We start from the raw sequence: 56,768 nt of genomic DNA on the forward strand, positions 1-56,768 counted from the left end.
CCCGCTTCACCACGAAAGACGATGTGGCGTGGGCGCAACACCTGCTGGACGACCCGCGCAGCAACGAACAACTCGCCTTCGACACCCTCCTGGCCGTGCTCCACGACGGCGCCGCCTGCGATACCAGCACCACCTTCCGCACCGAGCGGCCCGCGGTGCGCGTCATCACCGTCATCAACACAACCGACACCGACACAACCGACACCGACCGCGGTGACGACCCGGAGCGCGGTGAGAGTGAACCTGGCACGGGCATCCCGTCAGGTCAACTCGAGGGCTCCGCGTTCGCCGTCCCGCACACCGTGGTCGAGGCGACCGTCTGCACCGACGGGGTCGTGCCGATCACCGTCGACCGGTCAGGACGCGCCCTCAACCTCGGCCGAACCCGCAGACTCTTCAGCCCCGCCCAACGCGTCATCCTCCGCGCCCGGGACGGCGGATGCCTCTGGCCCGGCTGCGACCGACCACCCTGGCAAACCGAAGCCCACCACATCAACAACTACGCCGAACACCACGGCAGAACGGACATCGCCGACGGCGTCAGCCTCTGCAAGTTTCATCATCTCAACCTGCACAACAACCACTGGAGAATCCGCAGACGAGGCACCCAGTACGAGCTGATACCGCCGCCCGGGATGAACCTGGCACCGATACCCCTCCACCCCAAGAGCACCACCTGGGAACAGGTACGTCGATGCACCGGATGAGCACGCCCGCCCGACCCAACCCCGGGCACGAGCACCTCGAAGCATCCCGAGCCGCAGGCGCTGCCCGCAGGCACGAGCACCTCGAAGCATCCGGCCGTCGGCGCAGGCCACGCACACCATCCGGGCCGTCGGCGCAGGACACGCAAACCATCCCGAACCGCGGGCGCAGACACAGACCATGAGCCATCCCGGTTGCGTGAGAACGGACCCGCGCGGCCGGCTCTCGCGCAACCGTGACGCTGCGCCGGGCGGGAACCACACGACGACGGCGGTCGAGGTGCTCCTGAACGCTCAGATCAACTACGCGGCCTGGTCCTTCAGACGGAGCCATGCCACACGACGCTCGGCCTGCCTCGACGGGTCCGCCACCGGCGACGCCATCAGGAGACGCCTACTGTACGGATGCTGCGGATCACGCGTGACCGCCTCACCGTCACCGCTCTCCACGATCTCACCGTGATACATCACGACCACGCGGTGACAGATGCGTCGCACCACACCGAGATCGTGCGAGACGAACAGGTACGACACACCGGTGTCCCGCTGCAACGAGATGAACAGATCGAGAATCGCCGCCTGCGTCGTCAGGTCCAGCGCACTCACCGGTTCGTCGCAGACGATCAACCGGGGCTTGCGTACCAGCGCACGTGCGATCGCGATCCGCTGCCGCTGCCCACCGGAGAACTCACTCGGATACCGGTCCACCACCGAACCCGGCAGCCCGACCCGCTCGAGCATCTCCCCCACTGCCGAACGCGCGGCACCTCGACGAGTCCCGGCCGCCGTCAACGGCTCCGCCAGGATCTCGCCGATCGTCAGCTGCGGATCCAGCGACCCATACGGATCCTGGAAAACCACCTGGATGCTCGACGCCAGCGCACGACGCTCCGCGCCCTTCGCGTGCGTGATGTCCTTGCCGTCGAACGTGATCGTTCCGCTGGCGACGGGTGCGAGCCCCAGGATCGCCTTGCCCAGCGTGGACTTTCCCGAACCGCTCTCCCCCACCAGCCCCAGGCACTCGCCCGCGCCGATCTCGAGGGACACGCCCTTCAACGCCCGGAACGCCTGCTTGCGGCGTCCACTCGTGTAGTCGACGCAGACATCCGAAACGGTGAGCAGGTCCGGTCGTTCCTCTGTTGCCACACTCACGCAAGAACCTCCTTCTCGGCGCCGACCGCCGCGTCGACCCGGGCTGTGGGCACCGCGGCACGGGCACTGCTGTCAACCCGCGACGCGTACTCCGCATCCAGCTCCGCTCGCGGCGCAGCGTCATCCAGCGAAGCGCTGATCAGCTCGCGCGTGTACGCCTCGGCGGGCGAACCGAAGACGTCGTGCACCGTGCCCGACTCCACGATCGATCCCTTCTGCATCACGACCACACGATCGCAGATGTCGGCGACCACACCGAAGTTATGCGTGACGATGACCAGCGCCGTGCGGTACTCGGCCTGCAGTTCACGCAGGAGTTCGAGCACCTCCGCCTGCACTGTGACATCCAGAGCCGTCGTCGGCTCGTCCGCCACGAGAACCGAAGGGTTGCCGGCCAAAGCGCCAGCGATGAGCACGCGCTGCGCCATGCCGCCGGAGAGCTGGTGCGGATACGACGCCATCACCCGTACCGGGTCCACGATGCCCACCCGCTCCAGGAGTGCCAGGGAACGCGCCTTCGCCTCCCGTTTCGACAGTCCGTGCACGTGTCGGAGCGGCTCCGTGAGCTGGTACCCGATCGTGTAGCTCGGGTCGAGGTTCGACATCGGTTCCTGCGGGATGTATCCGATCACGCTGCCGAGCAGCTTCGCCCGCTGCTTGCGGCTCAGCTTCGACACCTCGCGTCCCTCGATCCACATCGCGTCGGCGCACGAGTGCCCGGTGCTCGGCAGCAGGTCGAGGATCGAGAACACGGTCTGCGACTTGCCCGATCCGGACTCGCCCACGATCCCCAGCACCTCCGCCGGCGCGACGTCGAGATTGATGCCGTGCACCACCTCGACCTCGCCCTGGGCGGTGTCGTACGACACGTGCAGGTTCTCGATCTGCACCGCCGAATCGGTCGGCGCGTGCACCAGGACACCGGTCGTGGTCGAACCGAACTCGGATGCATTCGCACGAGAAGCGCGAGACCGCTTACGCGGCTTCGGGGTGCGCACCGCGACGAGCTCGGCGAACGTCGACCCAGCGATGGCGAGCGCCGCAATCGCGATGCCGAGCGCGAGCGACGGCCACAACAAGAGGAGCGGATCCAGCAGGATGTTCTGGAATCCGTCGTTCATCATCGCGCCCCAGCTCGGCGTTTTCGCGCTGCCGATGCCGAGGAACTGCAGACCCGCCTGGATGCCCATGGCCATGCCGGCGGTCAGCGCGGTCTGGATGATCACCGGTGCATACACCGACTTGACGATGTGCTTCGCCATGATCCGCAGGTGTCCCAGACCTGCTACGCGCGCGGCATCCACATACACCTCGTTGCGAACGCTCATCGTGGTCGAGCGGGCCAGCCGGTAGTACCCGGGCGCCATCAGCACACCGATGGTCGACATCAGCAGCTCGAAGTTGTTCCGGCTACCCGCGGCGACGATGAGCAGGATGATCATGCCCGGCACGGACTGCAGAGCGTCGCTGATCCAGGTGGCCACCTGGTCGAACTTGCCCCCGAAGTATCCGGCGGCGACACCGGAGGGAACGCCGATCACCAGCGCGACGACCACGGTGATGAAGGCGCCCCACAGCGTGAGCTGGGTTCCGTAGATGAGCCGGCTCAGGACATCCCGCCCGCTGCTGTCACCACCGAGCGGATGCCCAGGCCCGGGCGGTGCCTTCGTCAGCGTGTAGGTCACGAGGTTGGGGTCGTGCGGTGCCAGCATCGGCGCGAGCACGGCGACGAGCACCAGGATCAGCAGCACGGCGAGCGAGACGGCACCGGCCGGCCGCTTCAGGAACTGAACGAACAGCGACGAGCGGGATGCCGCGCGCGGATCGATGGATTCGGCGATGGGAGCACTCATTGCACACGTGCCTTCGGGTTGAGCCAGCCGAGCACCAGGTCGAGCAGGAAGTTGACGACGACCACGAAGGCGACCGTCACGACCGTGATGCCGAGCAGGATGGGGATGTCACCGTTCTGCGACGAACCGTTGGTGAGCGCGCCGATGCCGGGAAGAGCGAACACCTGCTCGACCACGATCGCGCCGGAGAGCAGGCCGACGAACATGAGCGCGAGAACCGTCACCGACGACGGCGCCGCGTTGCGCAGCAGGTGCAGTGTCACGCGAGTGGTGGACAGTCCTCGGCTGCGCAGCGTTCGGGCGTAGTCCTGGCGGTTCGCCGTGATCATCGCGTTGCGGAGCTGCTCGGCGATCATCACGATCGCGCCGAGAGCGAGCGCGACGGCCGGCAGTGTGATGGAGCGCAGCCATCCTCCGATCGACTCCGTCGGCGCGGTGTAGCCGACGGCGGGAAACCAGCGCAGATCCACGGCGAACCAGATGACCAGCACGATGCTCACCCAGAACCCGGGCAGGGCGAACAGAACGACGGATGCCGTCTTCACCACCCGGTCGACGATGCTTCCGGGCCGGAGACCGGCCAGCACGCCGAACAGTCCGCCAAATACGGCGGAGAGGATCATCGCGAACGTGACAACGGAGAGCGTCACCGGCAGTTTGAGGGCGATCTGCGACCACACCGTCTGCGAGTTGCGCCATGACGTGCCGAGATCGCCGACCACGAGGTGGCTGATCCAGTCCCAGAACTGCACGAGGAGCGGACGATCGGTGCCCAGCTGCTGCGCGAGCACCTGCTGGGCGTGCGGGGTCGCGGCGCTGCCCAGCAGCCCGACCGTGGGATCGGGGATGGCTGCATGCGCGAGGAAGAACGTGCCGGTCGCGACCACGACGAGCAGCACGAGGCCGGAGACCAGCCTCCTGAGGGTGAATCTGAGCATCGGGCGGGCATCCTGACGATGGCGGAAATGGGGAGAGAAGGGGGGACGGGTCGGGTCCTCGCGTTCAGGCGACGACCCGACCCGCCACGCTCACGACTTCGGCTGGATCTGCCGCAGTGTGGGGAACATCATGCCGACGACGGGCGTCACCTGGATGTTCGAGGTGGAGATGTAGCTGTTGTTCGCCTGGTACCAGACCGAGAACCATCCCATCGACGTGATGAGCTCGTTGAGCTTCTTCACTTGGGTCGCCTGATCCTTCGGATCCGCGTTCAACACGGCATCCACCTGCTGCTGCACCTTCGGGAACTTGTCGACCTGCGGTGTCGGGTTGTACCACTGCGGCAGGTTGATCTGACGCTGAACCGTGGCCACCGGGTTGGAGTCCATCGCGATGACCGCCACGAACATCGGGTAGGTCGGCGCGTTGGCCTGGTAGTCCATGTACTGCATGTTGTCCCAGGCGACCTTGATGTTCAGCTGCTTGAACACCTGGTCGACGACCGGCTGCCAGGCCTGGAACGGCTGCGCCATCGGCATGTGCAGCGAGAAGCCGTCCGCGTATCCCGCCTCGGCCATCAAACTCTTCGCCTTGGCGATGCTCGTCTTATACATCGAATTCAGCGACGGGTCGTTGCCGGCGCCGCCCGCGGGGAACACCTGGTTCGTGAACTTGCCGTCGCCATTGCCGATCGACTTCAGCGTCGCCTCGCCGTCGAACGCGTAGTTCAGCGCCTGACGCACGCGTTCGTCGCCAAGCGGCTTGAACTTCTCGCCGGAGCGGTCGGTGAACTGCAGTCCGACCCACATCGATGGCTTGGACGCCACGTTCCAGCCGTTCGTCTGCGCCTGCTTCAGAGCCGTCGGGTCGCCGTAGTTCACGTTGATCTGCCCGGAGACCATGGCGTTGTCGCGAGCCGTCGCATCCTGGATCGGCTGGATCGTGAGCGGGTCGAACGGGAAGTCCTTGGCGTCCCAGTAGCCCTTCACCTTCTCGAACTTGTACGAGGAGCCCGGAACGCTGGACTTGTCGAGCGTGTACGGGCCGGAGCCGACCGGCGTTTTCGACAGGGTTCCGGCGTCGATCGCCTTGGGCGCCATCATGTAGCTGCGGCCGATCGCCATCAGGTAGAGCATCGTGTCGTCGCGCTTCGACAGGTCGATCTCGACCGTCTTGTCGTCGACGGCGACGATCTTGGACACGTTGCCGTATGCCTCGCTGGAGCGGGCTCCGGCCTTGAGGTACTCCAGGCTCTTCACCGCGGCGGCCGCGTTGAAGGCCTCGCCGTCGCTGAACTTCACGCCGGTGCGCAGGTGGAACGTGTACTTGAGTCCGTCGGATGACACGTCCCAGCTCTTCGCGAGCGCGGGAACCGGCTTGCCGTCGCCGTCGGAGGCGACCAGCGGGTCGTACACCGCGGACAGGTAGGGACCGTCGAACCCGATGTCGGCCTTGGAGGGATCCCAGTTGGTCACGTCGGCGAAGTTGCCGATGTTGAGCGGGCCCGCGGCTGCGGCCTTTCCGCTGCTCGTCGTCGATGACGATGACGAGCCGCCGGCCGAGCATCCGCTGAGCGCCAGGACGAGCGCAGCGGACACCGCGAGTGCAGCTGTTGCTTTCTTCATTCGTTGTTCTCTCGGTTGGCGTTTCAAGGGATGGAACCTCGTTGTGATCGCCGGCAAGTCGGCTTCGCCGGCGTGCCCGTCGCGGGCGCCTACCTGTGAGAGGTCGACGTCACTTCGATGTGCCGTGGCCGTCATTCTACAGTTGTTGACACAAAACTCAACGCGGGTGCATGCCTGCACCGCGGGCATCCGGAACGCGCCGGCAGACCCTGCACAGAGTGGCCATCCGCGTGCACTCCTGGTCAACTGGAGCACCTCGCCGGGCAGTCGAGGCCAAGATCGTATACAATCTGGATGGTCGTGTTACGACCTCAGATGTGCGAGGTGAAGATGCCGGTGACGATGCCCGTATCCCCCACGACGCTGCCCGCTGCGACGAGGCCGCAGACCGTCGCGACGAATGTCGCACGGAACATCAACGACTTCCGCGTGGCCGTGAGCGACGCGTTCGTTCCGCTGCAGGTGACCGCCTCGCACGCGGACGGCTTCCGCAGCGTGATCCGCGGCGCCGCCGTCGACGAGGTGCACGTCACCGACCTGCGTGCCGCGCCGCACGTCGTCGAGCGGACGCCCGAGCTCGTGTCCCGGGGCGGACGCAACTACTTCAAGGTGAGCCTCATGCTCGCCGGTCGCGGCCTGCTCATCCAGGACGGCCGCGAGGCGGTGCTCGAACCGGGCAGCCTCGCCGTGTACGACACGTCCCGCCCGTACTCGCTCGTCTTCGACGAGGAGTTCCGCACCATGGTGGTGATGTTCCCGCACCACCTGATCACGCTGCCGGCCGATCTGGTCGGCGAGTTGACGGCGGTGAGCATCTCGGGCAGCGACGGTGTCGGAGCCGTCGTCGCGCCGTACCTCAGCCAGCTCGCCGTCAACCTCGATCAGCTGGCGGGGAACGTCGGTGCGCGGCTGGCGCACAGCGCGCTCGATCTCGTGACGACCGTCTTCACCCGCGAACTCGGACTGGACGACGCAGGAGGCGATCCGCACCGGGCGCTGATGCAGCGCATCCGTGCACACATCGACCGGAACCTGGCGTCGACGGACCTGTCACCCGCGTCGATCGCGGCGGCGCACTTCATCTCCACCCGGCACCTGCACGCGCTGTTCCAGGAGCAGAAGACGACGGTGTCCACGTGGATCCGGCTGCGCCGACTCGAGCAGTGCCGGCGCGACCTCGTCGACCCGGTGTACGCCGACCGGTCGGTGGCGGCCATCGCGGCACGGTGGGGATTCGTGGATGCCGCGCACTTCAGCCGCGCGTTCAAGTCGCTGTTCAACGTCTCCCCCAGCGAGTTCCGCGCGACGCACTGACGCGGGTTTGCCCTGACCGGGGCTTGCTGACCCGACCTTGCCGCCAAGGGCACGTCGGTTGACTGTCGGCGCGCGATCCGCTGTGCGGTCTTGAGCGGGCATCGGACCCGCAAGACGCTGGCCACGAGGGCTCGCATCGGCGCGGCCCGGTGAGGAGTCAGCATGGCCGACAGCACAGCCGACACCAGTACCGAAGACGCAGCAGACGACGAGTGGCGCACGTACGACGAGTTCGCGGCGGGGATCGACACGTATCGCCTGCCGAACACGTCTCTCGACGGCACGAACGTGACCGTTACGCTCGATGATGGCACGAGCATCCGTCTCGCATTCGGATCCGAGACGGTGACCTGGTCGGCGTCCGGATCCATGGAGGCGGCCGAGGGCACGAACGACCCGTATGACGCGGTGCAGGTGCGCGATGACGTGCTGTTCGTGCACCTTCCCCTGAGCAGCAGGGCGAACGAGGCGCTCACGATCGTCTACTCCACGACGACGAACCGCGCACTAGCCGTGCAGTCACACATCGACGATGTGGCGGTCGGGGGCGTTCCTCGGGTGTCGCAACGGTTCTGGGCCGGCACCACCGACGCGGGCGACGTATCCGGCGAGGTGCCGGCGCCCAGCCGCGACCTGATCGGCAAGCGCAACGTGTACCGGTACAGCCCGCACCACCTCTACGAGCACGTGTATCTCTCCAGCAAGCGCTACTCGTGGCAGTGCCTTGAGGGCGTGCAGCGCGGTCACGGCGACACGGACCTGTCGACGGTGTGGAAGTTCGCGGACGGGCTGTACCTGTTCTGCTTCCGCGAGTTCCGCATCGCGGTCGCCAGCGTTTGGCTGCACGACCTCGGCTACCAGCTGCGCACCACTGGCGTGTTCCTGGGGCTCGACGGTGAGGGCGAGCCGGAGCACTCGCGCGCGGGAGGACACATCTACCCGCTCGGGTCCGTGAGCTATCCCGACGTGCAGCCGGTGTAACGAAAGGGACGATCCATGACCGCATACGACGTCGTGAAGGCGCACTACGACGCGAACGACCGAGGCGACCTCGAGGGGATGCTCGCGCCGCTCGCTGCCGACGTGCACTGGACCGAGATGGCCGGCTTCCCGTGTGCCGGAACGTACATCGGACCTGACGCGGTGCGCGCGGGTGTGTTCGAGCGTCTCGGCCGCGAATGGGACGGCTACACGGCATCCATCACTGAGCTGCTCGATGCCGGCGACACCGTTGTCGGGCTCGGCACGTACAGCGGCACGTACAAGGCGACCGGCGAACACATGAACGTGCGGGTCGTCCACGTGTGGCGGGTGCGCGACGAGAAGGTCGTCGCCTTCGAGCAGTTCACCGACACCCTGCTCGTCGCCCGCGCGACGCACGAGTTCTGAAGCAACGCAACACGGTTCCACCCGAGATCCCTCGAGGAAGAGGCAAGCGATGAAGAAGAAGCTGATGGCGGTCACCGCGGTGGCCGCCGCCGCAATGCTCGCACTGAGCGGCTGCAGTCAAGGAGGCCAGGCATCCGGAGGCTCCGGCAGCGGCGACAAGAGCCCGATCGTGGTCGGTTCGGTCAACACCGACAGCGGTCCCGCCACGTTCCCGGAGGCGTCGCAGGCGGCGAAGGCCGTGTTCGACCAGTTCAACGCACAGGGCGGCCTCGACGGTCAGAAGATCAAGTACGTGGCACAGGACGACAAGGGCGACCCCGCGACCGCAACCGCTCTGGCCAGGCAGATCGTCGGCCAGGACGAGGCCGTCGCGATGGTGGGCAGCGCCAGCCTCATCGAGTGCGAGCTGAACGCGAAGTACTACCAGCAGCAGGGCATCCTCTCCATTCCTGGTATCGGAGTGGATCGTGGATGTTTCGACAGTCCGAACATCTCGCCGGCGAACGTCGGTCCGTTCAACGACACGACGCTGACGCTGCTGTACGGCACCCAGGTTCTGCACGCCGACCACATCTGCGCGCTGCTGGAGATCGCCGGCAACACGAAGCCCGCGTACCAGGCGGCGATCGCCAAGTGGGAGAAGGTGACGGGGCAGAAGCTGTTCTACGCGGACTACACGGTGCCGTACGGAGCATCCGACTACACCGCGTACCTCGTGAAGGCGAAGCAGGCCGGCTGCAAGACGATCATGAACAACCCCGTGGAGCCGGACTCCATCGCGATGCTGAAGAACGCGCAGGCGATGGGCTGGAACGACGTGACGTGGCTGCTGCTCACCAGCGTGTACAGCACCAACTACGCGAACTCGGTGACCGACACCGGCAAGGGCGTGTACGTTCCCGCGGAGTTCTACCCGTTCACCGAGGTCAACTCGCAGACCAAGGCGTGGCGTGACCTGATGGACAAGAACAACATCAAGCTCACCGCTTTCAGCCAGGGCGGCTACCTCGCGGCGACGCACTTCATCAGCGTGCTGAAGCAGATGAAGAAGGACGGCAAGGCGATCACTCGCGAGAACGTGACGGATGCGCTGCACAACTTGAAGCCGATCGAGGACCCGATGATCGGCACGCCCTACACGTTCGGCACCGCGAAGGTGCACGACACGAACATCTGCGGCTGGCCGATCCAGCTCATGACCGGCACGAACAAGTGGGCGCTCGCGGCCAAGGGCGGCGACAAGTGGCTGTGCATCCCGAAGGACTGACCGGATGCTGCAAGGTGCGATAGCGGGTCTCGCCTCCGGGGGCCTGTACGCGGTTCTCGCGGTCTGCCTCACGCTGATGGCGCGCCTGGTGCGAGTGGTCAACTTCGCCCAGGCCGCCACCGGCATGTTCGGCGGGTTCTGCGCGGTCTGGCTGGTGAGCATGGTGGGCTGGCCCATCCCGGTGGCGTCGGTGGTGGGCATCCTCGTCGGCGGCGCGCTGAGCGCGGTGATCGGCTGGATCGTCGCCACCTGGCTCTCCGAGGCCAACACGAGCACCCGCTCGGCCGTCACGGTCGGGCCGCTGCTGCTGCTCATCTCGCTGTCGTTCATCCTGTTCGGAAACAAGCCGCAGCCGTTCGAGCCGATCATCGCCGGCCCCGCGTTCCAGCTCGCCGGGGTGACGGTCAGCTGGCTGACGGTGACGACGGTGCTGCTTTCGGTGGTGGTCGCGGTGGCGTCGTATTTCGTGCTGAGCCGAACGGGCGTCGGCACCAGGTTGCGGGCGCTGTCGGAACGTCCGATCACGGCCGAGCTGATCGGCATCCCCTCCCGGCCGCTCAGCGTCGCGGTGTGGGCGGTCACAGGCATCCTCAGCTCGCTCGTCATCATCATCGTGGCGCCGTCGCAGGCCAACGACGCCACGAGCCTGTCGATGCTCATCGTCCCGGCCGCCGCCGCAGCGCTGGTCGGCGGCTTCCGCCGGCTGGACCTCGCCGTGATCGGGGGCCTCGGGCTCGGTGCGCTGAGCGGCGTGGTCGCCCAGATCGACGTGCTCTCGGCGGTGCGCGACTTCGTGCCGTTCCTCGTCATCGTCGGATTCCTGCTGTGGATGCAGCGCAAGGAGGTGTGGGATGCCGCGCGCTGACCGCAGCACGCTCGTCAGGTACGCCCTGCCGTTCGCCGTCGCGATCGGCGGCGTCGGCATCGGCTACGTGCTGAGCCTGTCCCTGAGCGGATACTTCGTCTACCTCGGCATCAGCGTCGTGGTGGCAACGATCGCGATCCTGGGCCTCGGCGTCGTCACCGGAAGCGCCGGAATGATCTCGCTCTGCCAGCTCACGTTCGCCGCCGTCGGCGCCTGGGTCGTCTCCGGACTCAACGTGACCAACGCGCCGGGCGGTTTCATCGTCTGGCTCATCCTGGGCGGTGCGGCAGCCGGTGCGGTCGGCGTGATCATCGGCCTGCCCGCTCTGCGGCTTCGCGGTGTCAACCTGGCCGTCGTGACGCTCGGCTTCGCGGCGGCCGCCGATGTGACGCTCGTGCAGATCCAGTTCCCTGGGGCCGCGGCCGGCGACTCGGTGCTCCGGCCGGATGCCTTCAGCACCGACCCGCAGTTCTTCTTCTTCAGCGTGCTGGTTCTGGCCGTGTGCGCGCTGGTCATCTACTTCGTGCAGAACGGACGCTGGGGAGCCGGATGGAAGGCCGTTGCGTTCTCGGAGCGCGGCACGGCATCCGTCGGTGCCAGCGTGAGCGTGTCGAAGCTGACGGCGTTCGCGGTGAGCGCGACGCTCGGCGGCATCAGCGGCGGCCTGATCGCCGGTCAGGTGGGGCTCGCGTTTGCGTCGAGCTTCGAGCCGATCCAGTCGCTCGCGCTGTACGTGCTCTCGATCATGACCGGCGCACACCTGATCGACATGGCGATCCTTGGCGGCATCCTGTGGATCGCTGTGCCGGAGATCCTGAAGCGGCTCGGCATCGATCAGGACTGGGGCTTCGTCATCTTCGGCGCGCTGGGCGTGCAGGCGCTCGCCAGCGGCTCGACGCTCGGCGGTTCGATCCGGAACGCCTGGTGGAAACGCCAGGCGAAGGTGCAGGCCGCCGGCGAGCATCCCGCGCTGGTCGACGACGACATTGAGGCGCCGCCGAGAACCGCGGCCGTCGGCGACCCGCTGCTGGTCGTGCAGAACCTCGGCGTCGCGTTCGGTTCGGTGAAGGCGCTGGACGGCGTCAGCGTGACCGTGCGCGAGAACTCGATCACGGGCCTGATCGGCCCGAACGGTGCTGGCAAGTCGACGTTCGTGGATGCCATCAGCGGCTTCCTTCCCCAGCACACCGGAACGGTCACGCTCGCAGGCCGCGACCTGCGCGGCCTCTCCCCAACGAAACGCGCCCGCGCCGGGCTGCGTCGCACGTTCCAGCAGGACCGGGTTCCGCCGAGCCTGACCGTCGAGGCGTACGTGCGGTTCGTCGCACGGCGACGCCTGTCGCTGCAGCAGATCGAGGAGACGCTGGAGTTCTTCGGATGCCCGCGGGCACGCACCCGGCTGCTGAACGTCGATGTCGGCACCCGGCGGCTCGTGGAGGTGGCGGCCGCGGTGCTCGCGTCCCCGCGCGTCGTGCTGCTGGACGAGCCGGCCGCCGGTCTGTCGCTGGAGGAGCACATCGCGCTCGGCGAGCGGCTGCGGCAGGTGCCCGCCCGGTTCGGCATCGCCGTCGTGCTGATCGAGCACGACCTCGAGCTGGTGCGTTCGGTGTGCCAGGAGATCACCGTGCTCGACTTCGGGCAGGTGATCGCGAGCGGACCGCAGGAGACGGTGCTGGCGGACCCCGCCGTGCTCAAGGCCTACATGGGTGAGACGGAGCTGTTGTGATGGTGGATGGTTCGCTCGTGCTCGACGACGTCACGGTGAGCCGTGGCGCAGGACCGGTGATCTCGAACGTGAGCATCACGCTGCGACCGGGTGATGTGACCGCGCTCGTCGGGCCGAACGGTGCGGGGAAGACCAGCCTGATCGAGTCCGTCTCGGGTATCACGGCGTTCTCGGGAGGAAGCATCCTGCTCGACGACCAGCCGATCGGCAAGCTCTCCCGGGTGGCACGAGCCAAGCGAGGCATCGTGCACATCGAGCAGGGCAGGGCGGTCTTCCCGTCGCTGACCGTGCGCGAGAACCTCGTGCTCACGGCCGGGACGGATGCCCGTGCCCGAGCAGCGCTCGACCATTTTCCGGAGCTGGAGAAGCGGTGGGATGCCCCGACCGCGCTCCTCTCCGGCGGCGAGCAGCAGATGGTGGTGCTCGCGCGAGCATTCGCGGCGCAGCCCAGGTTCCTGCTGATCGACGAGATGTCGCTGGGACTGGCGCCCGTGGTGTTCACCCGGCTGCTGCCGATGGTGACGACGATCGCGCAGGCCGGAGTCGGCGTTCTGCTGGTGGAGCAGTTCACGAGCATGGCGCTCGGACTGGCCGGCGAAGCGCTCGTCGTCTCAGGCGGACGCGTCACGTACCAGGGAGACGCGCGGCAGCTGCGCGACCGGCCGCAGCTGCTGCACGAGGCCTACCTCGGCACGACGACTGCCTGAGTGCCGGCCCGAGCTACATCCCGGCGTGGTCGAACGCCAGCGTCGGCACGTCCACGATGTGGGCCCCGCCGTCGGCCACCAGCACCGCGCCGGTCATGTACGAGGACTCGGCCGAGCCCAGGAAGCGCACGATCGCGGCGATCTCAGCGGGCTGCGCCGGGCGCCCGAGCGGGACATCCGCAGTGACGGCCGCGTAGCCGTCTTCGCGTGAGGTGAGGTCGGGCGCGTGCTCGGCGAACTCGTCCATCTCCGCGTCGGCCATCGGCGTCTGCACCCAGCCGGGGCAGACCGCGTTGACGCGCACGCCGGAGCGTCCGTAGTCGCGCGCCAGCGTGCGAGTGAGTCCGATGAGCGCGTGCTTGCCGACGGTGTAGCCGGCGACGGAGGGTCCGGCGAACAGGCCGGCCAGCGACGAGACGACGACGATCTGCCCCTTCGCCTCGACGAGCGCCGGAAGGCACTCGCGCGCCATGGTGAAGGCGGTCGTGAGGTTGGCGCGCAGCGCCTGCTCCCAGCTGGAGTCATCCGTCTGCCCGACGGGTGCGAAGCCGTGGCCGCCGGCGTTGGCGACGAGCACGTCGAGTCGTCCGAATCGGGCGAGCACGTCACGCACCACACCGGACGCCGCCTCTGAGTCGGCGGCATCCGCGACCAGCGGAACGGCCCCGGTCGCCGCGGCGACCTCCTCGAGCGGTGCGAGCCTGCGCCCGACGATCACCACGTTGGCGCCCTCTGCGCTGAACCGCTCGGCGATCGCGGCACCGATACCGGTGCCGCCGCCCGTGATCACGACGACCTTGCCTGCGACGCCGGCTCCGGCGAATTGTGCCATCTTCACGTCTCTCCCTCTCATTCGGAGCCTCGGTACTCCTGAAGCCTCTGGATGCCGGCCCTACGCCGGGAAGCTCGAACGGGCGGTGTAGCCGAAGTCGCTGACGAGCCCGGTGGCGTCGACCGCTCGGGCGCGCGGCGAGGCCAGGAACAGGAGTTCGGCGGCGACGTCGTCCGCGGTCTGGACTGGATAGCCGACGTCGTCGAACCCGTCCATCAGCCCGAGGTCGCCGCGACTCATCGGGGTGTCCACGATCGACGGGCACACCGCCGTGATCCGCACGAGCTCTTCTTCGACGGATGCCGCCCGCGCGAGCTGCAGCAACGCCGCCTTCGACGCGCAGTACGCGGCCATCCCGCCCGCCGCCACCAGGGCGGAGTCGCTGGCCACGAACACCGCTGCCGGATCGGTGCCCCGGCGCAGCTCGGGTAGGGCGTGCTTGAGCAGCAGGAACGCGCCCGTGACGTTGACCGCGAAGACGCGCTCCCAGGCATCCTGCGACGTGTCCACCAGCGTGGTGCCGACCGGTCCGGAGACGCCCGCGCAGCCGATGACGAGGTCGAGGCCGCCGAGCCAGTGCGCTGCGGCACCCACCGCGGACGCCACCTGCTGCTCGTCAGCCGCGTCAGCCGCGAGCGCGACGGCGTGGCCGCCTTCATCACGGAGCGCTGACGCAACCGCCTCCGGCGCCTGGCGGTCGAGCAAGGCGATGGACACTCCCTCGGCGACGAGCGCCCGCGCGGTCGCGCTGCCGATCCCACCGGCGGCGCCGGTGACGAGCGCGCGCCGCCCGGTGAGTCTGAGGTCCATGCGTGTCATCCTCTGCCGACACGGGCCGCCGCGTCACGCGGGCCCGACCCGGGTCTGCGCTGCGACGCTACCGTCGTGCGCTCAGGGCCAACATCTCCGCACCGTCGCGAACGCACAATGGCACGGTGGGCACCGCCCCGTCCGCAGCGCGCCGGTCGCGGCACCCGGATCTTCCCCAGGCATCTCCCCAGGCAAAGGAGCCGTTCGTGTCAGACAACCCGACGAACACGACACTCAAGAGCAACTCGCTCGGCGTCTTCGGCATCGTCTTCCTCGTGCTTGCAGCGGTCGCGCCGCTGACGGGGATCGTCGTGGTGGCATCCCTCGCCATCGCACTCGGCAACGGCGGCGGCGCGCCCGCGTCGTTCTTCATCGTGGCGGTCATCCTGCTGCTCTTCGCGGTCGGCTATGCGCAGATGTCGAAGCAGCTGGCGAACGCCGGCGGCTTCTACGCCTTCGTCGTGAAAGGTCTCGGCCGCACCGGCGGACTCATCGCCGGCCTCATCGCCACGCTCGGCTACAACTTCTTCGTGGTCGGCACGATCGGCACGAGCGGCTTCTTCATGCAGACGATCATCGCCCAGCTCACCGGCTTCGACCTGCACTGGTACGTGTGGGGGCTCCTCTCCATCGCGGTGTGCTTCGTGATGGCCAGGCGCGGCGTGGACTTCAGCTCGAAGGTGCTCGGCGTCTCGCTCGTGCTCGAGACGCTCATGCTCGTCGTCTTCGACATCTCGGTGCTGATCCGCACCGGGTTCGACTTCTCGGCATTCGGCCCGGCGGCGGTGTTCTCCGGATCGCTGCCCATCGGCCTGCTGCTGGCGGCGACCGGCTTCCTCGGTTTCGAAGCGACCGCTCTGTTCAGCGAGGAGGCCAAGCGGCCGCTGAAGACCATCCCCCGTGCCACCTACACCGCCATCATCGCGATCGGCGTCATCCTGGGCGTCACCACCTGGGCGGTGGTGAGCGCGACAGGTGTTGCCGAGGCGCAGAAGGCATCCCTCAAGCATCTGGATGCCGGTGACCTGCTGTTCTCGCTCATCCACGAGTACCTGGGCGAGCCCATGATGATCATCGCCGAGATCCTGCTGTTGGTCAGCCTGTTCGCCGCGATGCTCGCGTTCCACAACTCGGCCACGCGGTACCTGTACTCGATGGGGCGGGCGCGCATCCTGCCGCACGGACTCGCCCGCACGCGCGGCAACGGAGCACCGGCCGTCGCCGGTTTGGTGCAGGCACTTTTCGGCGCGATCATCGCGGGGCTGTTCGCGCTGGCCGGGCTGAGCCCGATCGCGACGCTCGTACCGGCGATGCTCGGGTTCGGCACGCTCGCTGTGCTCATCCTGCAAGCGCTCGCGGCGCTCTCGATCGTGGTGTGGTTCCGCCGGCAGCGCGACCCTCGATGGTGGAGCACGTTCATCGCACCGGGGCTCGGGTTCCTCGGGCTGCTGTCGATCGTGCTGCTCGCCGTCTTCAACTTCAACATCGTGGCCGGCAGCGACAACATCTTCATTCTGATGCTGCCGCTGCTGCTGGTGCTCGCGATCGTGGTCGGCATCGTCTATGGCGCCTACCTCAAGCGCAGCAAGCCCGTCGTGTACGACGCTCTGGCGACCGATCTCGAGAAGTTCAACGTGCACGCCGCCGAGGAGGGCAAGGATCCCGTGCCCGGTCTGTGAGCTCTCACCGCAAAGCGCCACCGCCGACCCGACCACCTGGAAGGAACATCCATGACCACCAACCTCTCCGACACCACGACCTGGCTGCCGCTCGACGGACTCGCACCGGGCTTCGATGCCAACAAGGCGCAGCCCTCGAGCGACCTCCACGGACGCACGATCACGATCGTCGACGAGCGCGGCACCCGCATCACGCACACTTTCGGCCCGGGCGAGGTGACGTGGACCTACGAGCCGGGAGAGGGCGACCCGACCGAGGCTGCGTCGCAGACGGATGCCTGTGAGGTGATCCGCGTGGACGACGACCTGTACTACGCGCAGTTCCACCACGAGTACCTGCCGAACGAGGCGGTGTCTCTCGTGCTCGATCTGCGCGGCGGGCACGCGCTGGCCATCCTCAGTGTCATCGGGGAGGCGGCCCCCGGACACACCGCCGTGCAGCAGCACTTCGCGCCGGCACGCATCGAGGGCATGCAGCAGACCGGGGAGGCGCCAGCGCCGACGAACGAGTTGATCGGGCGCCGCGCACTGTGGGTGTATTCCTCGCAGCACGCGTACGAGCACGTGTACTTGTCGCCGCACTGGTACTCCTGGCAGTGCCTGGCCGGACCGGAGCAGGGACTCGCCGACACCGACGAGCAGACGACGTGGCGCATCCGTCCAGGAATCTACGTGTTCGCGTGGCGGGAGAAGGTGATCCCGTGCGGATCGGTGACGATCGCCGACCACCGCGACCAGCGATCGCTGCGCTCGCACGGCGTGCTGTTCGGCGTCGACGAGGCCGGCACCGGGCAGACGCACTTCACGTTCGGCGCATTCGGGCGTCTGCTCTCCAACACGGTGCACCCTGCCGAGTACGATCCGGCGCTGCAGCCGGAGCGCTGATATGACGGCGGCGGATCTCATCCTCACCGGCGGCGTCGTTCGCACGGCGGACGGGCGGCGCACGGTCGCCGAGGCGATCGCGTTCGGCGGCGACCGGGTGCTCGAGGTCGGCACGGCCGAGCAGGTGCTCGGGCATCGCGGTGAGGCGACGCAGGTGCGCGAACTCGACGGGGCGGCGGTGTATCCGGGCTTCGTCGACGTGCACAACCACCACACGCAGGCGGGCCGGGCCGACCTGTACGAGCTGACGCTGAAGTCGACGCTCTCGCTCGACGAGATCCTCGACCGGGTCGGCGAGCACTCGGCTGGCCTTCCGGCGGATGCCTGGATCGTCGGCAGCGCTTACCCGAGCACGATGATGGCCGAGCTGAACAGTTCGGCGGTGCGCAGGCGGCTGGATGCGGCATCCGGCGGCCGTCCGGTCGTGATCGTCGAAGACAGCAGGCACAACCGCTGGGCGAACACGCGCGCGCTCGAGCTGGCGGGCATCCGCAAGGGGACGCTGCCGGAGGGCGGCGTGACACCGCTGGACGACACGGACGGCGAGCCGACGGGCATCCTGCTGGAGGCGGCGGGCATTCCGGTCGAGGAGGCGTTCGCGCGCACGGGTGGTCTGACGCCGGAGCAGCATCGCCGGTCGTCGCAGCGCGGCGTTGAGCTGCTCGGCTCGTACGGTGTCACGGCGTTTCAGGATGCCGCGGTTTCGGCGGACATCCTCGCCGCCCTGCACTCGCTCGACTCGGCAGGCGAGCTGAACGCCTGGGTCGTATCGAGCCTCACGATCAACGACGAGATCTTCGGCTACGACCCGGTCGGCGAGCCGCTGGTGGCGATGGGCGAGCGCTACCGCACCCGACACCACCGGCCGGACTTCGTGAAGATCTTCCTCGACGGCGTGCCGCCGGCGCGTACGGCGTCCTTCCTCGATCCGTACCTGCCGGATGCCGCACACGGCGCACACTTCCACGGCACCACCACGATGGACGCCGACGAGCTCTACGGATGGCTGCACCGCGTCACCGAGCGCGGTCTCGGCGCGAAGGTGCACTGTACGGGCGACGGCTCGGCGCATCTGCTGCTCGACGTCGTCGAACGGCTTCGCAGCGAAGGGTTCGAGACGCCGGTGCAGATCGCGCACGGGCAGTTCCTTGCCGAGGCGGACATCCCCCGCATGGCGCATCTCGGTGTGGTGGCGGACATCTCGCCGTTCATCTGGTTCCCGGGGGTGATCCCGGATGCTCTCGCGGACGTGCTCGGTGCGGAGCGTGCCGAGCACCTGCAGCCGAACCGGTCGCTGATCGATGCCGGCGTGCTCGTCGCCGGCGGATCGGACTGGCCGGTCTCGGAGTCACCGAACCCTCTGGAGGGCATGCAGGGCCTGGTGACCAGGGCGGATCCGCTCGGCCGCGCGCCCGGAGTGCTGTGGCCGGAGCAGGCGATCACGGCCGAGGAGGCGCTGGAGGTGTTCACCATCAACTCCGCCCGCGCGATGGGACTGGACGACGAGACCGGCTCGCTGGAGCCCGGCAAGTCGGCCGACTTCGTGATCCTCGACCGCGACGCCGTCGGGGGCTCCCCCGACGAGATCATCGACGCCCGCGTGCTCGAGACCTGGTTCGCCGGCCGCCGCGTCTACGAGGCCCCCGCCCATACCGCCGGTTGAGCCCGTCGAAACCGCCCACCGAAGGAGTCCCGCCCATGACCGACCAAAGGACCTCCGTCATCGTGGTCGGCGGCGGATCGTCCGGCTCCGTCGTCGCCCGTCGTCTGGTGGACGCGGGTCTCCACGTCACGTTGCTGGAGGCCGGCGGAGAGGACACGAACCCCGCGATCCACGACCCGAGCCGTGCGGGCGAGCTCTGGCACGGGCCCGAGGACTGGGACTACCGCACGGTTCCGCAGGATCACGCGGCGGGACGTCGCCTGCATCTGCCGCGAGGCAAGGTTCTCGGCGGGTCGCACGCGCTCAACGCGATGATCTGGGTGCGCGGGGCACGCAGCGACTACGACGGATGGGCCGCCGAGGGCTGCACCGGCTGGGCGTGGGACGACGTGCTGCCGGTGTACAAGAGCATCGAGGCGTTCTCGGGCGGCGCATCCGACCTGCACGGCGGCGACGGTCCGCTCCCCGTGACGGATGCGTACCCGCTCGCGCCGATTCAGGCATCCATCATGCGGGCGGCCCTGGAGGAGGGTCTGGAGCGCAATCCGGACTACAACGGGGAGCGGCTCGACGGCGTCTCGCAAGAGCAGGTCACGATGTGCGACGGCCGCCGCGTGAACACCTGGATGGCGTACCTGAAGCCGGTGCGCGACCGCATCGACCTGCGCACCGGATGCCACGTGCACTCCGTGATCGTCGAGAACGGCCGCGCCGTCGGTGTGCGCTACCGCGAAGCCGGTTCGCAGGAGCTGCACGAGTCGAGGGCGGACGAGATCGTACTGGCCGCCGGCGCGCTGGACTCGCCGGCGATCCTGCTGCGATCGGGCATCGGACCAGCGGATCGGCTGGCCCCGCTCGGCATCGACGTCGTCCGCGATCTGCCCGGCGTCGGGGAGAACCTGCACGACCACCTGCTCTCGCCCGTGGTCTTCCACACCACGAAGAAGAAGGTGGGACCGCCCCAGCCCGGCGTCTCGGTGACGCAGACGCACCTGTTCTGGCATTCTCGGCCGGGGCTGGAGGAGCCGGACACCCAGCCGATCCACTTCTCGGTCCCGATGTACGGCGAAGACCTCGAGCCCGTCGGCGACGACGGCTTCTCACTCATGGCCGGAATCGTGCGGCCGGCGAGCCGCGGCTCGCTCCGGCTCACCGGGCCGGGACTCGACGACGCGGTCAGCATCGACCTGAACGCGCTGGCGGAGACGGATGACGTGACATCCCTCGTCGCGTCCGTTCGGCAGTGCCGTTCGATCGGCGCGCGACCGGCTCTGACGGAAGAGTGGGGAGCCGTCGAGGTCTACCCGGGCCCCGATGTTTCCGACGACGAGGTCGAGGACTACGTGCGGCGCACCGCGATCACCTACCACCACCAGGTCGGCACGTGCCGCATGGGCGTGGATGCCGGTGCGGTGGTCGACCCGAGGTTGCGGGTGCACGGCATCGCCCGCCTTCGCGTGACGGATGCCTCGATCATGCCGCGCATCACGACCGGGAACACGAACGCCCCCGCAGTCCTCATCGGCGAACAGGGAGCCCGCTTCCTGCTGCAGGACCTGGCAGCCGACGGCTGAGCGCCGAACCCGCTCGTGGTCCCATCCGCTCCCCAAGTGAGACTACGTACATGCGCTGAGACCACGTGTGGTGCACGTAGTGTCAGCGCGTACACGTAGTCTCGGCGCGGATGTCCGCGGCGTCGCGGCGGCGCGGATGTCCGCTGCCCGCGGTCAGCCGCTGATCACCTGGGTGGCGGCGACGGCCTTCAGGCCGGCCACGCCGAACTCGAGGCCGTAGCCCGAGTTCTTCACGCCGCCGAACGGAACGGCCGGGTGCAGTCCGCCGTGCGAGTTGATCCACACGGTTCCGGACTGGATGCGTGCAGCGACAGCCCTTGCTTCCTGCGGGTCGCCCCACACGGAGCCTCCCAGGCCGACCTCGAGCCGGTTGGCGCGGGCGACGGCCTCGTCCACGTCGGAGTACTTGATGACCGGGAGCACCGGTCCGAACTGCTCTTCGTCCACGATCGCGGTGCCGTCGCTCACGTCGGCGACCAGCGTGATCGGGTAGAACAGCTCCCCCAGTTCGGGCGCTGGCGCGCCGCCGGTGACGATCCTCGCGCCGTGCGCCTTGGCATCCTCGACGAGCCGGTTCACGATGTCGAACTGCTGCTTGTTCTGCAGCGGACCGAGCACGTTGGCCTCGTCGAGTCCCTCGCCCATCGGGGTCTGCTCGGCCACCGATTTCAACGCCTCGATCACGTCGTCGTAGATGGACTCGTGCACGTACAGCCGCTTCAGCGCGGCGCACGTCTGTCCGGTGTTGATGAACGCGCCCCAGAACAGGTCCTGCGCGATCGCCTGCGGGTCGGCACTCGGCAGGACGACTCCGGCGTCGTTGCCGCCCAGCTCCAGGGTGAGCCGGGCGATGTTGCCGGCGGAGCTCTCGATGATCTTGCGCCCTGTGGCGGTCGAGCCGGTGAACATGACCTTGTCGACATCTGGATGCGAGGCCAGGCGCGCTCCTACCTCGCGGTCACCCGAGATGCCGATCAGCACGTCGGGGGGCAGCACCTCGTTCATCACCGAGATCATGGCCAGCACGCTCAGCGGTGTGTACTCGCTCGGCTTGATGACGACCGTGTTGCCCATGCGCAGGCTGGGCGCGATCTGCCAGATCGCGATCATCAGCGGCCAGTTCCAAGGGCCGATCGCGGCGACGACGCCCAGTGCGCGATAGTGCAGCTCTGCGTGCGTCTGCTCGTCGTCGACGAGCACCTCCGGCTCCAGCACGGTGGTCGCGGCACTGCGCAGCCAGGCGGAGCACGCGCCGAGCTCGAAGCGGGCGTTCGGCCCGTTCAGCGGCTTGCCTTGCTCACGAGAGAGGATGCGCGCAAGCGCCTCCGCGTTCGCGTCGATGGCATCCGCGGCGGCAAGCAGCACCTCCGAGCGACGCTCGTGGCCAAGGGCGTCCCACGCCGGCTGCGCGGCCTTCGCGCGAGCGATCGCGTCTTCGAGGTCTGCGACCGTCTGCACCGGTGCGCGCCCGAGGACCTCGCGGGTCGCGGCATCCAGAATCGCGCGCCCCTCGCCTTCCGGCGCCTGCACGAGCTCGAGCAGGGCGGCCTCCTCAGCCGTCAGCTCTCGCTGAATCGTGGGCTGCGTGCTTTCTTCGCTCGGTGCGGATAACGACATCGGTGTCTCCTTCATCACGACGTATCGCAGAACGATTGCTGCGTCGTCGACACGGCCTTGCGAATATTCTGCGGCCGCCGAGGGAACACGGGTTGTCCAGGAGCGCGACATCGCTGACCGTCGGCGTACGATCTCGCTTGCCGTGCTATGACACGTGTTCCGCGAGCAGCCTCTCGATCTCGTCGCGGAGAGCATCCAGTCCGAGCCCTAGTTCAGCGAGCGGAGCCGCCGTCGGTCCCTCGGCGACCGCCGAGAGGATCAGGTGCTCGGTGCCGATGTAATTGTGTCCGTAGTGGAGGGCGACATCGAGGCTGCGGGCGATGAGGCGCTTGGCCTCGTCGTCGAAGGTGACGGAGCGGACTCCCTCCGGACTGGCATCGGAACCGGCGACCGAAGCGGGTTCGACGCCTTCCGCTTCCGCCAGGTCGAGGGCATCGAGCACGGCGGCGCGGTCGATCCCGAGGTGCGATACGGCGCGGGCGGCAATCCCGTCGGACTCCGTGAGGAGGCCCGCGACGATGTGCCGCGGCTGTACCGGCGTGGGAGACGCGGCATCGTCGGCGACCGGTTGCCCGTCCGCCGCGATCCGCCGTGCGGCGATGAGCGATCGGCGAGCACGCTCGGCGAAGCGGGAGAACAGGCGCTCCGGTGTTCCCGGCAGGATGTCGGATGCCCGGGAGACGAAGCGCTTCTGCACAGCCTGCTTCGTCACGCCCATGCTCTCGCCGATCTGGCTCCAGGACGCGCCGGAGTGACGCGCCTGGTCCACGAAGTGGCCGATCAGGGAGTCCGCCTGCTCGTCCAGGCGCAGGGAGACCCGAACGGCGTCGGCGAGATGGTCGAGCGGGTCGCCCTCCGGGTGGATGGCGCGCACGAAAGCGATGAGGGTGTCAAGCGATACCGGGAACTGCTGCATGCGTCAACTCTACGTTGACGCGCACGCATCGTCAACCATTGGTTGACGATGGCGATCAGCGCCAACCCGAGGCGTGTCAACCCCTGCACCGGCCTCCACATCCTTCGTAGACAAAGACCACGGCGAAGGGTGCATCATGACCGAATCCGGAATGACCAAACCGACCCGCGGCATCGCGCTTCTGGTGGTGGGGATCGTGCTCACCGTGATCGGCGTGATCGCGATGTTCTTCTTCGGATTCGGCACACCGGGCAAAGACACCGCGCTCAACAACGCGGTCTGGGAGACCTCACTGACGATCGGATCCGCGATCCTCACGGGCGTCGGCATCCTCCTGATCCTGATCGCGATCGTTCGCAGGCGTCGCCGCGGCTCGCTGTCGCAGCAGGACAGGCTGCCCGCCGAGTACGGCGGCAACCCCGAGGCGGGCACCGGCGGCACCTCGGAGCAGATCGCCAGGGACGACCGCGACCGCTAGAAGCACGCTCTAGCGCTCGAGGTACTCGACGAGTCGCGGCCAGCACCCGGCGATGGGCACGGGCGTGTCGGCCACCTCGACCCGTGCGTCCGGCAACCGCTTCTCGTACCGATGCGCGGCGGACTTCCGATCCTTCGTGTCGCTGGTGAGGATGAGCGCCGGCGCCCGGATCACCTCGAGGCTCTCATCGAGCACCTGCTGCTTGACGGCCGCTCGGTCCGCATCAAGACCGGCATCGCCCTGTTCACGAGCGATGGAGAGCATCCTTTCCAACCGGGAGCGGAGTCCCGCGAACTCGGACGCGGCATCGCTGTGGATGCCCGGCATCAGCCGGTCCGCCTGCCACGCGTCGCTCTCCGCGAGCGATCGGGCCGCCTGGCTCAGCGTCATCGGCTCGACGAACGCGACGGACTTCACATCATCCCCCAGCGCAGCGGCGAGCGCCGCCGCGTAGATACATCCCTCGCGCCAGCCCAGCACGGCGAGGTCGCGGTACGCGGTGTGCCCGATCGATTCTGCGTCGGTTCGACAGGTCTCCAGAAACTCCTGCACGTCGAGCACCCAGCGTTGCGGTGAGGGCTGAGGCGGCACGGTCCACGGGTCGGATGATCCGTATCCCGGGCGATCGAACGACAGGATGTCGAGCGGGCACTTGTCGGTGACGAGCGGGTCGGGGTCGAATCCACCGGCGCCGGGCGCCGGGTGGCAGAACAGCACCCAACGCGACGCGAACGGATTGCCGGCGCCGGTGATGCCCATTCGCCGCTTGTCGGAGAGCTCGAACTGCCGTTCGCTCACGTGTGCATCCCCTTACAGCTCGATTCGCCACTGTCGATGGGCCTGGATGTTTGCACAGTACCGAGCACGGCGCCGCGTGCGGCAGGCCTTGACCGCGTCCCCGATGCCGTTAGGCGCTCGGCCGTCACTCCGTCGGGAGCACCGCCACCACGTCGATCTCGACAAGGATGTTCGCCAGCTGCGACCCGACCGTCGTGCGTACCGGGAACGGCTCGGCGAAGAACTCCTTGTACGCCTCGTTGAACTCCGCGAAGTCGGCGAGGTCCGCGAGGTGCACCGTCGTCTTCACGCAGTCATTCAGGGTCAGACCGTGCTCGGCGAGCACGGCGCTCACGTTGCGCAGCACCTGCCTGGTCTGTTCGGCGACACCGTCGGGAACCGCTCCCCCGTTCGCCGGGTCCTGCGGGCCGAACCCGGCCGTGTACAGGAACCCGTTCGCCACGATGCCCTGGCTGTATGGTCCAGCGGGCTGCGGGGCGTTCGTGGTGCGGATCGCGGTCTTCGTCATGGTGACTTCCCTTCGTGAGTGGTTCTCGGTCGACAAGTAAAGAGGTCGGCGGATGCCCGGCTGCGGCTATCCGAGTTCGCGCGAGATGCGTCCGGCGGTCTCGTGGAGCAGCGGCAGTCGTGTCTCGAGCTCGCCGAGGTCGTGCACGACGCGGAGCGCCGTCAATGACAGAGCCCCGACGACGCCGGCGGAGCTCGTGATCGGAACGGCGACGCAGTTCACGACGGCCTCGAACTCGCCGTCGTCCGCCGCCCAACCCTGCCGCGCCACCCGCTCGAGCTCGGCATCCAGTGCGGCGCGCGTCGTGATCGTGCGCTCCGTGTACCGGCGCCAGTCCGCTCCGGCGAGAACGTCGTCTCGCCGGGTGACGGGCAGCCCGGCGAGGATCGCCTTGCCCAGGGCGCTGCACTGCGGACGCACCGGAGAGCCCACGCGTGAGTACAGGCGCACGCGGCCGGCATCCTCCACCTTGTCCACGTACACGATCTCGTCGTCGACGAGCGCCGCGACGTGCACCGTGTCGCCGACGGCGCGATGCAGTCGCCGCACGGCACCGTGCGCGGCCTCGCGCAGGTCGAGGCTCTCCAGAGATGCCGCGCCCAGCACGGCCAGACGGAAGGCCGGAGCGTACGTGCCATCTCGCCGGCGGCGTGCGAATCCGACCTGTTCCAGCGTCTGCAGCTCGCGGAACATCGTCGTGCGGTGGATGCCGAATTCCGCGGCCAGCTGCGCCACCGTCTTCGGCTGGGCGGCGATGGAATCCAGGATGCCAGCGGCCCGCTTCACACTCTGCGACACGCGATCACCTCCCGTCCTCGATGCGACCGTGCGCGGCACGCGGCGAGCGCTTCAGGCCCCGTCCGGGGCGGGCATCCGTCAGCTCTCCGGCCGTCAGTACCGGAACGCCGGCGACGAGGACGTCGTCGATTCCAACCGCCTCGCGCAGCGGCTCCTCGTAGGTGGCGGTGTCGGCCACCGTCGACGCGTCGACCACGATCAGGTCGGCCGCCGCGCCCCGGCGGACGACTCCGCGATCGCCGAGCCCGAAGCGCGTGACGGCGCCGAGCGAGAGATGCCGAACAGCGCCCGACCAGGTCCAGGTGCCCGCTTCGCGGACGTGAACGCGCAGGAATCGAGCGAACGTTCCTCGCGTGCGCGGGTGCGGATGCGCGCCGATGAAGATGCCGTCCGATCCGCCCAGGTGAGCAGGACTTGCGAAGATGCGCGCGAGTTCGCTGACCGAGCGGGCGTGCCGCACCGCCATCACGACGTTGGCCTGCAGCCTGCACTCCAGCAGCACGTCGAGCGCGAAGTCGATCGGGTCGACGCCGGCACGCTGTGCCGCGTCGGCGATCGTGAGCCCGTGCGCCCAGGCCAGCTGCGGCGCCGCGAGATGGGCCAGCGTAAGCATGTGCGGCCAGTCGGGGCCGAGGCTTGCGTTCTTCGAGACGCGCGGGAACCAGTCCCTTCGCAGTCGCTCACGCTCCTCGGGGTCGCCGAGCGCACGCACCACCTCGTCGACCGGATGCACGGACAGTTCGGGCGGCAGCAGGGGCATGCCGAGCAGGCTGCAGCCGCGCGCATACGGGTAGGCGTCGAACGTGGCATCCACTCCCGCCCGCTCCAGCTCGTCGAGCTGGCCGAGCACGATGTCGGCGTCCGCGTGGAAGTGCGAGACATGCACCGGCAGCGCGTGGCCCGTGTTCTCACGGGCGAGCTCGGCGATACGCTGCATCTCACGGATGCCCGCGCTCGCGTTCGCCTCGTATCCTCCGCGCATGTGGCTCACGTACACGCCACCGGCGGTCGCGACCGGCTCGCAGAGCACGGCGATCTCCTCGGTGGGCTGGAAGACCCCAGGCACGTAGTCGAGTCCCGTCGACAGGCCGACCGCGCCTTCGCGCATCCCCTGCTCGACCAGTGCGGTCATGGCACTCAGCTGGGCAGGGGACGCCGGATCCTGCGATCGGCCGCACACCTCGAACCGCACCGTCCCCGCGGGGATCAGGTAGGCGGCGTTCAGACGGGATGCGCCATCGACGCCCTCGAGGTACGCCGCGACGCCGCCGCCACGGTAGGTCGGATGCGCGCCGTCGATCGCGGCGAAGTACTCCGACGCGTAGTCACCATCGCCCGGGGCGTACGAGACGCCGTCCTGCCCGGCGATCACCGTGGTGACGCCCTGCTTCAGCAGTGCGCGCTGCACCTGCTCGTCGGACAGCAGGCCGTCGGCGTGCGAGTGCGCGTCCACGAAACCGGGCAGAACAAACCGGCCGGCGCAGTCGATGACGTGGTCGCCTTCGCGTGCCTCGACGTCGCCCACCTCGGAGATGACGCCGTGCTCGACCGCGACGTCCGCGCGGCGCGGCGACGTGGCATCCGTTTCGTCTGCGCGGGCGTCGACGACGGCGCCGCCGCGCAGCACGATGCGTTCCGATCCGTTCCTCATCAGAAGTACGTGCGCGCCAACTCGACGACGCGGCCGGATTCCCACGAGTCCACGACCGGAAGCATCCGCCACTTGTCGAAGGCCGTGCACGGATGCGAGAGCCCGAGCGCCACGACCGATCCGATCGGCGCGACAGTAGGCGAGGCATCCGGGTCGGCCCAGCGCAGGAACGCGTGCTGGTCGTTCAGTGCGGTCACCGAAGCATCCGTCAGCGGCGACCATGCCTCTCCGAGGTCGGCCGCCACCTCGCGAGGCACCGGCAGTCCCTCGTCGTACGGGAAGTCGCGCTTCCCGCCGTCGAGCAGCGCCAGGCCGGGTTCGGGATGCGACACCACGCGCGCGATCCCGCGCATCGCCGGTCTCAGCCTCGGGCCGCCCGCAGCCGGAGCGGCCTCGTCGAACGGCGAGATGCCACGGTAGAAGCCGTCGTCGTGGATCAGGTACGCACCCGACCGCAGCGTGAACAGGGTGCGTCCTCCGCCCGGCCGAGGCGGGGCATCCGGGCTCGCGCCGGCATCCGCGTACACGTCGGCGACGAGATCGAAGTACGCGCTGCCGCCCGCCGTGACGTACACGTCTCCGTCGTCGTACAGCCGTTGGATGCCTTCGTGCAGCTCGACCTGCCGGGTCAGGTACTCCCGCACCACGCCGAGTCCGGCCGCGGAGCGGTCGTGGGCGAGGCTGCCCTCGTATCCGGCGACTCCTGCGAGGCGGAGCACCGGAGAGGATGCGATGCGTTCCGCGATCGTCGTCGCCTCGGCAAGGCTGCGGGCACCCGTACGGCCACCCGGCATCCCGAGCTCGACGCAGACATCGACGGGTCGCGGCGGCGCGACCGATCGCAGCGTCTCCTCCATCGCGGTGACCGTGCCGGTGGAGTCCGCCCAGCACACGAACCGCAGGGCGGGATCCGCCAGTTCACCGGCCAGATACGTCAGCGACCCCGGATCGACGACGGAGTTCGCGAGCATGATCGAATCGAGTCCGAACGTGCGGGCGGTGCGCACCTGGCCCATCGTCGCGAGCGTGATGCCGAGCGATCCGACGTCGAGCTGCCGCTGCCACAGGGCCGGCGCCATCGTGGTCTTGCCGTGTGGCATGAGGTGAAGGCCGCGTGCGAGCATCCACTGAATCATCGTCGTGGCGTTGTGCCGCATCGCCTCGTCGTCGAGCACGACGAGCGGGGTCCAGAACTCGCTCAGCTCGGGCTCGGTGGCGAGGAACTCGGCCGGCGTCATGCCCACCGCGCGCGACGGAATGCCCTTGTCCCTACCGGTCAGAGCCTCGGTGTCGAGTTCGTCGAGCCGCAGCCGTTCCGTCATCTCGTCCCTTCCCGAAGGCGATCTGCTGTGCAAATAGTACAACACGCGTTGCAGAACGCGCATCGTCCGCTCACACTGGATGCATGTCCTCCCCCACATCGACCGTGCGTCCGCGACTCATCGCGGTCGGCGAGACCATGGCGATGATCACCCCCGCGAGTGCCGAGCCCCTCGCCACCGCGAACGAGCTGCGGCTGCACGTCGGCGGTGCCGAGTCGAACGTGGCGATGCACGCGGCGGCTCTGGGCATCCCGTGCGCCTGGGTCAGTGCCGTCGGCGACGATGCGCTCGGCGAGCGGGTGCGCCGGGAGGTCGCGGAGCGCGGGGTCGACGTGGGCTGGGTCATCGTCGACCCCAGGGCCCCGACGGGCGTGTACTTCAAGGACCCGGGCAACGGCGTGCTCTACTACCGACGCGGTTCGGCCGCCTCGTGCATGACGGCGGAGTCGATCGCCGACGTGCCGCTGGAAGAGGCAGAGGTGGTGCACGTCTCCGGCATCACGCCGGCGCTCTCGGCCGATTGCGCAGCCCTGATGGATGCCCTCGTCGAGCGCGTATCGGGCAGCGAGGGTGTGCTGAGCTTCGACGTGAACCACCGCGCGCCGCTCTGGGAGGCCGGCGCAGCGGCTCCGCTGCTGCTCGAGCTCGCTCGGCGCACCGACCTGGTGTTCGTCGGACTCGACGAGGCGAACGTGCTCTGGGGATGCGACACCCCCGCCGAGGTGCGCACCCTGCTTCCCGAGCCGGAGCGGCTCGTGATCAAGGACGGCGACATCGGCGCCACGGAGTTCGAACGGCGGGGCGACGGCGACGTCGAGACGTTCGTTCCGGCCATCCCGACCGTCGTGGTAGAGCCGGTCGGGGCGGGCGACGCGTTCGCGGCCGGCTACCTCGCCGCGTTTCTGAACGGTGCAGGCTCCGAAGACAGGCTGCGCTCGGGTCATGAACGCGCCCACCTCGTGCTGCAGTCCACCAGCGACTTCGTTCCCGAGCAGCCGGCGTCCGAGTCGACTGCCACCAAACCTTCCCGATGAAAGGCGGATGCCCCGCATGACAGACAACTCAGCCTTCGGCGACCTCTTCAAGGGCGTGCCTCTCATGGCCATCCTGCGTGGCATGGGCGTCGAGCGCAGCCTGAAGGTCGCGACGACCGCGTGGGACCTCGGCATCCAGGCCGTCGAGCTCCCGGTGCAGACGCCGACCGATGTGGAGGCCCTGCGCGTGGTGGCCGAGGCGGCTCGTGAGCGCGGACTCGTCGTCGGTGCCGGCACCGTCGTCACGCTGGAGCACGTGCGCCAGTCGAAGGATGCCGGTGCCGCGTTCACCGTGAGCCCGGGCTTCGACGTCGAGATCGTCCGCGCCTCGCACGAGGCTGGACTGCCCGCGCTGCCCGGCGTGGCCACGGCGTCCGAGGTGCAGGCTGCGCTGAAGGAGGGCCTGACCTGGCTGAAGGCGTTCCCGGCGTCGCTGCTCGGAACCGGATGGTTCGGCGCGATGCGCGGTCCCTTCCCGCAGGCGACGTTCGTGGCCACGGGCGGAATGGATGCCTCCACCGCCCCCTCCTTCCTGAACGCGGGCGTGCGCGTGGTCGCCGTAGGCTCCGCCCTCGAAGACCCGGAGCAGCTGCCCGCCCTCGCCGCGCTGCTGCGCTGAGGGCGGGCGCCGCTCGGTTCGCGGACACCTTGGGGCGCCGCTCGGTTCGCGGACACCTTGGCGGGCACCGCTCAGTTCGCGGGAACCTCGGCGGGCGTCGCGAGCTTCTCTGTCGCGGCCAGGGCGTGCAGGCGGCCTGCGCCCTCGACGTCGGGCCGCACGGATGCGACGAGCGTCGCGATCACTCCGACGGCGGAGATCACCGCGGCGTAGATGACCACGGGCCAGATCGCACCTCCCGCTGCAGCCACGAGCGCCACGCAGATGAACGGCGCGAGGCCGCCGCCGAGGGTGTTGGAGATCTGGTACCCGATGTTCACACCGGTGGTGCGTGCCTCGGGGTCGAACATCTCCACCAGCATCGTCGACAGGATCGCCTGCATGGCGACGCCGAACAGCACGAAACCGAGGATCTGGCCGAGCCAGATCAGCCACATGTTGCCCGTGCTGAACAGCATGAAGCTCGGGTAGACCATGCACGCGAAGCCGACGCAGCCGATGATGTAGACGGTGCGGCGTCCGATCCGGTCGGAGATCGCTCCCCAGGCGGGGGCGACGAAGACCTGCAGCACGCCGACGATCATGGTTCCGGCGAAGCCCATCCAGGCGGGAATGTGCTTGTCCCCCACCATGAACGCGAGCCCGTACGTCAGCACGACGTAGCCCGCGATCGACTGCGGCAGACCGATCAGGATGCCCATGATCGCGTTCTTCGGGTGCCGGAATGCTTCGACCAGCGGGTTCGCCTTCTTGCCCGCGGCCTGGATCTGCAGTACCTGCGTGGTGGTGAACTCCTCGGACTCCTCGAGCTGACGACGGAGCAGAACCGCCACGACCGCCAGCACGATCGAGAACAGGAACGGGAGTCGCCACCCCCAGGTGAGGAACCATGACGAAGCGGTGAGGCCGAGAGCTGCCATGAGTCCGCCGGAGACGATGTTGGCGATGCCCGCACCGCAGATCAGGAACGCGCCGTACACCCCGTGCTTGCCGGTCGGGGCGTTCTCGACGACCATGGTCGCCGCTCCGCCCATCTCGCCGCCCACGAAGAATCCTTGGAGCATCCGGCAGAACAAGAGCAGCAGGGGTGCCACGATGCCGATCGTGTGGTCGGAGGGGATGAGGCCGATGCCCGTCGTCGCCAGGCCCATGCCTACCACGGTGAACATGAGCACCGTCTTGCGTCCTGCTCGGTCGCCCACGATGCCCCAGATGATGCCACCGACGGGCCGCAGGAAGAATCCGACGGCGAAGGTGGCGAACGACGAGAGCTGGGCGATCACGGGGTCGTCGCTCGAGAAGAACACGACGGGGAAAACGGCGGCGGACGCCAGGCCGTACAGGTAGTAGTCGTAGTACTCCATGAGCGTGCCGATGGCGCCGCCCGCGATCATCCGTCTCTGTTTGGCGGAAAGTGTGCCTCGGGCGGTCAGAGCGCCGCCGGATGCCTGGGTCATCAGAGCCTCCTTACTCCTGAACCTGGCGTGAGTGCGGTTCGACAGCTAAGGTAGCTCCATCTGAACACAATGTCTACTCGATTAACATTTCGTTCAGGCAGAAGCTCGGAGAGGTAGGGTGGCGAGCATCCGGTTCCTCGTACACGCCCAGAAGGAGGACCCATGCTCGCGCCCGGCACCTTCGAGAGCGCCGATGAGGTACTCGCCACTTTCCGTCCTGTGATGCACGCCATCGCGACCGCGGGCGGCCCGTCGTGCGAGGTCGTCGTTCACAACCTCGACGGCACGGATGTCGACCTCGGCCACACCATTGCGGCCATCGAGAACGGTCATGTCACGGGGCGCGAGGTCGGCGGTCCGTCGACGAGCATCGGCCTCGAGGTGCAGAAGGATCCGCTCGGCGACCACGACGCGTTCGGCTACCGCGGCTTCACGAGCGACGGCCGGGAGCTGCGCTGCTCCAGCACCTACTTCCGCAACCGGGAGGGCCGCATCATCGCGGCGCTGTGCATCAACGTCGACCTGAGCGCGGTGCAGCAGGCTCGGTTCCTGCTCGACGCGCTGCTACCCGCACAAGAGGCGGAATCGCAGTCTGCGCCGGACGAGTACTTCGGCCGCGATCTGGTCTCGGTGATGGACACGATGATCACCGAGGCCATCCGCGAGGTCGGAAGACCGGTCAATCAGATGTCGCGTGAGGACAAGGTCGGCGTGCTCCAGCGGCTGGATGCCCGCGGTGCGACCCAGATGCGCAAGTCGGTGGAGACGATCGCGGTGCGTCTCGGCATCTCGCGGGTGACCGCGTACTCCTACCTCGACGAGGCGCGTCGCACGGCAGGAGAGTCCGCCTAAGCGGGCAGCGGCCCGACGACCTCTTCCAGCCAGCCCAGGATCGTGTTCAGGCTCTCCTGGTCGAGGCGCGTTCCCGGCGCGTTGTAGCCGTTGCCCGGGGTGGCGGCGACCTCCTGCGGGTTGCGCGTGTCATGCTTGAAGACGTGGTTGGCGTCCGGCGGGAACGCGAACGTCACGTTGGTCATGCCCTCGGCCGCGTGCTGCAACGGGTCGCCGTCGGCGTGTGCGTCGATCTGCACGTCCCTGCCGCCGATCAGCACGAGCGCGGGGATGCGCAGCTGCCGGATGTCGTCGGTGACGGACTCCGACCACAGCTCGCGGGCGAGCGGCAGATTGGCCGGCGCTTCGAAGCTGCTCAGCACCTGTCGCACGCTCTCCGGGATCGCGGGATCGAGGTCCATCGACCGGCCGGCGGCGTAGCGCTCGGTGGCCTGCTCGATCTTGGGCATCAGGTCCGCTCCGCCCGGAGTCTGGCTCGCCTGCAGTGCCAGTTGCGAGAGCAGCACCTCGCCGACCGGCCGGCCAGGAGGAGCGGCCAGGATGACGCCGGCGAACGGCGTCCGCTGCTCGCTCGTCGCGTAGTGGACTACGTGCAGGCATCCTTCACTGTTGCCCATGCCGACGACACGGGAGCGGTCGACGTATCCCTGCTCGGCGAGCACGTGCACGGCGGCTTCGAGCTCCTCGAGGTGCGATCGCATGCTCAGCTTGCCGGTGAGCTGCGGCAGATTCTCCATCACGTGCGGACCGGATGCGCGCTTGTCGTAGCGGATCGACGCGATGCCGTGCTCGGCGAACGCTTCGGCGAACATCCGTCCGCTTCCACTGGGTCCGGGCAAGAGCGGCGAGCACCAGTCGCGGTCGGTGGGACCGCTGCCTGCCACCAGTGCCACCGCGGGGAACGGCCCGTCGCCGTCGGGTCTCACGATGGTGCCCTCCATCGTGACGCCGTCCAACTCCCACGAGACCTCTGCGTGTACCGTCATCTGACGAATTTATCCTCCGTTCTTGTCCTGCCGCCGGTCGATCGGGTCTCCCGCACGGCCGGGCGCGATCTGCTCGCCGGGGTTCTCGAGGGGACCGATCTCCTGCCCGTTCCGGTCGAAAGTGCGCACGACTGGCCGCTCGTCGGGCAGTCGTGCAACGGCGAAGAGCGAGACGATGAACGACACGACGGCCGCGACCACCAGAACGGTGACCGCCCACGAGATGACCTCCAGAATCACGCCGCCTCCCCGAGCCGGAACGGTCGAGCCGTGACGTCGCGGATGCCGTCCGCCTCGACCGTGAACGCGTCGACGCGGGGCGCGAATCGGTGCAGCAGCAGGTCGAATCGACGTCGCACCAGCACGAACCGGCCGACGACCAGCTCGTCGGCGACGGGATGCACGATGACGTCCACCACGTAGCCGAGGGTTCTGCCCTTCGCGTCGAGCACCCGTCGGCCCCGCAGTGCGCTGAAGCGTTCAGCCATGACCGTCGCCTCCTTCGGAGTCCCCTCGGCGTGCGGAGCCGGGGATCTTCGCGATGAACCGCAGGACCGATTGGTCCACGGTTCTCAGGCCCGCTTCGTCTCGACCGACGCCGAGGTGCACGAGTGCGTCGATCGCGTCGACATGGCGCCAGTCGACGATCGCGGGATGCGGGTCGCGGATGCCGCAGGCCAGGTAGCAGAGACGGAAGAACGCGCGGAGCGCCCGCCGTGTCGGGCGCGGCAGGGGGCCCGACACGATGGCGCGCACCACGAGCAAGCGGGGTGTGGACGCCGTGGGCCGCCCGCCTCCTGGAGTGGTATCCGAGACGTCGAGAAGCACGTCGTCGACGCGTCCGGCGCGGCGGCCATCCCGGTCGAGGATGGCGTGGTTCATGACCTGGGACAGCGCCAGCCACGCGCCCTCGTCGCGGGTGCCTCCGGTCGGAGGTGCGGGCATCCGTGTGCGGTGAGCGCGGTCAGAAGTTGCCACCGGTGATCACCAGAAGAGGAATGGTCGCGATCGTGATCGCCACGAGAACGGCGAGCACGATGCCGGCAACGATGTTGATCGGAAGCGTGTTGCGCAGCTTGCCCATGAACTGTCGGTCGTTGGCCACCAGCAGTAACGGGCCGAACGTGAACGGCAGCGCGGCGGCGCCGAACGCCATCGTGATGACGGCGAACTGGATCGGGTCGATGCCGGTGAGGTCGATCGCAGCGGCCACCGCGATCATGATCAGGATGATCGCGTTGAACATCGGGGCACTGCGCGGAGATCCGCTCTTGCCCCACTCCCACCCGAAGTACTGCGCGACGCCGTAGCCGCCCGACAGACAGAGCTCGACGCACGCGGCGAGCGACACCGCGAAGACGCCGATCACGAAGATGACGAACCCGATCTCGCCGAACGCCTTCACAGCCGGGGTCGCCGCAGCCTTGATGGAGTCGACCGCGTGCGTGTACGGATACAGCGCCTTCGCTCCGGCGCCCATCACAGCGAGCGTGAGCGCGGCTCCGACGATCGTGCCGATCACGGCGACGATGCGGTTCTTCTTGAGGTCTCGCCCGGTCCAGCCCTCCTCGATCGCTCCCGAGGAGTAGAAGTCGAACTGGTAGGGCGTCATGAACGAGCCGACCAGCGATACGGTGGCGAACAAGTAGGCCGCGATCGAGTACGAGGCCTTCAGCTGCGGATGCACGAGCGAGATGCCCACGTTCTGCCAGTTCGGCGCGAGTGCGGCCATCGCCGCGATCATCACCAGCATCGTGAGTCCGGCGAGCGCCGCTGCGGTGTCGACCTTCGAGAAGCTGAGGAACCAGAGCGCCGAGGCGAGCGCGACCGCGACGATCGGCACCCACACGCGGTAGGGCACTCCCGTCAGCAGCTGGAGCGCCAGCGACATGCCGATCAGGTCGACTGCGAGAACGAGAACGTGCACGACCACGTTCGCGACCAGCGGTATCGCACCGAGCCGCGGTCCCAGCCGCGTTCGGATCACCTCGTATGTCGGCTGCGACGACGAGACGGCGACCCGACCCGACATCTCCGCGAACACGGAGAAGCCGACGAGCCCGAACACGACGGTCCAGAGCAGCGCGAAGTCGAAGCGAGCGCCGGCGGAGACCGCCGTGATCACGCCCCCGGTGTCGAGGAACCCGCCGATACCGGCCAGCACACCGAGCGCCAGAGCTGCGACTCCGACGGGAGAGGATGCCTTTCCTGCACGCTTCTGCTGCCGCCCCCTTGGGCGCACCGCGTCGTGCACTGCGCCCTCCCGTCGACATCGGCCATCTATCTGCCGCGCAAGCCGACGCGCCGCACATCGGCCAGCCGACTACATCGTCGGCGTCGGCACTCACAGCGGGAAGGGCTTGACGCGATATCCAGCGCAGGTCTCCGCTGACTGGATCAGCTGCGCGCCTCGGCAGTTGCGCCCAGGAAGTCGCGCAGTTCGGCAGCGCCTTCAAGTCGAACCGGAGCGCCGAGGTAGCCGGCGTTCCTGTCACGCACCTCGTCCCAGCGCTGTCGCGTCATGCGATAGCGGATCTGCGTCGCGGCAACGCCCTCGCGGACTACCCGGACGGCCCCGGCGGGCTCGTAGCCGGTCTTGAGCGAGACCGCGTTCGAGGCAGGGTTGTCGTCGAATGCCGTGGAGGTGACCTCTGCGGCTTCGAGACCGTCGAACAGCAGGTGCAGCATGAGCGCCCGCATTCGTGTCCCGATTCCGCGACCGTGGTGTTCCAGTCCCAGCCACGAGCCGGTCTCGACCGAGCGCAGGATCGGCCACTCCGATCCGCTCGCACCCTGCGATCCGACGACGACACCGTCGACGAGCACGGCGTATTCGAGCGCGAGCTTGGCCGGCCCGACATTCGCCCGGTTCGACCAGTGGTAGGTCAGGACGTTTCGCGAGACCTCCTCTGCACTGCCACGTGTCCAGGGAAAGTTGAACGGCATACGCTCCGGGTCGTGCACCCCGCGCGCCGCCAGTCGGGCGAGCTCGAGGGCCAGCCCGTCGTCGATCCAGCGCAGTTCGAGGTTGCCCGCGTGTGCACGCACGCCTGCGGCCGGCCAGAGCGAAACGAGTGAGTCCGACGTCATGAGCCGAGTCTGGCAGTGCCCCGGCCGTTCTCCCGCCGCCGGATGATCTTCCGTCGATGGGACGGCTCCTTCGTTCAGAAGGGTGGTGGGTCGCTGTCGTATCCGGTGGGTGTTCTCACGCGGATGCCGCCGTCGGGTTTCGGGTCCAGTCGGATCCGGGTCACGGTCTTCATCCGGTGCAGTCTCGGTTTGAACGGGGCCAGGTTGCCCACGTCCGTCGGTCCACCGTGCTGGCGCTCGATCACGTGATCGATCTCGGCGCCGCTGACGATCCCGACCGGAACGTACGGGGCGGCTTCTTCGTCGAGCCCGTACGTCAACGTGAGCCACGTCTTCTGATCCGGGGTCGGCCGGTACCGGGTGGTGTCCAGGTTCAACACCGCCGGACGGATCGGATCCGCCAGCACCTTCCGAAACGAAGGTGCGTCGCGTAACGCGGCCGCCGCCTGCTTCGGCGGGATCGGCCCGTAGCCGAGGAGCTCAGCGAACCGGCCGGCGTCGTCGATCAACACGAACGGCCGCACACCCGCACGGCCACGACGGTGTGTACCGGCACCCGTGGTGTCGCCTTTCAGCCACTGCACGGCCAGGTCGGCACGCACCTGATCCAGGGTGCGGGTCTCACCCGGCAGGGCACGCAACCGTCTCGCTTCCGCGGTCAACGCGACCTCGATCTGCGCGATATCCAGTACCGAGGCGTGGAGGTTCAACCAGGCCATCGCATCCGCGGCCGCCTCCACCACCACCCGTCGTCTGGTGTGGGCCTCCTCGTGCCGCTCCGGCAGAGTGTCGGCACACAACCGTTCCCGCAACAGCCGGCACCGACGGGCGAACACGCCAGGGTTCAGCTTCTCGACGATCCCCGCCATCCGCTCGTCAAACATCGCATACGCGGCCTCGTCGGGGAGCCCAGTACAGGACTCGACGGCGGCACGGACGTGCTGCGGGCTGATCCGACCCGAGGTGAACAACTCCTTCAGCCGGGGCAGCGACGTGTTCAACACGTCGGCCTGCCAGGCCATGGACCGGACCGTGTTCTCACTCAGGTGCAACCACTGCGCCAGATCAAACGCCACAGCCCGCACCGCGAAGTCCACCTCCTCCGCTCGCGGGTCCTTCTCGGTCGCCCCGACCGGGACGTAGATACTGGGGTCCGTGCGGGCGTATTCGAACGCCCGACCGATGGCGAACAGTTGCCGTGCCGCTTCCAGGTTCACCATCGTCTGGGAGGAGACCGCGTCGTCAATGACGGACCGCATCAACCCCGCACCGGACGTCGTCCGCGCCCACGACACGTGCTCGTCCGTCGCGGAGCGGGCCGGCCGGTCCAGGAACAGCAGTTCCGCGGACTCGTCGAACAACGACGCATCCGCCAACTCCGCCCACAAGGCAGCGTCACCCTGCACTGCGGGTGCCAGATCCACGTCGTTCATACCTTCGAAGCTAGGCCATGCCACCGACATTCCCCGGGCACGGAAACCCCCGCTGACCAGCCCTGTTGATGACCGCGCAAACACGTCACTTGGGGACAGAGAGACGCACCACAGGGGCGGCACCAGACCCGCCGCACGCGGCGCGAGACCCGCCGCGCGGCGCCGAACTCGCATCCTCGACGCAGATCCGCACCCGCTACACAGATCCGCATCCGCTACACAGATCGGCATCCGCCACACGAACCGGCATCCGCGACACAACATTCGTGTAGCGGATGCCGACACGTGTGGCGCGAAGCGAGGGCCGCGCGCTCAGGCGCCCGCGAGCATCCTCGACTCGTCGCGCTTTGCTGCGTCGGCCACCACGGCCAGCGGCGCGAACAGTGGATGCTCGTGCCCGAGCCCGGTGATCTGCTCGACCGCCTCGATGGGGTCGTCGTGTCGCAGCAGTTCACCGAGCGCCCGCGACTGCTCGTCCGCGTCTGAGCGGTACCGCAGCGCGGCGCCTATCGCGTGCAGGAGCGCAAGGGGCACAGTACCGCGCTCGGCCAGCTCGGCCGCAGGAGCGATGAACCGGTCGTGCCTGCCCAGCTTGCGAAGGGGATCGCGGGCGACGCGCTCCACCTCGTCGTCCAGGTGCACGTTGCGGAACCGGTCGAGGATGCGCCGACGGTACGCCGCCTGCTCGACCGGGTCGATGCCGTGCCGGGCGACGAGCGCCGCGGACGTCTCCTCGAGTGCCGCGGCGACCGCCGCTGACACTCCAGGGTGCTCGAGCGCCTCCGAGATGGTGCGCGCACCGACCAGGTGACCGCAGTACGCCGCGGTGGCGTGCCCGGTGTTCACGGTGAAGAGCTTGCGCTCGATGTACGGCGCGAGCTCGTGCACGAACTTCGCGCCATCGAGCCGAGGCGGCCGACCGCCGAACGGGCCGTCCTCCACCACCCACTCGGAGAAGTCCTCGACGATCACGTCGAGTCCACTCCCCTCCCGCTGGGCAGGGACGATCCGGTCGACGGCGGTGTTGGCGAACACGGCACGGGCGCCGATCGCCGCCCACTGCTCGTCGGTGACGGCGGCGGCGATGGCCGCCGCGAGGGCATCCGTCGCGCCGACCGCGTTCTCGCACGCCATCACCGCCACCGGCTCGCGGTCGGCGGACCGCGCCAGGATTCCGTCGGCGATGACCGGCGCCACGAGCGGCAGCACGCGCACGCCGACCGCGGTGGTGACGATCTCGGCGTCGGCGATCGCCGCGGCCACCGCGCCGGGGTCGCGTGCACTGTTCAGCGCACGGAACCCGAACACCGTGTCGGTGACCGTGCTGTCACCGACCGCGACCACGCGATACTCGCGGGCGGCATCCAGTGCCTCGATCAACGCATCCGCGACGTCGACGAAGACCACCTCGTGGCCGGAGTCGTGCAGAAGCTGCCCGATGAAGCCTCGGCCGATGTTGCCGGCGCCGAACTGCACGGCGGTCGTCACGTCGTCACCTCGCGCACGTCGGCATCCTCAGCGTCCTCGTTCACCTCGGAAAGCAGCGCGAAGATCGCGTCCGCATCCGGAGCGTCCAGCAGTCGCTGCACGTCGTCGGCGTCCGCGAACAGCACGGCGATGCGCGAGAGGATGTCGAGATGCTCGTTGTCGAGCCCGGCGATGCCGAGCGCGAACCGCACGTCGTCGCCGCCCCAGTCGATCGGATGCTCGTACCTCACGAACGCCAGCGCAGAGCGCACGATCTCGCCCTTCGCGTCGTTCGTGCCGTGCGGAATCGCCAGCAGATTGCCCATGTACGTCGAGACGGTCTGCTCCCGCTGGAGCATCGCGTCGAGGTATCCCTCGTGCACGGCACCCGCCTCCACAAGCAGGCGACCAACCTCGCGCACGGCCTCGTCCCTGGTCGTCGCGGCACCGGATGCCACGACGCTTTCCCTGGTCAGGATGTCGCTCATCGCTTCGCCGGCTCCATCTCCTCGTCGGGCTTCGCCGCTTCGCCGGCCCTGCTGTCCGCCACCAGCTGCACGACCTCGTCGTATCGGGGGCTGTTCATGAAGTTGTCCACCGACACGTGGATCGAGCCGGGCGACTTCTCCTTGGCGCGGTCGGTGAGCTCGCGCTGCGTGACCACGAGGTCTGCGTCGCCCTCGAGGTTCGCGATCGCCTCGTTGCGCACCCGCACGTCGGTGATGCCGGCCTTCTTGAACTTGCTGCGCAACACGGATGCCCCCATGGCGCTCGACCCCATCCCGGCGTCGCACGCGAACACGATGTTGCGCACGAGTCGCTTGGTGCCGTCGCCCTGGGCGTCGCCGGTGTCGGTCTCCGCCTCGTTCACGAGGGTTCCGAGCACCGAGCTCTTCTTGCCCTTGTTGGCCTCGGTCTGCGCGACCGCGGAGGTGAAGGCATCCTCCTTGCCCGCAGCGAGGTCCCGCTTGCGCGTCGCCCGCAACACGACGGAGGAGATGAGGAACGAGACCGCGGCGGCGCCGAGCACGGAGAGCGTGACGCCGATCCAATCGCCCCTCGCGGTCTGGATGAGGATCGCGATGATGCTTCCCGGTGAGGCCGGCGCGACGAGCCCTGTGTTGAAGGCGACATTGATCGCGACCCCGGTCATCCCGCCGCCGATCGCGGCGAGAACGAGGATGGGCTTCATCAGCACGTACGGGAAGTAGATCTCGTGGATGCCGCCGACGAACTCGATGAGGATGGCGCCGGGTGCGCTTGCCCGCGCGATGCCCAGTCCGAAGATCGAGTACGCGATCAGGATGCCGAGGCCCGGTCCGGGGTTCGTCTCCAGCAGGAACAGGATCGACTTGCCGGTGTCGTGCGCCTGCTGGATGCCCAGCGGGTCGAGTACGCCGTGGTTGATCGCGTTGTTCAGGAACAGCACCTTGCCGGGCTCGATGAGGATGCTCACCAGTGGCAGCAGGTGCGCGCCGACCAACCAGTTCACTGCAGCGCCCAGCAGATCGCTGAGCCATTCGACGAGCGGGGCGATACCGAAGAACCCGGCGATCGCGAGCGCGCCGCCAACGATGCCGGCCGAGAAGTTGTTCACGAGCATCTCGAACCCGGCCTTGATCTTGCCGTCCCAGATGCGGTCGACGTGCTTCATGACGAAGGCGCCGAGCGGGCCCATGATCATGGCGCCGATGAACATCGGGATGTTCGTGCCCACGATCACGCCCATGGTCGCGATGGTGCCCACCACGCCGCCGCGCACGCCGTAGACCATGCGGCCTCCGGTGTTCGCGATGAGCAGCGGCAGCAGGTAGGTGATCATCGGGCTGACCAGGCCGACGTACTGAGTGAAGGTGTGGCCACTCGGGTCCTGCGCGAGCTGCGTCGCGGCGCCGTTCCAGCCGATGTCGGCCACGTTGCCGAAGCCGCCCAGGATGCCGCTCGGCGTCCAGCCGGTGGCGATGAAGAAGGCCGTGATGAGTCCCCAGGCGATGAACGCCGGAATGTTCGGCATCACCATGCCGGAGAGGAACGTGCCGAAACGCTGCACGCGTACGCGTGCGCCCCTCGGTTTCGCGACTGACGTCGTCGTCATGATGGATTACTCCGATTCTTCAGGTGCTGCGGGGGTCTGTGGCGTCAGGGTGCGATGGCGTGAACGGCGTCGCGCACCGCGTTCCTGGCGGAGTCTGCTGAGTCGGCGGCGAGAGCGAGCTCTGCCAGCCGCTGGGTCTGCTCGCGCGTGAACCGGCGAAGGGATGCCCGAACATCGCCGAGCGCCGCCGGCGCCATCGAGAGAGTGGTCACGCCGAGCCCGACGAGCACGGGGGCGAGCAACGGGTCGGCCGCGGCCTCACCGCACACCCCGACCGGCTTGCCCGCCGCGCGCCCGGCCGAACCGGCCTCGCCGATCAGACGGAGCACCGCGGGATGCCACGGGCTCTGCAACGCGGACACCGCGCCGAGCATCCGGTCGGCCGCGAGCGTGTACTGCGTCAGGTCGTTCGTGCCGATCGAGACGAAGTCGCACTCGGCGAGGATGCGGTCGGCTATGAGGGCGGCGGAGGGAACCTCGACCATGACACCGGTCGTCTTCAGCCCGTGCTGGCGGGCCGCCCGCGTGAAATAGGCGGCCTCCTCGGTCGTCGCCACCATCGGCGCCATCACCCAGAGGTCGGCGCCGGTGTCGGCCTGTGCTGCGGCGAGCGCCGCGAGCTGGTCGTGCAGCACGTTCTCGCGTGCCCGGAGCGCACGGATGCCGCGCACGCCGAGCGCCGGGTTCTCCTCCGCCGTCTCGTTCAGGAACGGGAGCGGCTTGTCGGCTCCGGCGTCCAGCACGCGCACGACGACCTTCGGAGACGGCTCCTCGGAGGGCTGCGCCGCGAACGCGCTCAACAACCGCGCGTACTCGTCGCGCTGCTCGGTCACGCTCGGCGCCTGCGCACGGTCGAGGAAGAGGAACTCGGTGCGGAACAGTCCGACGCCCTCGGCTCCTGCGGCGACCGCCTGCGCGGCCGCGTCGCTCGAACCGAGGTTCACGAGCAACGGAACCGGCGTGCCGTCTGCGAGGCGACCCGGACCGGACGCCGCAGCCCGGGCATCCTTAAGCCGCTCCGCTCGCTCGATCGCTGCTGCCCGCTCATCACCGTTGGGCTCCCGGATGACCGTGCCCGCCTCCGCGTCGACGACCACCGTGTCGCCGTCCTCGAGCTCCGCCGCCCCGGCGCAGCCGACCACCGCGACGATGCCCTTGCCCCTGGCGAGGATGGCGGTGTGCGAGGTGGGCCCGCCGTCGCTCGTGACGAGAGCGAGCACGCGGTCAAGGTCCAGCTCGGCCGTGTCGGCCGGAGAGAGGTCGCGAGCGACGAGCACGAACGGCTCGTCCGCGTCGGGTAGGCCGGGCACCGGCACGCCGAGCAGTTCGGCGATGAGTCGCTGGGCGAGGTCGTCGAGGTCGCCCGCACGGTCGGCGAAGTACCCGCCGAGCTCGGTCAGGCGGGTGCGGAGCTCGCCGCACGCCTCGAAGACGGCGCGTTCGGCGGCGAGTCCGCCCCGGATGCGCCGCTCGAGCTCGGCATCCAGCGTCTCGTCGCGCACGATCATGGCCTGCGCCTCGAGCACGTCGCCCGCGACCCCGCCCAGCTGCTCCGCACGGTCGTCGAGGTAGTCCGCGACGACGGCCACGGCGTCGCGCGCCCGGCGCAACTCATCGTCGGCGGGGACCTCGGCCGGTCGCGGCAGCGGTTCTGCGATGGGATCCGCCGCGCGCAGCACCCGGCCGACGACGACGCCCTGGCCGATGCCCACGCCCCGGAGCACCTGCCCGGGCGCGGTGCCGGCATCCGGCCTGGTCGCGAGTTCAGGCGTTGTCATGGTCGAAGACCAGAACCTCGGAGAGCGAGTCCAGCACGTCAGACGACTCGGGATGATCGCAGCTGAGCGTCACCGTGTCACCGTGGTCGATGCCGAGCGCGATGACGGCGAAGATGCTCGACGCGCTCACCGGGTCGCCCGTGCCCTTCGCGATGCGCACGGGCATGCCGCTGGCCTCGACGGCCTTCACGAAGAGCTTCGCCGGCCGGGCGTGCAGCCCGTGCTGCGATCCGACCTGCACCGTGCGTTGCGCCATGTTCTTCTCTCTCCCGATCCACTTGCTGTTCTGTGCTGTGCTCGCCACTGCTGCGCCGTGGCTACCGCTCCGGCGCCGCGGCGAGCGCGATGTCCAGTGCTTCGTCGCCCGATCTCCCGCGGATCACGGATTCGGGCAGCAGCGCCGCCGCCACCCGCGATCGTGCGAGGTCAGTCGCGATGGCGTCGTACTGGTCGGCCAGGTGAGGTCCGACCAGCACGACGTCGGCTCCGACCGCGTCGTCGGCGAGCGCCGAGGTGCTCGATGCGGTCACGATGACGCGATGTCCGCGAGCGGCCGCAGCTGCGCGCATCCACAGGGAGACGAAGGTGCTCGATGCCCCCGCACCACAAATGACCAGCACCCTCAGCGGCTCCGTGCTCTGTGCCGCCGCGCTGTCGCCCGACATTGTCGTCATGACCCCATGGTCACCCGCTCGTCTTCTCGCCGCCAGGATGCTTGCTTCCGCACTCCCGGAAGGTCGCGTCTTGCTTCCGCACCCCCGGAAATCCTCGTCCGGGTGGCCCGCGCGTGCGCGCGAGCATGCTTGACTCGGCGTCAGGTCCGGGTCGTTGCGCTTCGTCCGTTCGTCGATGCGCACCGTGCCGTCGGACGCGTCCGAAGTCCGTGCGATGGCGCGTGGAGGTGAGCCGTGATCAGCAGCAGGCAGGCGAAGCTGCTCGACTACCTCGCCCGCGTGGGCGGCTGGGTGACCGCCGCTGAACTCGCCGACCATGTCGGCGTCACGCCGCGCAGCATCCGAAGCTACGTCGGCGAGCTGAAGGACTCCCCCGAATCACACGATGTGGTCAGTTCGTCTGCGCAGGGGTACCGGCTCAACACGGATGCCTACGCCGCCTACCGCGCGCGGCTCACCGCGACGGACCGCCCGCCCGACACGCCATCCGCGAGGGTGCGCCGGCTGCTGCGGCGACTCCTCGACGACGTCGACGGCCTGGATGTCTACTCCGAAGCGGAGGCCGCGTTCGTCAGCGAGTCGACCGTGGAGTCGGACCTCTCGCGCGTGCGCCGGGTGCTCGACGACAGCGGGCTCTCGCTCTCCCGGCGCGGCAGCGTGGTGGTGCTCGAGGGCTCCGAGCTCGACCGGCGGCGCATGCTGAGCCGGTTGATCCGTCAGGAGTCCGACGAGGTGATCGTGAGCCTCGGCCGCATCGAGAGCGAGTTCGGGCTGGCCGGCCTCTCCGACTTCAAGCGCGACCTCTCCCGCGAGCTCGACCACCGTGGCTACTTCGTCAACGAGTACGGCATCAACGATGTGCTCCTGCACGTCGCCATCGCCGTCCACCGGTCCTCGCGCGGCGGGCACCTGCCCCAGCGCGACGCCGTCATCGACCCCGAGATAGCGGCCACCGCGGCCACGCTGGGGCGGCTCGTCCCACGGTATTTCGACGGTGACCTTGACGACGAGGAGTACGACCAGCTCGCGATTCTGCTCGCCACCCGCGTGCTCGCGCCGGACAACGACCGCAACGAGGCGGCCGTCGAGAGCTACCTGCGACCCGACGTGGTGAACACGGTGAGCACGATCCTGGCCGAGGCATCCGACCGCTACGCGATCGACCTGCGCGACGGACCGTTCACCATGCGACTCGCGTTGCACGTGCAGAACCTGCTGGCCAGGGCGAGCGAGCGCAACTACTCGCGCAACCCGCTCACGCGGTCGATCAAGACCACCTACGCGCTCATCTACGAGGTCGCGGTGTACGTCGCGTCGAAGCTGCAGCAGAGTGCGGGCATCCAAGTCACCGACGACGAGATCGCGTACATCGCCATGCACGTCGGTGCACACCTCGAGCAGCAGTCCAGGCGCACGGATGCCGTCACCTGCGCCCTCGTCTGCCCCGGCTACTACGACATCCACCGGCTGCTACGGGAGCGCATCGAGCGGGAGCTGGGCGACGACATCCTGGTGACGACGGTCGCCACCGGTGCCGACACGGACTGGGATGCGCTCGGCACCGACCTCGTGCTCACGACCATCCCGCCGTCGACGCCGAGGAACGACGTCATCGTGATCGGACCGTTCCTCACTCATGCGGACGCGGATGCCGTGCGCGCCGCGGTCGCACGCATCCGCCGGCACCGCAGGCGCGCCGGCATCAAGCGGGAGCTGCTGGAGTACTTCGACGAGTCACTGTTCTTCCGCAACGTCTACGCACCGGACGAGTTCGCCATGATCCGCCTGCTCGGCGAGCGGATGCGCGCCAAGGGACTCGTCGATGACGCCTACATCGAGGGCGCCGTCGAGCGGGAACGGATGTCGTCGACTGCGTTCACCGACACCCTCGCGATCCCGCACGCCATGGCGATGACCGCACCGGAGACGGCGATCGCCATCGTCGTCAACGATCAGGCGATGGACTGGGGCGAGGCGCGGGTGAACGTCATCGCCTTCATCGCGTTCAACGCGCTTGAGCGCAGCGGCTTCCAGGCCGTGTTCGACCAGTTCGTCGAGGTCTTCAGCGACCGCGACGCCGTGCTGGCCATCACCCGCCGCTCGACAACATTCGGCGCGTTCATCGACGAACTGGTGCACGTGTTCGACAGCTGACGGGCATGAGTAAACTGCGGCGTCCTCAGTCCCCAGTGTCAGACACTTGTTCGTCCACCATCAACGAGGACGTTCGTCCCGGTGATCATGGCGGCATCCTCGCTAGCGAGATACCCGATCAGCGATGCGATTTCCTCGGGCTGTGCGAAGCGGCCTACAGGTATCTCGGCCTTTGCCCGCTCACCCTTCTCTCCGGCCCATGCGGCCTTTCCGAGAGGAGTTTCGACAACAGTCGGTGACACGGCGTTGACCGTGACACCGGACGGCGCCCACTCCTTCGACAGGACACGGGTGAGGCCTATGATGGCTGCCTTGCTCGCGGCATACGCGGCGTGCTGGTCAAGGCCTATCACGGCCGCCTGCGACGCGAGATTGATGATCCTCCCGTAGCGGGCTGCAAGCATGGCTCTACCTGCAGCCTGAGCCATGTAGAAGGTCGCGCTGAGGTTGACGTCGATCGTGGTCCGCCAGCGGTTCGGAGGCACATCGATCGCCGAATCGAGGAGCGCTACCCCAGCGGAATTCACAAGGATCGTCGGCGTACCAACAGATCCGACCGTCTGCGAAATGATTTCCGCTGCGGCATCGGGATCGGTGAGGTCCCTTGCGATGCCGAGGTGCGAGTCCCCGGGAAGGGCGGGCATGAGCTCGACGACACGATCGCTGAGGTCCACACCGATGACGCGCGCACCCCTGGTCGCGAAATGATGGGCCACGCTGTACCCAATACCACTTGCCGCACCAGTGATCACCGCGATGTCCCCGGAGTGCTTCTGGTTCACGATTTCACCTCGTAGTCCTTGATGATCTGGACTTTGGCGTTCGATGGGGTCTCGGGATCGAATCGGTAACCGAGCCACTCCTTCGCGAGGCGGCGAGCCAGTTCCGACCCGATCACTCGTTGTCCGAAGCAGAGCACCTGCGCGTCGTTGGACTTGACCGCTCGCTCCACGGAGTAGGAGTCATGAGCAGTCACGGCGCGGATGCCCGGCACCTTGTTCGCCGAGATCGCCACTCCGAGTCCGGTGCCGCAGACAAGAAGGGCTCGGTCTGCTTCGCCGTCGGCAACGCGTTCAGCCGCTTCGATTGCGACGCTTGAGTAGGGTGTGTGTTCCTGACGGTTTACTCCGACGTCGATGACCGCTTCCACTCGCGGATCCGCTTCGAGATCGGCCTTGATGGCCTCCTTCAAATCGATGCCCGCGTCATCGCTGCCGATGACGATTCTCCAAGACGGTTCGGTCATGGTTGTCTTCCTTTCGTGATGCTCAGCGAACCAGCAGTTCGTCGAAGGCCCCGACGATCAGGCTGAAAGAAGTGGCTCCGGCGTCGGGAGTGCCGATGCTCTTCTCTGCCAGAGGTCGTGCGCGGCCCTTCCTCGGTGTCAACGCCGCCGTGGCCGCGGCGGCGGATGCAGCAGCACTGGCCGCGTGTCGCCATGCAGCGTCGATAGTTAGCCCGTCCTCGATCGCGGCAGACAATGCCTCGCTGAAGGGTGCGAGCGCGTCGAGTAGCGTCTTGTCTCCGGGCGCGGCGCCACCCAGCTCGACGATCGCCGTCTGGAATGAGGCGACGGCGTCTACCGCATCGGCGGCGCCGTATTGAGTAGCATCATCGCGCAGCGCTCGCCCTGCAGCTTCGAGACCCGCACCCCAAAGCACGCCAGAAGTACCACCAGCCGAGGCAGCCCAGGCCCGCCCCGCTCTGCGCAGGAGCCACCCCGGTCCTGCCCCGTCCCGACCGCGGGTGGCGGCGGCGGCCGCGTCGGCACCTTTGACCATTCCTCGGCCATGGTCTCCGTCACCCGCGACGGCGTCGATGCGGCCAAGTTCTGCTTCGTGGGAGTGCATCGCGCGAGCGATGATGGCGAACCCCTGCGAGACCATGGTGCCGAGGTCGGCTGCGGCGGGCGATGCGGCCGGCGGCGTGATTTCGTCCTCCCCATCGATCACGGTGTTGACCGGTCGTAACTTGGCCAGCGCTCTCGACTGCTTGCGATAGGCGGGTGTGTAAGCGTCCGCGCGCCAGACTCTCTCCAGTTGGTCGTCCAACCACATCAAGGTGAGCGAGCATCCGCCCATGTCGAGGCTGGTGACCAGCTCGCCGACCTCGGGCTCGATGACGTCCAAGCCCTCGGCGCGCAGCAGGGGTGCGATTTCGGACCAGAGCAGGAAGAGCTCTTCGTATTTGGTTGTTCCCAAACCATTGACAATGACGGCGACCCGGTTCCCCTCCGGTCGATGCTGGTCCGCCAGGATCGACCCCACGAGAGATTTCGCCAGCTCCGCCGCAGTTGCAATGGGAGCATCATGGATGCCCGGTTCACCATGGATTCCGAGGCCGACACCCATCTTGCCGTCCGGGACGGTGAAAAGGGGCTGGGCGGCTCCTGGCATGGAACAGCCGGAGAAGGCCACGCCGAAGCTTCGCGTAGCTTCGTTCGCCGTGCGGCCAATGGCCTCGACTTCGTCAATGTCGAGGCCCTCAGCGGCGGCGGCACCCAACGCCTTGAACACGGTGAAGTCTCCAGCTATGCCTCGACGCATGACGGGGTCGTCGGCGGAGGCGATGTCGTCGGTGACGACGACTACCCGGGTGTCGATTCCCTCACTACGAAGTCGATCGGCGGCGATGCCGAAGTTCATCACATCGCCTGCATAGTTGCCGAACGCGAGAATGACGCCCCGACCCTGGTCCGCTGCCTTCGCAACCGAGTAGACCTGCGCGGCGGAAGGTGATGTGAAGATGTTGCCGACAACGGCACCCGACGCTAAGCCGGGACCGACCAGGCCGCAGAAAGCTGGATAGTGTCCCGAGCCGCCGCCTACGACGACCGCGACGATCGGCTCGGCGCGGCGGTGGGAGACCGCGCCACCGGGCACCCCTCGTAGCCTGTCCGAGTACAGGTCGAGGAATCCGGCGAACTGGTCGTCGGCGAAGTCGGCAGGGTCGTTGTAGACGACGGTCATGAGACGCTCTCCTACTTGGTCTGCCCAGGAAGGCCCTCGTACGCGATGTTCCCGGTCTTCAGGTTGCTGTCGACGAGAGCTGGCAGGCGCTTGAGGAAGGTGTTGTTGTCGGTGACGACGTTCTTGATGGCCGCATCGACGTTCTTCGAGGTGATCCCCGGCATCGTGTAGGTGAGGTTGGTGTTGACCTTCTCCTTCTTGGCCAAGCGCTGCGCGACCGCGAGGCCGGTCGCGAGCTCCACCGTTCCGTGCTGCAGCGAGGTGCCGATCATCTGCCCGGACTTGACTGCGTCGAGCCCGTCTTGAATGCCGTCTATGCCCACGACTTTGACGCCGCTGAGATTCGCCTGCTTGAGTGCCTGGAGCGCGCCGATGGCCATATCGTCGTTCTGCGAGATCACGCAGTTGATCTGCGAGCCGAACGCGGAGATCCAGTTGCTCATCTTGTTGACGGCCTGGTCGCGATCCCAGTTGGCCGTGTCCTTCGCGAGGAGCTTGACTCCCGGATTCTTCGCGAGGACATTGTCGATGCCCTTGCCCCGATTGATCTCAGGCGAGCTGCCCAACGGGCCCTCGAGCTCGACGCAATTCCCCTTGCCACCGATGGCCTGCATCATCTGCGTCGCTTCTTGCTCCCCAGCGGCAACGTCGTCGGGTTGGACATTGGCGTCGAGGCTAGAGCCGGACAGCGCAGTGTTCACCGCGATGATCGGAATGTGCGCGGACTTCGCGGCTGCGACCTGAGGCTGCAAAGAGTCCGCCTGTACTGGAACGATGATGATGGCGTCCACGTGCTGGTTCACGAATTGGCTGACCTGGTTTGCCTGCGTGGAGACGTCGTTGTTCGCAGAGTTCCACTCGAGGGTGATGTTGTTGGCCTTGGCGTATGCCTCCATGCCTTGCTTTCCCTGAGTGATGAACGAGGACATGTTGTACACCGAGACACCGACGGTCACGGCGCCCGACTTCGCCGTGGGGTCGCCGGCGCCGCAGCCGGAGAGTGCCAGCGTCGTGCACGCGGCGACGACGCCGGCCGCGAGAATGGTGCGCTTCTTCATGAGGATTGTTGTCCTTCTTCTTCGAGGGGTTGGTGCGGATAGGCTGGGTCAGCGACGGTGTCGGCCGGCCCACACATCGACGCCGACGGCGGCGACAATGATCACTCCTTTGATGACGTCCTGCCAGTAGGCAGGAACGAGCAGGAGGTCCAGGCCGTTGTTGATGGTCTGGATGAGCAGCAGGCCGATGGTCGTGCCCCACACGGTGCCGCGTCCGCCCGCCAGGCTCGCGCCGCCGATGACGACGGCCGCGATGGCGTCCAGCTCGTAGCCGGACCCGAGATTCGGTGCGCCGGTGATCACTCGGGAGGAGAGCATCAAACCCGAGATTCCGGCCAGGAGGCCGCTGATGGCGTAGACGCTGAACAGCGTGCCTCGGGTGCGGAGTCCTGCGATCTCAGAAGCCAGCCGGTTCCCGCCGACCGCGTACACGCGGAGGCCGTAGGTGGTGCGATGCATGACGAACGCGAACACCAGGATCGCGACGATCATGAGGATGACGGGAATCGTGATGCCGAACACGGCTGTGTTCGCGTAAGCGCCGTAGCTTGCTGTCAGCCCGTTGATCGGTGCTCCGTTGCCAATGGCGTAAGCGAGTCCCGATCCGAGCGTCAGCATTCCGAGTGTCGCGATGAACGACGGAACGTTCAGACGGCTCACTACCAGTCCATTGATACATCCTGCGATCACCCCGACGAGTACAGCCGTGACGAGTGGCACGAGCAGGTTGCCGCTGACATTCTGGTCGGCCCATGCCGCAGCCATCGCACTCACCGCGATGATGCTGCCCACCGACAGGTCGATGCCACCCGTGAGGATCACGAGAGTCTGGCCCAGCGCAATGAGAGCGAACGGTGCGGCCGCAATGAGGATCGTCACGACGTTGTCGAGCGTGGCGAACCGTGCGCTGCGGTAGGCGAAGAACGCCACGATCAGCAGCATGACCACGACCATGATGTGCCGCAGCAGGAAGTTGCCGACGACCGGTGCCCAGACACGGTTCGTGTCCTTGGCCACCACGATGGGCGCTGAGTTGGTCATGGCGCGATCTCCTTCGAATCCGCGGATGTGAGAGTGTTGGTCGACTGGCCGGACGCCAGCCGGAAGATGGTGTCGGATGCCTGTGGTGTCGCGAGTTCTGCTGCGGAGAGCTCGCCGACGACAGTTCGGTTGCGCAGCACGAGGGTGCGATGAGAGAGGCTCAGGATCTCGGGGAGGTCGCTGGACGCCATGACCACAGCGACGCCGGAACGGGAGAGCTCGGTGATGATCCGATAAATCTCGCTGCGCGCGCCCACGTCTACGCCGCGAGTTGGTTCATCCAGAAGGAGCACGTCGACTTTGCCGCTCAGCCAACGCCCGAAGACGACCTTCTGCTGATTGCCGCCGGAGAGGTTCTCCATGTGCTGGCTCAGACCGTTGCTCTTGAGCCGCATGGATGACATGACCTCGGCGATAGCGTCGCGTCGGCTCCGTCCCCGCAGAAGGCCCAGGCGGCTGAACGCGGCCATGCGAGGCAAAGTCGCGTTGTCCAGCACGCTCAGCGACAACACGGCACCAGCACCCTTCCGGTCCTCCGGCACGATCGCGACGTTGCGGCCGATCGCTGCCTGGGGCGTCTGCCTGTGCAACGTCCGCCCTGAAATGGCGATGGTGCCGGAGACCGGTTTGCGGATCCCGTAGATCGACTCGATGAGCTCGGTACGACCGGCACCGACGAGTCCAGCAAGTCCTAGAACCTCGCCCTTGCACACATGAAGGCTCAGAGGCTTCGCGCCATGCTCGATCACGAGGTCCTTGACCTCGAGAACACGTTCAGAGCCGGGCTCGGGCAGCTCCGGGAAGAGCTGGTCGAGTTCTCGCCCGATCATCGCGGTGACGATCTCGTCATCCGAGATCTCACCGAGTGCGGCATCCGCGATCAGCGTTCCGTCGCGAAGCACCACGACGCGGTCGCCCATTGCCCGGATTTCTTCCATCTTGTGCGTCGTGAACAACACCGCCACGCCTTGGTCACGCAGAGAGCGCACGATCTCGGCGAGCCGGGATACTTCTCGTTCGGCGATGGCACTTGTCGGCTCATCCAGAAGCAGAACCCGCGCGCCACGGCCGGTCGCCTTGACGATCTCGATGATCTGGCGGATCCCCACAGGGAGAGTGCCCATCCGCGTAGTCGGATCGAGTTCCAGTCCGAATCGCCCCAGTTGCTTGCGTGCCTCGCGGATCATTCCCCGGCGGTCGAGCGTGCCCAGCCAGGTGCGCTTCTCGCGCCCAATGAACAAGTTCTCGTAAACGGAGAGATCCGGGATGGATGCGAGCTCCTGCGGCACGATCGCAACACCCAGTTCGGTGGCAGCGCGGGCGTTGCCGGCTGACAGCTCCGCTCCTCGAACTGACACGATCCCGTTGTCGGGCTTGTATTGGCCCGATGCGATCTTCATCAACGTCGACTTGCCGGCGCCGTTCTCACCGGCGAGCGCCGTGACCGTCCCGGCCTTCAATTGAAGGCGTACCCCTTTGAGAACGGGAACTCCACCGAACGATTTGTGGATGTCGTCGCAGGCAAGCATCGCCACATCGGCATCGACATCGGCATCTGCAGTAGGCACGACATGCTCCTTTGCTGCGTCGCCGGATCCCGGCTGACAGCATCAGTATCAGAACATCTGCTCACTCGTGCAAGTTCAATGCTCACATGTGCACTCCAGATTTATCCATCTCGCGTATGCTCAGATGAGCAAGGAGGCATGGGATGACGCAGCAACCGGGACCCGGACGTCAGGTCCAGATCGCTCAGATCGCGACCGAGTACTACCTGCATGGGAAAACACGAGTCGAAATCGCCGAGGAGACCGGGCTGAGCCGATTCAAGATCGGACGCCTACTCGACGAGGCCGTCGAGGCCGGAATTGTCCGCTTCGAGATCGCGAGTACAACTGGCGTCGATCTCGCACTATCGGTCAAGGTCAAGGAACGATTCGACCTTGAGCACGCGGTAGTCGCCTCTGTGCCAGTCGATTCGGACAGTGCGATGCAGGAAGGGCTCGGAAGAGCAGCCGCCGCGCTGCTCGCGGAGATTCTCACCGATGATGACGTCCTCGGTCTCACGTCCGGGCGCACACTGAACGCGATGGCTCGCGCGATGCACGGATTGCCGTGCCGTAACGTCGTTCAACTAGCGGGCATCGCCGGCCCGTTGCAGCAGAGCGGACTCGAGGTCATCCGGCGAATCAGCGCATTCGACGGGGTCCGCCCTTGGCCCATTTACGCGTCGCTAGTCATGAGCGATACGCAGGCTGCGGACGGGGCACGAAGGCAGCCCGACGTACGACAAGCATTCGATCAGTTCAAACGGGTCAGCGTAGCTGTAGGAGCCGTCGGTTCGTGGGTCCCGCGAAACTCGCTCATGATGGAGAATCCCGCGCTATCGGAGTCAGATCGAAAGAAACTCATCGCGCGTGGCGTCGTTGCCGAGTTCGCAGCGACCTTGGTCACAGATTCGGGCGAAGTCATTCACGATCTCGAATCCCGGTGCCTCGCGATCTCCGAGAACCAGCTGCGTACGGTTCCCACCCGGATCGCTGTGGCCGGCGGCCCCAGCAAGAGTCGCGCGATCCGCGCAGTTCTGACCTCGGGCCTTGTCAACTCCCTCGTGACGGATTCCGCGACGGCAGAGCGGCTCCTGGCGGTCTGACATGAGAACGACACGACGCGTCGCAGGCATCGATTCGTCCACGCAGAGCTGCAAGCTCGTCATCCTTGACGCCGACACTGGGGAGCTCTTGCACTCCAGCGCTCTGCCGCATCCCGACGGCACCGAACTCGCGCCGCAGCGCTGGTGGGACGCCTTCGAGGGCGTAGGCGCCACGAATCTGACTGATATCGACGCTCTTGCCATCACGGCGCAACAGCACTCCACCATCTTCCTCGACGGGAACGGCGAGGTCATCCGTGACGCCATCCTCTGGAATGACAGCCGCGCAATCTCACAGGGCCTTTCCCTGCGTGCTGCTCTCGGGCCCGGCTGGTGGGCAAGGGAGATCGGTGTCCTCCCGGGCGCCGCACACCCGATCTCCAAGCTGCGTTGGCTCGCGGAGGCCGAGCCGGAGCACGCCCAACGGCTTCAGTCCGTCATGCTTCCGCATGATTGGCTCACCTGGAACCTGCGCGGCGGAGCGCGAGCCGGCGTGGAGCCGACCACGGACCGATCGGACGCATCGTCAACGGGATACTGGTCCCCCACGCTCAGGGAATACCTCCCGGATCTGATAACTCTCGCTCTCGGTCATAACGTGAGAGTCCCGCGAGTGCTCAACCCGAACGAGCCCGCCGGACATCTTCCGGGCGGCGTTCTCGTCGCACCAGGACTCGGCGACAACGCAGCTACCCACCTTGGGCTTGGGAGCCTCGTCGGAGAAGTCGTTGTGTCGATCGGTACGAGCCTGACGATCTCTGTGACGTGGCCGAACCCACTACGGGACGAGACAGGACGGGTGGATGACATGGCGGATGCGATGGACTCCTATCTTCCCATCGTCGTCAGCCTCAACGGCGCCAGAACGCTCAGCGCTACGGCCCGCATGCTTGGAGTGAGCCTGGGAGACCTTGACCGACTAGCTCGCGAGGCGGCCTCGGATGCATGTGGCCTGACCTTCCTCCCGTTCCTCGACGGCGAACGAACGCCGCTGTTGCCGGGATCTACGGGCAGCCTCGTCGGCCTGACTCGCGAATCGATGACAGCAGAGAACCTCGCCAGAGCAGCGATTCTCGGAATGGCGAACTCGGTAGCACAAGGACTCGAGGACCTGCAGCTCGCCGGAGCACGTTGCGATTCCATCACTGTTGTTGGAGGCGGCGCCAGATCATCAGCTCTTCGACAGGCAATCGCAGACCTGACTGGACTAGACGTTGCTTACCCACAACCGCTCGAATATGCGGCTCGGGGAGCCGCTTACCAGGCCGCTCGCATCGCCCATGGGACCCTTCCTCGGTGGAAGCGCACGGTCCAAGAGCACCACCGTCCGGCGTCTCCGCTTTCGTGGGTCGACAGAGTCCGCGCATCCCATCGCGAGGTTTGTGCCCGCCTTTTCCTGTCCGCTTAGCGCCATTCTTGAACGTACGGCCGCACAGCAAAATGAAACAGCGCCGAAACGGGCGGAATCGCTATCGTTGCGCCATGACCGTGACCGCTTCCGCGCGCCCCACCACCATCGAACCCGGCGGAATCGAGTCGATCCCGATCGACAAGCGGCACGGTTCGCCGTGGCAGCTGCTCGCGACCTGGTCGGCGCCGAACCTCGAATTCGCGACCGTGTTCGTCGGATTCATCGGCGTGGCCTACTTCGGGCTCGGCTTCTGGCAGGCGGTGTCGGCGGTCGTGCTCGGCAACGTGCTCGGGGCCGCGACCCAGGGCATCCTGTCGTCGTGGGGTCCGCGCGAGGGCCTTGCCCAGCTCGTACTGAGCCGTACTGCGTTCGGCTTGCGCGGCAACATCCTGCCGGCCGCCATCAATACGGTCATGGCGGGCCTCGGCTGGTTCGCGGTCAACTCGGTCTCCGGCGCACTCGCGCTCACGACGCTGACCGGCATGCCCGCATGGTTGTCGCTCATCATCATCGTCGTGCTCGAGGTGGCGCTCGCATTCGTCGGCCACGACCTCGTGCAGGTCTTCGAGCGTTACGCGAGCATCGTGCTCGGGGTCGTGTTCCTGCTCGCCACCGGCGCCGTCTTCATGAACCCCCACGTCGGTGCCGCGATAGCAAGCCACCACGGCTTCAGCTTCGCCGGCTTCACTCTGACCGCGTCGGCCGCGTTCGGCTACGCCGCCGGCTGGAACCCGTATGCGTCCGACTACAGCCGCTATCTCCCGAAGAATGTCAGTCCCGTCACAACCGCCTGGGCCGCCGGCCTCGGCAACTTCGTCTCCTGCACCGTCCTGATGGCCGGGGGCGCCGCGGCCGCGCTCATCGCCAACCCCGCCGCGCTCCCCACCGACGCCTACGTCACCGGGATGCCCACCTGGATCGGCGA

The 56,768-nt window shown here is 67.6% G+C and carries 53 protein-coding genes (1 of these 53 running past the window's edge); 20 read left to right on the top strand and 33 right to left on the bottom strand.

From position 1 onward, the window contains the following. A partial coding sequence (locus tag ACTHNC_RS01490; protein ID WP_440292817.1) for a DUF222 domain-containing protein occupies nt 1-707 on the top strand: 707 nt, incomplete at its 5' end. A gap of 300 nt (nt 708-1,007) precedes the next feature. Here ACTHNC_RS01490 and ACTHNC_RS01495 read toward each other — a convergent pair. The 4 genes from ACTHNC_RS01495 to ACTHNC_RS01510 form a co-directional block, all read right to left on the bottom strand. Further along, nucleotides 1,008-1,850: an ABC transporter ATP-binding protein gene (locus ACTHNC_RS01495; RefSeq protein WP_440292890.1), complete on the bottom strand. Its 843-nt coding sequence runs from the start codon at nt 1,848-1,850 to the stop codon at nt 1,008-1,010. A gap of 2 nt (nt 1,851-1,852) precedes the next feature. Continuing rightward, nucleotides 1,853-3,709, bottom strand: coding sequence for a dipeptide/oligopeptide/nickel ABC transporter permease/ATP-binding protein (locus tag ACTHNC_RS01500; RefSeq protein WP_440292818.1), 1,857 nt, complete (start codon nt 3,707-3,709; stop codon nt 1,853-1,855). After that, nucleotides 3,706-4,647 carry an ABC transporter permease gene (locus tag ACTHNC_RS01505; RefSeq protein ID WP_440292819.1) on the bottom strand — a complete coding sequence of 314 codons (942 nt, stop codon included), beginning with the start codon at nt 4,645-4,647 and terminating at the stop codon, nt 3,706-3,708. Before ACTHNC_RS01505 ends, ACTHNC_RS01500 begins: the two co-directional genes overlap by 4 nt. A gap of 90 nt (nt 4,648-4,737) precedes the next feature. Then, nucleotides 4,738-6,273 carry an ABC transporter substrate-binding protein gene (locus ACTHNC_RS01510; RefSeq protein ID WP_440292820.1) on the bottom strand — a complete coding sequence of 512 codons (1,536 nt, stop codon included), beginning with the start codon at nt 6,271-6,273 and terminating at the stop codon, nt 4,738-4,740. Nucleotides 6,274-6,615: 342 nt separating this feature from the next. On the opposite strand from ACTHNC_RS01510, the gene ACTHNC_RS01515 reads away from it, so the two are divergent. The 7 genes from ACTHNC_RS01515 to ACTHNC_RS01545 all read left to right on the top strand — a co-directional run bounded on the left by ACTHNC_RS01515 (nt 6,616) and on the right by ACTHNC_RS01545 (nt 13,541). Further along, nucleotides 6,616-7,587, top strand: a complete 972-nt coding sequence (locus tag ACTHNC_RS01515) for a helix-turn-helix domain-containing protein (protein ID WP_440292891.1) — start codon at nt 6,616-6,618, stop codon at nt 7,585-7,587. A gap of 162 nt (nt 7,588-7,749) precedes the next feature. After that, nucleotides 7,750-8,568: a MoaF C-terminal domain-containing protein gene (locus tag ACTHNC_RS01520; protein ID WP_440292821.1), complete on the top strand. Its 819-nt coding sequence runs from the start codon at nt 7,750-7,752 to the stop codon at nt 8,566-8,568. A gap of 15 nt (nt 8,569-8,583) precedes the next feature. Further along, the gene (locus ACTHNC_RS01525; RefSeq protein ID WP_440292822.1) at nt 8,584-8,976 is read left to right on the top strand and encodes a nuclear transport factor 2 family protein; all 393 of its coding nucleotides are present in this window, start codon (nt 8,584-8,586) and stop codon (nt 8,974-8,976) included. 49 nt (nt 8,977-9,025) lie between these two features. Further along, nucleotides 9,026-10,243 (top strand): ABC transporter substrate-binding protein, encoded by a 1,218-nt coding sequence (locus ACTHNC_RS01530; protein ID WP_440292823.1) that lies wholly within the window; start codon nt 9,026-9,028, stop codon nt 10,241-10,243. Between the two features lie 4 nt (nt 10,244-10,247). Next, complete coding sequence (locus tag ACTHNC_RS01535) at nt 10,248-11,108, top strand: branched-chain amino acid ABC transporter permease (RefSeq protein ID WP_440292824.1); 861 nt, start codon at nt 10,248-10,250, stop codon at nt 11,106-11,108. Beyond that, nucleotides 11,095-12,834 carry a branched-chain amino acid ABC transporter ATP-binding protein/permease gene (locus ACTHNC_RS01540; protein ID WP_440292825.1) on the top strand — a complete coding sequence of 580 codons (1,740 nt, stop codon included), beginning with the start codon at nt 11,095-11,097 and terminating at the stop codon, nt 12,832-12,834. Before ACTHNC_RS01535 ends, ACTHNC_RS01540 begins: the two co-directional genes overlap by 14 nt. Continuing rightward, on the top strand, nt 12,834-13,541 hold the full coding sequence (locus ACTHNC_RS01545) for an ABC transporter ATP-binding protein (RefSeq protein WP_440292826.1): 708 nt from the start codon (nt 12,834-12,836) through the stop codon (nt 13,539-13,541). Before ACTHNC_RS01540 ends, ACTHNC_RS01545 begins: the two co-directional genes overlap by 1 nt. A 13-nt stretch (nt 13,542-13,554) precedes the next feature. On the opposite strand, the gene ACTHNC_RS01550 is transcribed toward ACTHNC_RS01545, so the two are convergent. Together ACTHNC_RS01550 and ACTHNC_RS01555 are read right to left on the bottom strand one after the other, a co-directional pair. Further along, nucleotides 13,555-14,373 carry an SDR family NAD(P)-dependent oxidoreductase gene (locus ACTHNC_RS01550; RefSeq protein WP_440292892.1) on the bottom strand — a complete coding sequence of 273 codons (819 nt, stop codon included), beginning with the start codon at nt 14,371-14,373 and terminating at the stop codon, nt 13,555-13,557. A 60-nt stretch (nt 14,374-14,433) separates the two neighbouring features. Beyond that, nucleotides 14,434-15,183: an SDR family NAD(P)-dependent oxidoreductase gene (locus ACTHNC_RS01555; RefSeq protein ID WP_440292827.1), complete on the bottom strand. Its 750-nt coding sequence runs from the start codon at nt 15,181-15,183 to the stop codon at nt 14,434-14,436. Between the two features lie 206 nt (nt 15,184-15,389). Here ACTHNC_RS01555 and ACTHNC_RS01560 point away from each other — a divergent pair, with 206 nt between their 5' ends. Genes ACTHNC_RS01560 through ACTHNC_RS01575 form a run of 4 tightly spaced genes read left to right on the top strand, consistent with a single transcriptional unit; the run spans nt 15,390 to nt 20,984 of the window. Beyond that, nucleotides 15,390-16,862: an APC family permease gene (locus ACTHNC_RS01560; RefSeq protein WP_440292828.1), complete on the top strand. Its 1,473-nt coding sequence runs from the start codon at nt 15,390-15,392 to the stop codon at nt 16,860-16,862. A gap of 51 nt (nt 16,863-16,913) precedes the next feature. Beyond that, on the top strand, nt 16,914-17,747 hold the full coding sequence (locus ACTHNC_RS01565; protein WP_440292829.1) for a MoaF C-terminal domain-containing protein: 834 nt from the start codon (nt 16,914-16,916) through the stop codon (nt 17,745-17,747). Between the two features lies 1 nt (nt 17,748). Further along, a complete protein-coding gene (locus ACTHNC_RS01570; RefSeq protein ID WP_440292830.1) occupies nt 17,749-19,410 on the top strand; it encodes an amidohydrolase in 1,662 nt (553 codons plus the stop codon). Nucleotides 19,411-19,445: 35 nt separating this feature from the next. Beyond that, nucleotides 19,446-20,984: a GMC family oxidoreductase gene (locus ACTHNC_RS01575; protein WP_440292831.1), complete on the top strand. Its 1,539-nt coding sequence runs from the start codon at nt 19,446-19,448 to the stop codon at nt 20,982-20,984. Between the two features lie 153 nt (nt 20,985-21,137). Here ACTHNC_RS01575 and ACTHNC_RS01580 read toward each other — a convergent pair whose 3' ends face one another. After that, nucleotides 21,138-22,601, bottom strand: coding sequence for an aldehyde dehydrogenase family protein (locus ACTHNC_RS01580; protein ID WP_440292832.1), 1,464 nt, complete (start codon nt 22,599-22,601; stop codon nt 21,138-21,140). A 145-nt stretch (nt 22,602-22,746) separates the two neighbouring features. Beyond that, a complete protein-coding gene (locus ACTHNC_RS01585; RefSeq protein ID WP_440292833.1) occupies nt 22,747-23,517 on the bottom strand; it encodes a Clp protease N-terminal domain-containing protein in 771 nt (256 codons plus the stop codon). A 136-nt stretch (nt 23,518-23,653) separates the two neighbouring features. Between ACTHNC_RS01585 and ACTHNC_RS01590 the strand changes: the two genes are divergently transcribed. Continuing rightward, nucleotides 23,654-23,995, top strand: a complete 342-nt coding sequence (locus tag ACTHNC_RS01590) for a hypothetical protein (protein ID WP_440292834.1) — start codon at nt 23,654-23,656, stop codon at nt 23,993-23,995. Between the two features lie 9 nt (nt 23,996-24,004). On the opposite strand, the gene ACTHNC_RS01595 is transcribed toward ACTHNC_RS01590, so the two are convergent. From ACTHNC_RS01595 to ACTHNC_RS01615, 5 genes are all read right to left on the bottom strand, one after another. Next, a complete protein-coding gene (locus ACTHNC_RS01595) occupies nt 24,005-24,793 on the bottom strand; it encodes an alpha/beta fold hydrolase (RefSeq protein WP_440292835.1) in 789 nt (262 codons plus the stop codon). A 124-nt stretch (nt 24,794-24,917) separates the two neighbouring features. After that, nucleotides 24,918-25,301, bottom strand: a complete 384-nt coding sequence (locus tag ACTHNC_RS01600; protein ID WP_440292836.1) for a RidA family protein — start codon at nt 25,299-25,301, stop codon at nt 24,918-24,920. A gap of 66 nt (nt 25,302-25,367) precedes the next feature. Continuing rightward, nucleotides 25,368-26,099: an IclR family transcriptional regulator gene (locus ACTHNC_RS01605; protein ID WP_440292837.1), complete on the bottom strand. Its 732-nt coding sequence runs from the start codon at nt 26,097-26,099 to the stop codon at nt 25,368-25,370. 4 nt (nt 26,100-26,103) lie between these two features. Then, nucleotides 26,104-27,750, bottom strand: coding sequence for an N-acyl-D-amino-acid deacylase family protein (locus tag ACTHNC_RS01610; RefSeq protein ID WP_440292838.1), 1,647 nt, complete (start codon nt 27,748-27,750; stop codon nt 26,104-26,106). After that, nucleotides 27,750-29,072 carry an alanine racemase gene (locus ACTHNC_RS01615; protein WP_440292839.1) on the bottom strand — a complete coding sequence of 441 codons (1,323 nt, stop codon included), beginning with the start codon at nt 29,070-29,072 and terminating at the stop codon, nt 27,750-27,752. Before ACTHNC_RS01615 ends, ACTHNC_RS01610 begins: the two co-directional genes overlap by 1 nt. 83 nt (nt 29,073-29,155) lie before the next feature. On the opposite strand from ACTHNC_RS01615, the gene ACTHNC_RS01620 reads away from it, so the two are divergent. Beyond that, entirely contained in the window at nt 29,156-30,106 is a 951-nt protein-coding gene (locus ACTHNC_RS01620) for a sugar kinase (RefSeq protein ID WP_440292840.1), read from the top strand. 16 nt (nt 30,107-30,122) lie between these two features. Then, nucleotides 30,123-30,725 (top strand): bifunctional 4-hydroxy-2-oxoglutarate aldolase/2-dehydro-3-deoxy-phosphogluconate aldolase, encoded by a 603-nt coding sequence (locus tag ACTHNC_RS01625; RefSeq protein WP_440292841.1) that lies wholly within the window; start codon nt 30,123-30,125, stop codon nt 30,723-30,725. Nucleotides 30,726-30,796: 71 nt separating this feature from the next. On the opposite strand, the gene ACTHNC_RS01630 is transcribed toward ACTHNC_RS01625, so the two are convergent. Then, nucleotides 30,797-32,182 carry an MFS transporter gene (locus ACTHNC_RS01630; protein ID WP_440292842.1) on the bottom strand — a complete coding sequence of 462 codons (1,386 nt, stop codon included), beginning with the start codon at nt 32,180-32,182 and terminating at the stop codon, nt 30,797-30,799. 162 nt (nt 32,183-32,344) lie between these two features. Between ACTHNC_RS01630 and ACTHNC_RS01635 the strand changes: the two genes are divergently transcribed. Then, a complete protein-coding gene (locus ACTHNC_RS01635) occupies nt 32,345-33,034 on the top strand; it encodes a helix-turn-helix transcriptional regulator (RefSeq protein ID WP_440292843.1) in 690 nt (229 codons plus the stop codon). Here the strand turns inward: ACTHNC_RS01635 and ACTHNC_RS01640 are convergent. From ACTHNC_RS01640 to ACTHNC_RS01700, 13 genes are all read right to left on the bottom strand, one after another. Continuing rightward, a complete protein-coding gene (locus tag ACTHNC_RS01640; protein WP_440292844.1) occupies nt 33,031-34,020 on the bottom strand; it encodes an alpha/beta hydrolase family protein in 990 nt (329 codons plus the stop codon). The two genes, ACTHNC_RS01635 and ACTHNC_RS01640, sit on opposite strands and share 4 nt — an antisense overlap. A 9-nt stretch (nt 34,021-34,029) precedes the next feature. Continuing rightward, the gene (locus tag ACTHNC_RS01645; protein WP_440292845.1) at nt 34,030-34,260 is read right to left on the bottom strand and encodes a hypothetical protein; all 231 of its coding nucleotides are present in this window, start codon (nt 34,258-34,260) and stop codon (nt 34,030-34,032) included. After that, entirely contained in the window at nt 34,257-34,508 is a 252-nt protein-coding gene (locus tag ACTHNC_RS01650; RefSeq protein WP_440292846.1) for a hypothetical protein, read from the bottom strand. The genes ACTHNC_RS01645 and ACTHNC_RS01650 overlap by 4 nt, the downstream gene beginning before the upstream one ends. Then, entirely contained in the window at nt 34,501-34,965 is a 465-nt protein-coding gene (locus tag ACTHNC_RS01655) for a hypothetical protein (protein WP_440292847.1), read from the bottom strand. Before ACTHNC_RS01655 ends, ACTHNC_RS01650 begins: the two co-directional genes overlap by 8 nt. Nucleotides 34,966-34,984: 19 nt before the next feature. After that, entirely contained in the window at nt 34,985-36,274 is a 1,290-nt protein-coding gene (locus ACTHNC_RS01660; protein WP_440292848.1) for an NRAMP family divalent metal transporter, read from the bottom strand. Between the two features lie 143 nt (nt 36,275-36,417). Beyond that, the gene (locus tag ACTHNC_RS01665) at nt 36,418-37,110 is read right to left on the bottom strand and encodes a GNAT family N-acetyltransferase (protein ID WP_440292849.1); all 693 of its coding nucleotides are present in this window, start codon (nt 37,108-37,110) and stop codon (nt 36,418-36,420) included. A 74-nt stretch (nt 37,111-37,184) separates the two neighbouring features. Next, on the bottom strand, nt 37,185-38,543 hold the full coding sequence (locus tag ACTHNC_RS01670) for a DUF222 domain-containing protein (protein WP_440292850.1): 1,359 nt from the start codon (nt 38,541-38,543) through the stop codon (nt 37,185-37,187). A 312-nt stretch (nt 38,544-38,855) separates the two neighbouring features. Beyond that, nucleotides 38,856-40,031 (bottom strand): mannitol-1-phosphate 5-dehydrogenase, encoded by a 1,176-nt coding sequence (locus ACTHNC_RS01675; RefSeq protein ID WP_440292851.1) that lies wholly within the window; start codon nt 40,029-40,031, stop codon nt 38,856-38,858. After that, complete coding sequence (locus tag ACTHNC_RS01680) at nt 40,028-40,498, bottom strand: PTS sugar transporter subunit IIA (protein ID WP_440292852.1); 471 nt, start codon at nt 40,496-40,498, stop codon at nt 40,028-40,030. Before ACTHNC_RS01680 ends, ACTHNC_RS01675 begins: the two co-directional genes overlap by 4 nt. Then, the gene (locus ACTHNC_RS01685) at nt 40,495-42,105 is read right to left on the bottom strand and encodes a PTS mannitol transporter subunit IICB (protein WP_440292853.1); all 1,611 of its coding nucleotides are present in this window, start codon (nt 42,103-42,105) and stop codon (nt 40,495-40,497) included. Before ACTHNC_RS01685 ends, ACTHNC_RS01680 begins: the two co-directional genes overlap by 4 nt. 44 nt (nt 42,106-42,149) lie before the next feature. Continuing rightward, nucleotides 42,150-43,883: a phosphoenolpyruvate--protein phosphotransferase gene (ptsP, locus tag ACTHNC_RS01690; RefSeq protein WP_440292854.1), complete on the bottom strand. Its 1,734-nt coding sequence runs from the start codon at nt 43,881-43,883 to the stop codon at nt 42,150-42,152. Beyond that, nucleotides 43,870-44,139, bottom strand: a complete 270-nt coding sequence (locus ACTHNC_RS01695) for an HPr family phosphocarrier protein (RefSeq protein WP_440292855.1) — start codon at nt 44,137-44,139, stop codon at nt 43,870-43,872. Before ACTHNC_RS01695 ends, ptsP begins: the two co-directional genes overlap by 14 nt. 61 nt (nt 44,140-44,200) lie before the next feature. Beyond that, a complete protein-coding gene (locus tag ACTHNC_RS01700) occupies nt 44,201-44,557 on the bottom strand; it encodes a PTS sugar transporter subunit IIB (RefSeq protein WP_440292856.1) in 357 nt (118 codons plus the stop codon). 234 nt (nt 44,558-44,791) lie between these two features. Here ACTHNC_RS01700 and ACTHNC_RS01705 point away from each other — a divergent pair, with 234 nt between their 5' ends. Next, complete coding sequence (locus ACTHNC_RS01705; protein WP_440292857.1) at nt 44,792-46,711, top strand: BglG family transcription antiterminator; 1,920 nt, start codon at nt 44,792-44,794, stop codon at nt 46,709-46,711. A gap of 38 nt (nt 46,712-46,749) precedes the next feature. Here the strand turns inward: ACTHNC_RS01705 and ACTHNC_RS01710 are convergent, their stop codons facing one another. The 6 genes from ACTHNC_RS01710 to ACTHNC_RS01735 are packed head-to-tail and all read right to left on the bottom strand — an operon-like array spanning nt 46,750 to nt 53,347. After that, entirely contained in the window at nt 46,750-47,493 is a 744-nt protein-coding gene (locus ACTHNC_RS01710; protein WP_440292858.1) for a GolD/DthD family dehydrogenase, read from the bottom strand. Then, nucleotides 47,490-47,957, bottom strand: coding sequence for a ribose-5-phosphate isomerase (locus ACTHNC_RS01715; RefSeq protein ID WP_440292859.1), 468 nt, complete (start codon nt 47,955-47,957; stop codon nt 47,490-47,492). The genes ACTHNC_RS01710 and ACTHNC_RS01715 overlap by 4 nt, the downstream gene beginning before the upstream one ends. 22 nt (nt 47,958-47,979) lie before the next feature. After that, the gene (locus ACTHNC_RS01720) at nt 47,980-49,680 is read right to left on the bottom strand and encodes a dihydroxyacetone kinase family protein (protein ID WP_440292860.1); all 1,701 of its coding nucleotides are present in this window, start codon (nt 49,678-49,680) and stop codon (nt 47,980-47,982) included. Between the two features lie 11 nt (nt 49,681-49,691). After that, nucleotides 49,692-50,738, bottom strand: coding sequence for a substrate-binding domain-containing protein (locus tag ACTHNC_RS01725; RefSeq protein WP_440292861.1), 1,047 nt, complete (start codon nt 50,736-50,738; stop codon nt 49,692-49,694). 48 nt (nt 50,739-50,786) lie between these two features. Then, nucleotides 50,787-51,779 (bottom strand): ABC transporter permease, encoded by a 993-nt coding sequence (locus ACTHNC_RS01730; protein ID WP_440292862.1) that lies wholly within the window; start codon nt 51,777-51,779, stop codon nt 50,787-50,789. Further along, complete coding sequence (locus ACTHNC_RS01735) at nt 51,776-53,347, bottom strand: sugar ABC transporter ATP-binding protein (protein ID WP_440292863.1); 1,572 nt, start codon at nt 53,345-53,347, stop codon at nt 51,776-51,778. The genes ACTHNC_RS01730 and ACTHNC_RS01735 overlap by 4 nt, the downstream gene beginning before the upstream one ends. A gap of 143 nt (nt 53,348-53,490) precedes the next feature. Between ACTHNC_RS01735 and ACTHNC_RS01740 the strand changes: the two genes are divergently transcribed. The 3 genes from ACTHNC_RS01740 to ACTHNC_RS01750 all read left to right on the top strand — a co-directional run. Further along, nucleotides 53,491-54,432, top strand: a complete 942-nt coding sequence (locus ACTHNC_RS01740; RefSeq protein ID WP_440292864.1) for a sugar-binding transcriptional regulator — start codon at nt 53,491-53,493, stop codon at nt 54,430-54,432. A gap of 1 nt (nt 54,433) precedes the next feature. Then, nucleotides 54,434-55,840: a xylulokinase gene (locus ACTHNC_RS01745; protein WP_440292865.1), complete on the top strand. Its 1,407-nt coding sequence runs from the start codon at nt 54,434-54,436 to the stop codon at nt 55,838-55,840. A 74-nt stretch (nt 55,841-55,914) separates the two neighbouring features. Further along, nucleotides 55,915-56,768: the 5' portion of a purine-cytosine permease family protein gene (locus tag ACTHNC_RS01750; RefSeq protein WP_440292866.1), read on the top strand. It continues 601 nt past the right edge of the window; 854 of the gene's 1,455 nt are visible here — the first part of the coding sequence; it begins with the start codon at nt 55,915-55,917; its stop codon lies beyond the right edge, outside the window.

This window comes from Humibacter sp., assembly GCF_051954055.1.
Lineage (GTDB): Bacteria > Actinomycetota > Actinomycetes > Actinomycetales > Microbacteriaceae > Humibacter.

Bases quoted from the DNA above. Each gene is read 5' to 3' on its own strand.
- ACTHNC_RS01520 (WP_440292821.1), top strand. From the start codon at position 7,750: ATGGCCGACAGCACAGCCGACACCAGTACCGAAGACGCAGCAGACGAC.
- ACTHNC_RS01535 (WP_440292824.1), top strand. From the start codon at position 10,248: ATGCTGCAAGGTGCGATAGCGGGTCTCGCCTCCGGGGGCCTGTACGCG.
- ACTHNC_RS01625 (WP_440292841.1), top strand. From the start codon at position 30,123: ATGACAGACAACTCAGCCTTCGGCGACCTCTTCAAGGGCGTGCCTCTC.
- ACTHNC_RS01515 (WP_440292891.1), top strand. From the start codon at position 6,616: ATGCCCGTATCCCCCACGACGCTGCCCGCTGCGACGAGGCCGCAGACC.
- ACTHNC_RS01510 (WP_440292820.1), bottom strand. From the start codon at position 6,273: ATGAAGAAAGCAACAGCTGCACTCGCGGTGTCCGCTGCGCTCGTCCTG.
- ACTHNC_RS01525 (WP_440292822.1), top strand. From the start codon at position 8,584: ATGACCGCATACGACGTCGTGAAGGCGCACTACGACGCGAACGACCGA.
- ACTHNC_RS01555 (WP_440292827.1), bottom strand. From the start codon at position 15,183: ATGGACCTCAGACTCACCGGGCGGCGCGCGCTCGTCACCGGCGCCGCC.
- ACTHNC_RS01700 (WP_440292856.1), bottom strand. From the start codon at position 44,557: ATGACGACAATGTCGGGCGACAGCGCGGCGGCACAGAGCACGGAGCCG.
- ACTHNC_RS01545 (WP_440292826.1), top strand. From the start codon at position 12,834: ATGGTGGATGGTTCGCTCGTGCTCGACGACGTCACGGTGAGCCGTGGC.
- ACTHNC_RS01620 (WP_440292840.1), top strand. From the start codon at position 29,156: ATGTCCTCCCCCACATCGACCGTGCGTCCGCGACTCATCGCGGTCGGC.
- ACTHNC_RS01610 (WP_440292838.1), bottom strand. From the start codon at position 27,750: ATGAGGAACGGATCGGAACGCATCGTGCTGCGCGGCGGCGCCGTCGTC.
- ACTHNC_RS01665 (WP_440292849.1), bottom strand. From the start codon at position 37,110: ATGACGTCGGACTCACTCGTTTCGCTCTGGCCGGCCGCAGGCGTGCGT.
- ACTHNC_RS01650 (WP_440292846.1), bottom strand. From the start codon at position 34,508: ATGGCTGAACGCTTCAGCGCACTGCGGGGCCGACGGGTGCTCGACGCG.
- ACTHNC_RS01695 (WP_440292855.1), bottom strand. From the start codon at position 44,139: ATGGCGCAACGCACGGTGCAGGTCGGATCGCAGCACGGGCTGCACGCC.
- ACTHNC_RS01565 (WP_440292829.1), top strand. From the start codon at position 16,914: ATGACCACCAACCTCTCCGACACCACGACCTGGCTGCCGCTCGACGGA.
- ACTHNC_RS01570 (WP_440292830.1), top strand. From the start codon at position 17,749: ATGACGGCGGCGGATCTCATCCTCACCGGCGGCGTCGTTCGCACGGCG.
- ACTHNC_RS01720 (WP_440292860.1), bottom strand. From the start codon at position 49,680: ATGACCGTCGTCTACAACGACCCTGCCGACTTCGCCGACGACCAGTTC.
- ACTHNC_RS01670 (WP_440292850.1), bottom strand. From the start codon at position 38,543: ATGAACGACGTGGATCTGGCACCCGCAGTGCAGGGTGACGCTGCCTTG.
- ACTHNC_RS01730 (WP_440292862.1), bottom strand. From the start codon at position 51,779: ATGACCAACTCAGCGCCCATCGTGGTGGCCAAGGACACGAACCGTGTC.
- ACTHNC_RS01630 (WP_440292842.1), bottom strand. From the start codon at position 32,182: ATGACCCAGGCATCCGGCGGCGCTCTGACCGCCCGAGGCACACTTTCC.
- ACTHNC_RS01575 (WP_440292831.1), top strand. From the start codon at position 19,446: ATGACCGACCAAAGGACCTCCGTCATCGTGGTCGGCGGCGGATCGTCC.
- ACTHNC_RS01590 (WP_440292834.1), top strand. From the start codon at position 23,654: ATGACCGAATCCGGAATGACCAAACCGACCCGCGGCATCGCGCTTCTG.
- ACTHNC_RS01550 (WP_440292892.1), bottom strand. From the start codon at position 14,373: ATGGCACAATTCGCCGGAGCCGGCGTCGCAGGCAAGGTCGTCGTGATC.
- ACTHNC_RS01585 (WP_440292833.1), bottom strand. From the start codon at position 23,517: ATGCAGCAGTTCCCGGTATCGCTTGACACCCTCATCGCTTTCGTGCGC.
- ptsP (WP_440292854.1), bottom strand. From the start codon at position 43,883: ATGACAACGCCTGAACTCGCGACCAGGCCGGATGCCGGCACCGCGCCC.
- ACTHNC_RS01635 (WP_440292843.1), top strand. From the start codon at position 32,345: ATGCTCGCGCCCGGCACCTTCGAGAGCGCCGATGAGGTACTCGCCACT.
- ACTHNC_RS01600 (WP_440292836.1), bottom strand. From the start codon at position 25,301: ATGACGAAGACCGCGATCCGCACCACGAACGCCCCGCAGCCCGCTGGA.
- ACTHNC_RS01655 (WP_440292847.1), bottom strand. From the start codon at position 34,965: ATGCCCGCACCTCCGACCGGAGGCACCCGCGACGAGGGCGCGTGGCTG.
- ACTHNC_RS01540 (WP_440292825.1), top strand. From the start codon at position 11,095: ATGCCGCGCGCTGACCGCAGCACGCTCGTCAGGTACGCCCTGCCGTTC.
- ACTHNC_RS01740 (WP_440292864.1), top strand. From the start codon at position 53,491: ATGACGCAGCAACCGGGACCCGGACGTCAGGTCCAGATCGCTCAGATC.
- ACTHNC_RS01500 (WP_440292818.1), bottom strand. From the start codon at position 3,709: ATGAGTGCTCCCATCGCCGAATCCATCGATCCGCGCGCGGCATCCCGC.
- ACTHNC_RS01685 (WP_440292853.1), bottom strand. From the start codon at position 42,105: ATGACGACGACGTCAGTCGCGAAACCGAGGGGCGCACGCGTACGCGTG.
- ACTHNC_RS01680 (WP_440292852.1), bottom strand. From the start codon at position 40,498: ATGAGCGACATCCTGACCAGGGAAAGCGTCGTGGCATCCGGTGCCGCG.
- ACTHNC_RS01505 (WP_440292819.1), bottom strand. From the start codon at position 4,647: ATGCTCAGATTCACCCTCAGGAGGCTGGTCTCCGGCCTCGTGCTGCTC.
- ACTHNC_RS01725 (WP_440292861.1), bottom strand. From the start codon at position 50,738: ATGAAGAAGCGCACCATTCTCGCGGCCGGCGTCGTCGCCGCGTGCACG.
- ACTHNC_RS01745 (WP_440292865.1), top strand. From the start codon at position 54,434: ATGAGAACGACACGACGCGTCGCAGGCATCGATTCGTCCACGCAGAGC.
- ACTHNC_RS01640 (WP_440292844.1), bottom strand. From the start codon at position 34,020: ATGACGGTACACGCAGAGGTCTCGTGGGAGTTGGACGGCGTCACGATG.
- ACTHNC_RS01530 (WP_440292823.1), top strand. From the start codon at position 9,026: ATGAAGAAGAAGCTGATGGCGGTCACCGCGGTGGCCGCCGCCGCAATG.
- ACTHNC_RS01580 (WP_440292832.1), bottom strand. From the start codon at position 22,601: ATGTCGTTATCCGCACCGAGCGAAGAAAGCACGCAGCCCACGATTCAG.
- ACTHNC_RS01615 (WP_440292839.1), bottom strand. From the start codon at position 29,072: ATGACGGAACGGCTGCGGCTCGACGAACTCGACACCGAGGCTCTGACC.
- ACTHNC_RS01715 (WP_440292859.1), bottom strand. From the start codon at position 47,957: ATGACCGAACCGTCTTGGAGAATCGTCATCGGCAGCGATGACGCGGGC.